This window comes from Dermacoccus sp. Ellin185 (assembly GCF_000152185.1).
GTDB lineage: Bacteria > Actinomycetota > Actinomycetes > Actinomycetales > Dermatophilaceae > Dermacoccus > Dermacoccus nishinomiyaensis.
Genome location: NZ_AEIQ01000035.1, coordinates 1 through 57,671 on the forward strand (window position 1 = coordinate 1; position 57,671 = coordinate 57,671).

Consider the following 57,671-nt stretch of genomic DNA (forward strand, 5'->3'; position numbering starts at 1 on the left):
GCGCGCGCGGGCGCGCCCCGAGACGCTGGCACTGGCGCGCTCGCTCGGCATGAGCGCCCGCGTCGTGCGCGAGGACGACGAGGACGCGGCGTGGGCGGTCGGCATGGCGCTGCTCGTCGTCCAGACGTCCCCGGCCGGGGGCGCGGACGCCCTCGCTGCGCGCGTCGTCGACGCCCCGTCGTTGCGCATCGGCGCGGCCGGCGGGCCGTTCGTCCTCGACGTCGTCTACGCCGACTGGCCGACGGCATTCGCCCGCACGATGAGCGCGCGCGGTGCGACCGTCGTCAGCGGCCTCGACATGCTCGTGCACCAGGCCGCGGCACAGTTCGAGCTGTTCACCGGCCACACTGCCCCCATCGCGGACATGATGGAGGCCGGGCGCGCCGCCGTGAAATGATCGGCCGCATGCTTCGTTGGTTGACCGCAGGTGAATCGCACGGCCCGGCCCTCATGGGCGTCATCGAGGGGCTGCCCGCCGGCGTCGAGGTGACGTCGCAGAACATCTCCGACGCCCTCGCGCGCCGTCGCCTCGGCTACGGGCGCGGCGCCCGCATGAAGTTCGAGCAGGACGTCGTGACGTTCGTCGGCGGCCTGCGTCACGGCGTGACGCTCGGTTCGCCGCTCGCGCTGCAGATCGGCAACAGCGAATGGCCGAAGTGGGAGACCGTCATGTCGCCCGATCCGGTCGAGGCATCCGCGTACGAGGCGTCGAACGACGTCAACGCCGAGAAGGAGATCGCGCGCAACAAGCCGTTGACGCGCCCGCGCCCCGGCCACGCCGACCTCGTCGGCATGCAGAAGTACGGCTTCGCCGACGCCCGCCCCGTCCTCGAACGCGCCTCCGCGCGCGAGACCGCGGCGCGCGTCGCCCTCGGTGAGGTCGCCGCGCGCTTCCTCGAGCAGGCCTACGGCATCCGGCTCGTCTCGCACACCGTCGCCGTCGGGACGGCCGCCGTCGCCGACGACTCACCGCTGCCGCACCCCGACGACGTCGCGGCCCTCGACGCCGACCCCGTGCGCACCCTCGACGCCGACGGCTCGGCGCGCATGGTCGCCGAGATCGACGCGGCGAAGAAGGCGGGCGACACGCTCGGCGGCGTCGTCGAGGTCTGCGCCTACGGTCTGCCCCCGGGCCTCGGCTCGCACGTACACTGGGACCGCCGCCTCGACGCGCGCCTCGCCGCCGCGATGATGGGCATCCAGGCGATCAAGGGTGTCGAGATCGGTGACGGGTTCACGACGGCCGCGCGCCGCGGTTCGGCCGCTCACGACGAGATGGTGCGCGGTGACGACGGCGTCATCCGTCGCCAGTCGAACCGTGCCGGTGGCACCGAGGGCGGCATGTCGACCGGTGACGTGCTGCGGGTGCGCGCCGCGATGAAGCCCATCTCGACGGTGCCGCGGGCGCTCGCGACCGTCGACGTCGCGACGGGTGAGGCCGCGACGGCGATCCACCAGCGTTCCGACGTCTGCGCCGTTCCGGCGGCTGGCGTCGTCGCGGAGGCGATGGTCGCGCTCGTACTCGCCGAGGCGTGCGTCGAGAAGTTCGGTGGAGACTCGGTCGCCGAGACGCGGCGCAACCTCGAGAGCTACCTCGCCAACATCCCCGATCTGCTCACGACGTGGGAGTGAGCGCGCCAGCGACGCCTGCGGCTGACGCCGAGCGCCACCACCCGCGTCCCCGCGCCGTGCTCGTCGGGCCGATGGCGTCCGGCAAGTCGTCCGTCGGGCGCTCCCTCGCGGCGCGCTGGGGCGTCGAACTGCGCGACAGCGACGCGCTCATCGTCGAACGCCTCGGCTGCTCGATCAGTGACTACTTCGCGACGCACGGCGAGGCCGCGTTCCGCGAGGTCGAGCGCGACGTCATCACCGAGCAGCTCGGCACATTCGACGGAGTCCTCGCGCTCGGTGGCGGGGCGGTGCTCGACGACTCGACGCGGGCGGCGCTGCGCGAGCACACCGTCGTCTACCTGACCGTCGACGAACGCAACGCCGGCTACCGCATCCGCGGCGACGTGACGCGCCCGATCCTCGCGAACGGTGGCATCGACACGTGGCGGCGCATCTTCGCCGAACGCCGACGGCTGTACGAGGAGGTCGCGACGGTCACCGTCGACACCTCGCGCGGGACGACGGGTGCGTCGGCCACGCGCATCATCGAGGCGCTCGTCGCGGCCGAGCGCGAGACACCCGTCTCGACCGGTGGAAAGCGCCCGTTGCCGTCTTCGGTGGCGGCGACGATCGCGCGACGACGCATCCTCGGGGCCACACGAGGCGGCCGGACGCGCCGCGACGAAGGAGAGACGCCATGAGCATCATCAGTGTGGGAACCGCGTATGCCGTGCACATCGGCGAGGGGGTGCTGCAAGACCTCGCGGGCACCGTCCCGGCCGGGGTGGCGCGGGCACTGATCGTCGAGCAGGCGGCGGTGACGGCGATTGCCGACCGCGTCGAAGAAGCGCTGCGTGGCCGCGGCATCGACGTCGTGCGCGAGGTCGTGCCCGACGGCGAGGCTGCCAAGACGATCGAGGTGAGCGCGCGCCTGTGGGGCGTCATGGCGCGAGCCGGCTTCACGCGCACCGACGTCGTCGTCGGCGTCGGCGGGGGAGCGGTGACCGACCTCGCCGGCTGGGTTGCCGCGTCGTGGCTGCGCGGCGTGGGCGTCATCCAGGTGCCGACGACGGTGCTCGCGATGGTCGACGCGGCGGTCGGCGGCAAGACCGGCATCAACATCGCCGAGGGCAAGAACCTCGTCGGCGCGTTCCACGAGCCGCTCGCCGTGTTCGCCGACCTCGCCACGGTGCGGACGCTACCCGAACGCGACGTCGCGGCCGGGCTCGCAGAGGTCGTCAAGTGCGGTTTCATCCGCGACGAACGGATCCTCGAACTCGTCGAGGCCGACCCGGCTGCGTGCCTCGACGTGACGAGCCCGCAGCTCGTGGAACTCGTCGAGCGGGCCATCAGCGTCAAGGCCTCGGTCGTGGCGGCCGACCTCAAGGAATCGAACCTGCGCGAGATCCTCAACTACGGCCACACATTCGCGCACGCCATCGAGCAGCTCGAGAACTACACCTGGCGACACGGTGACGCCGTCGCCGTCGGCTGCGTGTTCGCCGCCGAACTGGCCTGCGCGGCAGGCGTGCTCGGGCGCAACGATGTGGAGCGGCAGCGCGCCGTCATCACCTCGCTCGGGCTGCCGACGACGTACGCGGGCGGTGACTTCGACGAGATGCTCACCGTCATGGGGCGTGACAAGAAGACGCGCGGCACGACGCTGCGCTTCGTCGTCCTGCACGGCATCGGCGACGTCCACCGCCTCGAAGGCCCGACGCGCGAGCAGCTGCGCGCAGCCTTCGACGCGGTGACTGGCTGAGACGCACCGTTCAGCGCGTCGGCTGCTCCTTCTTCGCCGTCTCGCGGTCACCGGCGGCGGTGCCGGCGTTCTCGAAGTCGCCGGCGACCATGATGTCGGTGATCTCGCGCGCCAGTTCGTCGCCGAGGCGCCCCCAGTCGGGCTGGTAGCCGAAGACGTCGGCGAGGCCGGTGCCCTTGCGCATCCCGTCGAGCAGTTCGACGTCGTCGGGCGTCAGCAGACCGGGGTGCGCGACGCCGACGGCGTCACTGATCTTCAGCAGGTCCTTGCGCAGCGCGACGAGGTAGTTCGCGAGGCGAACCTTCTTGAGCTCGGGGTCAAGGCCGTGCGCGAGCCACGCGTTCTGCGTCGCGACGCCCGTCGGGCAGGTGTCCTCGTGGCACTTCTGCGTCTGCAGGCAGCCGATCGACAGCATCGCCTCGCGCGCGACGTTGATCATGTCGGCCCCCATCGCGAACGCCTGCGCCGCCGTGATCGGCAGGCCGAGCTTGCCGGAGGCGATGAACACGACGTCGTCGGTGAGGCCGGCCTCCGCGAACAGGGCGTAGACGCGCGAGAAGCCGACGGCCCAGGGGAGCGCGACCGAGTCGGAGAACACGACGGGCGCCGCACCCGTGCCACCCTCGCCGCCGTCGATCGTCACGAAGTCGACTCCGCGGCGCGGGCCGTCGACGCTCGACATCGCTGCCGTCAGCTGCTGCCAGAAACCCATCTCGCCGACGGCCGACTTGATGCCCACGGGCAGGCCGGTGCGCTCGGCGATCGTCTCGACGAGGTCGAGCATCGAGTCGATGTCGTGGAACGCGGTGTGCCGTGACGGCGAGACGACGGTCTCGCCCTGCGGGACGCCGCGGATGTCGGCGATCTCCTTCGTCACCTTCGCGCCGGGCAGGACGCCGCCGAGGCCCGGTTTGGCGCCTTGGGAGAGCTTGATCTCGATGGCCCTGACGGGCGCCGACTCGACGACGGTGACGAGCTTGTCGAGGTCGAAGTGGCCGTCTTCGTCGCGGCAGCCGAAGTAGCCGGTGCCGATCTGCAGGATGAGGTCGCCGCCGCTTCGGTGATAGGTGGACAACCCGCCCTCGCCGGTGTTGTGCATCGCCCCGGCGAGTGCGACGCCCTTGTTGAGCGCGGTGATCGCCGCGCCGGAGAGCGAGCCGAAGCTCATCGCGGAGACGTTGACGACCGAGCGCGGACGGAACGCCTTGGCGCGTCCGCGGGCGCCGCCGAGCACCTTCGCACAGGGGATGGCGTGGTCGTCGGTCTCCGCGGCATGCGACTGCGCGAACGTGCGGTGCTTGACGATCGGGTAGCCCTCGTTCCTCTCGAGGTCGTTGTCGGTGCCGAAGCCGACGTAGTTGTTGACGCCCTTGGCCGAGCGGTAGATCCAGGCGCGCTGGTCGCGGCTGAACGGGCGCTCCTCGTCGTTGCCGGCGACGATGTACTGCCGCATCTCGGGGCCGATCAGCTCGATCGCGTAGCGCGCGTGGCCGAGGACGGGGAAGTTGCGCAGCAGCGAGTGGTTCTTCTGCGTGAGGTCGTAGGCGGCGACACCGGCCGTGCCGAGTGCGGGCAGGGCGGCTACGAGGCGAGTCCACTTCATGCGCCCAGTATGGCGAGGCTCGACGTGAAATGCATCACGCGCAGGTGTGGAACGTCGATCGGGGGAGGTGCGCTCACACGATAGACTTGATGCTGATGCCCGTGCGCCTGCGCGGGCGATTGTTGACCGGCCGCGCGGATCACCGTCCGCAGCGGCATCACCCGGGTGGGCGTTCACGGGGCCGACGAGCCCTGGCGCTGCCCGATGAACGAAGGCGGATCTCCATGGCGAGCACGAACGACCTCAAGAACGGCATGGTTCTCAAGATCGACAACGGGCTGTGGTCCGTCGTCGAGTTCCAGCACGTCAAGCCCGGCAAGGGCCCGGCCTTCGTCCGCACGAAGCTCAAGAACGTCATGAGCGGCAAGATCGTCGACAAGACGTTCAACGCCGGCGTCAAGGTCGAGACGGCCAACGTCGACCGCTCCGACATGCAGTACCTCTACAAGGACGGCGACGACTACGTGTTCATGGACACGAAGACGTACGACCAGATCAACATCCCGGCCACCGCCGTCGGCGACGCCGCGAACTTCCTGCTCGAGAACCAAGAGGCGATCGTCGCGCAGAACGACGGCACCGTCCTCTACGTCGAGCTGCCTGCGTCCGTCGTCCTGGAGATCACGCACACCGAGCCGGGCCTGCAGGGCGACCGCTCCACCGGTGGCACGAAGCCCGCGACGCTCGAGACGGGCGCCGAGATCCAGGTGCCGCTGTTCCTCGAGCAGGGCACGAAGGTCAAGGTCGACACGCGCGACGGCTCCTACCTCGGCCGCGTCTCCTGATCGATGGGTGCTCGCACCAAGGCGCGCAAGCGCGCCCTCGACCTGTTGTTCGAAGCCGAGCAGCGTGAGATCAACGCGAAGGACCTGCTCGACGAGCGCGTCCTCGCGCCCGTGACGCCGGCTCCGTTGCCGGAGTACACCGCGGTGCTCGTGCGCGGCGTCGTCGACCACTGGCGCACGATCAACGAAGCGCTCGAGACGTACGCACGCGGTTGGACGCTCGATCGCATGCCCGCCGTCGATCGCGCGCTGCTGCGCGTCGCGGCCTACGAGGTGCTCTACGTCGACGACGTGCCCGACGGCGTCGCCGTCTCCGAGGCCAAGAACCTCGCGACCGAGCTGTCGACCGACAACTCGCCGCAGTTCATCGGTGGTCTGCTGACCAAGCTGTCCGAAGTGAAGTCGAGCATCGTCGACTGACGGCCCCGTCCACCACTCACATGACACGACCCACCCGTTCGCGCGGGTGGGTCGTGTCATGTCGCTCGCGTGGGCCTGAGTGCCCCGATATGCTCGGATCATGCCCGTCGCCTCCCTCTCCGATGTCGAACACGCGCAGCGAGTGCTGTTGTACGGCGTCACGGGATCGGGCAAGTCGACGGCCGCGGCGCGGCTCGGCGCTGCCCTGGGGCTGCCCGTCCACCTCGTCGACGACGAGGTCGGGTGGCTGCCCGGTTGGATCGAGCGTCCGCAGGATGAGCAGCGGGCTCTGGCGCACCAGATGGCGAGCGCACAGGGCTGGGTCGTCGATTCGGCGTACGGCGCCTGGAGGGACGTCATGCTCGAGCGGGCGCAGGTCGTCATCGCGCTCGACTACTCGCGTGCCCTCACCCTCTCCCGCCTCGTGCGCCGCTGCGTCCATCGCCTCACCACTCGCACGCCCGTGTGCAACGGGAACACGGAGAGCGTGCGACAGCTGTTCTCGCGCAACTCCATCGTGCGGTGGCACTTCTCATCGTTCGCGCGCAAACGCGAGCGCATGCGCCGTTGGGAGGCTGCGCCGGAGGGGGTGCCCGTGCTGCGGCTGACGCATCCGCGCGCGTTCGACCGGCTCGTCCAGTCGCTGGAGCTAGACAACATCGGGGCCGCGTCGCGAGAAGCAGCGCTGCGGCACGGCGGCATCGATGACCTGCCCGCCCCGGCCGGTGACGACGCGGCGCGCTTCGTCGAGTTCTGAACGTTCATTCACGGTGTCCGATCTCGGAGACTGCCAAGAGCAGGTCATTAGGCCGAGTGCCGGGGTCCCAACAGGACGACGCCGGTCAGGCGTGGCCAGCGAGGCGCGATAAGGTGGGCAGCGGAATCATCCTTTAACGATCCGTCCTGTGAGGCGGCGAAGGAGGCCTGCGCATGACGCGCGACGCTCTCGGCGTACCCGGTGACGGGGACGTCTCGACATCACGAACCACTCCCGACGACGGCCGCGTGGTCCTGTCGGCCCCCGAGATAGGTCGCGCTCTGCGCCGCATCTCTCACGAGATCCTCGAACGCAACAAGGGCGCGGACGATCTCGTCCTGCTTGGCATCCCGACGCGTGGCGCGCACCTCGCCCGCCGCCTGGCGGACGCGCTCAAGGACGTCGAGGGCATCGACATTCCCGTCGGCACGCTCGACGTCACGATGTACCGCGACGACCTGCGTGCCAACCCCGCCCGTGTGGCGCATCAGAGCGACATCCCCGCAGCCGGCATCGACGGGCGCACCGTCGTCCTCGTCGACGACGTTCTCTTCTCCGGACGCACCGTGCGCGCAGCCCTCGACGCGCTCGGCGACCTCGGGCGCCCCAAGGCCGTCCGCCTCGCCGTCCTCGTCGACCGCGGCCACCGCGAACTGCCGATCCGCGCTGATCACGTCGGCAAGAACCTGCCGACGGCGACGAGCGAGCACGTGCGCGTGCGCGTCGCCGAGACCGACGGCAGCGACGAGGTGCGCATCAGCGGCCCCGCCGCGCCGCAGCAGCGAAAGGACGCGTCGTGAAGCACCTGCTGTCGGCCGCCGACCTCACCCACGACGACGCCGAGATGATCCTCGAGACGGCCGCCGCCATGCACGACGTGCAGAACCGCGAGGTCAAGAAACTGCCCGCGCTGCGCGGACGCACCGTCGTCAACCTGTTCTTCGAGGACTCGACGCGCACCCGCAGCTCCTTCGAGATCGCCGGGAAATGGCTGTCTGCGGACGTCATCAACGTCAGTGCGAAGGGCTCGAGCGTCAGCAAGGGCGAGTCGCTACGCGACACCGTGATGACGGTCGCGGCCATGGGCGTCGACGGCCTCGTCATCCGCCACAACCGCAGCGGAGCGCCGCTGCAGGTGAGCCAGTGGGTCGACTGCATGGTGGTCAACGCCGGCGACGGCACCCACGAGCACCCGACGCAGGCGCTGCTCGACGCCTACACGATGCAGGCGCAGCTCGGCACGCTCGAGGGCAAGCACGTCGCGATCGTCGGTGACCTCACGCACAGTCGCGTCGTGCGCTCCAACCTCATCCTGCTCAAGACCCTCGGCGCGCACGTCACGCTCGTCGCGCCGCCGACGCTCATGCCGTCCGGCATCGCCGCCTGGGCTGCGCGCGACGGCTTCGACGTCAGCTACGACCTCGACGCCGTGCTGCCGCACGTCGACGCCGTCATGATGCTGCGCGTGCAGCGCGAACGCATGTCCGGCGGCTACTTCCCGACGCCGCGCGAGTACACCGTCGGGTATGGCCTGACGCGCGACCGCCTCGCGCTGCTGCCGCAGCATGCCGTCATCTGCCACCCGGGCCCGATGAACCGAGGCCTCGAGATCAGCCCCGACGCCGCCGACGAAGCACGCTCGAAGGTGCTCGACCAGGTGAGCGCCGGCGTCGCCGTGCGCATGAGCGTCCTGTACCACCTACTCGCCTCGAACTCGACGGAAGGAGCTCAGGCATGAGCGACCACGCAGGCCCCGTTCTCATCACCGGCGCCGACGTCGTCGGCACCGGCGCGGCCGACATCCTCGTGCGTGACGGCGCCATCGCCGAGATCGGTACGAACCTCGACGCCGCCGGCGCGACGCGCGTCGACGCCGACGGACTCGTCGCGCTGCCCGGCCTCGTCGACCTGCACACCCACCTGCGCGAACCGGGCCGAGAGGACGCCGAGACGATCGCGACGGGTTCGGCGGCCTGCCGCAGCCGGCGGCTTCACGTCCGTCTTCGCGATGGCCAACACGAACCCCGCGACGGACACCGCCGAGGCCGCGGAGCGCATCGCCGAGCTGGGGGAGCGCGTCGGGCTCGTCGACGTCCACCCCATCGGCGCCGTGACGAAGAACCTCGCCGGCGAGGAACTCGCCGAGCTCGGCCTCATGGCCCGCTCGCGCGCCGCCGTCCGGGTCTTCTCCGACGACGGCAAGTGCGTGCACGACAGCCGCCTCATGCGTCGCGCGCTCGAGTACGTCAAGGCGTTCGACGGCGTCGTCAGCCAGCATGCGCAGGACCCGAACCTCGCGGACGGCCAGGCCTGCTGCCACGAGGGTGAGATCTCCGGACGTCTCGGTCTGCCCGGTTGGCCCGGCGTCGCGGAGGAGGTCATCGTCGCGCGTGACGTCATGCTCGCGCGCCACACCGGCAGCCGCGTCCACGTCGCGCACGCGTCGACGGCGGGCACCGTCGAGGTGCTGCGCTGGGCGAAGTCGCTCGGCATCGCCGTGACCGCGGAGGCCACCCCACACCACCTCATGCTGCCGACGGACCTCGTCGAGAGCTACGACCCGGTCTACAAGGTCAACCCGCCGCTACGCCCGAGCGAGGACATCGAGGCCGTGCGCGAGGCGCTCGCCGACGGCACGATCGACATCGTCGCGACCGACCACGCGCCGCACGCGCGCCACGACAAGGAGCACGCGTTCGCGGACGCCGTGTTCGGCATGCTCGGCCTCGAGCAGGCGCTCGCCGTCGTCCACACGACGATGGTCGCCACGGGCTGCATGACGTGGCAACAGGTCGCCGATGCGATGTCGACGAAGCCCGCCGCGATCGCCCGGCTGGGCTCGCACGGCCAGGGCCTCGTCGCCGGCGCACCCGCCAACATCACGCTCTTCGACCCGTCCGTCACCGTCACGGTGAACAAGGACGACTCGAAGTCGCTTTCCCGCAACAACCCCTGGCACGGCCGCACGCTCGAGGGCGCTGTGGTCTCGACGTACCTGCGCGGACGTCGCACCTTCCACGACGGAGAGGTTCAGCAGTGAACGACACCACCCCCGCCACGACGAAGCGCGCCAGTGCGTTCGTCTCGCGCGAACCGGCCTGCCTCGTCCTCGAGGACGGACGCATCTTCCGCGGCCGCAGCTACGGCGCGATCGGCACGACGTTCGGTGAGGCCGTGTTCTCGACCGGCATGTCCGGCTACCAGGAGACGCTGACGGACCCGAGCTACCACAAGCAGGTCGTCGTCATGACGGCCCCGCACGTCGGCAACACGGGCATGAACGACGAGGACTACGAGTCGGGCAAGATCTGGGTGGCCGGCTACGTCGTGCGCGACCCCGCCATCCGCCCGTCGAGCTGGCGCTCGGTGCGCACCCTCGAGGACGACCTCGCCGAGCAGGGCATCGTCGGTATCTGCGACATCGACACACGCGCCCTGACGCGCCACCTGCGCGAGCGCGGCGCGATGCGCGTCGGTGTGTTCTCGGGTGCGGACGCCGCGAACAGCGACGCCGACCTGCTCGACGCGGTGAAGAACGCCCCGCAGATGGAGGGCTCCGAGCTCGCATCCGAGGTCGCGACGAAGGAGGCATACGTCGTCGAGGCGAAGGGTGAGAAGAAGTTCACCGTCGCGGCCGTCGACCTCGGTATCAAGTCGAACACGCCGCGGATGATGAGCGAGCGTGGCATCGAGGTGCACGTGCTGCCGGCGACGGTGGCGCTCGACGACATCACGGCGATCAACCCCGACGGCGTGTTCTTCTCGAACGGCCCCGGCGACCCGGCGACGGCGCCGCAGGTCGAGCTGCTGCGCGACGTGCTCGCGGCCGGCATCCCGTACTTCGGCATCTGCTTCGGCAACCAGCTGCTCGGGCGCGCGCTCGGGTTCGGCACGTACAAGCTGAAGTACGGCCACCGCGGCATCAACGTGCCGGTGCTCGACAAGGCGAGCGGCACCGTCGAGATCACCGCGCAGAACCACGGCTTCGCCGTCGACGCCCCGATCGAGGGATCGACGCAGGCGCCCAGCGACGCCGAACACGGCACGAGCTTCGGGCGCGTCGAGGTCTCGCACGTGTGCCTCAACGACGACGTCGTCGAAGGCCTGCGTTGCCTCGACATCCCGGCGTTCTCCGTCCAGTACCACCCCGAAGCCGCGGCCGGCCCGCACGACGCGGCGTACCTGTTCGACCGCTTCGTCGAGATGATGAGCGACAACCAGAAGGTGAACGCCTGATGCCCAAGAACACCGACATCAAGAGCGTCCTCGTCATCGGCTCCGGCCCGATCGTCATCGGTCAGGCCGCCGAGTTCGACTACTCGGGGACGCAGGCCTGCCGCGTCCTGCGCGAGGAGGGCCTGCGCGTCATCCTCGTCAACTCGAACCCGGCGACGATCATGACCGACCCGGAGACGGCCGACGTCACGTACGTCGAGCCGATCACGCCGGAGATCGTGGAATCGATCATCGCCAAGGAGCGCCCGGACGCGGTGCTCGCGACCCTCGGTGGTCAGACCGCGCTCAACACCGCGATCGCGCTGCACAAGAACGGCGTCCTCGAGAAGTACGGCTGCCCGCTCATCGGCGCCAACGTCGAGGCGATCGAGCTCGGCGAGGACCGTGAGAAGTTCAAGGGCGTCGTCGAGCGCTGTGGCGCCGAATCGGCCAAGAGCCACATCTGCCACACGATGGACGAGGTGCTCGCCGCCGCCGACGACCTCGGCTACCCCGTCGTCGTGCGCCCGTCGTTCACGATGGGCGGCCTCGGTTCCGGCTTCGCCTACGACGAGACCGATCTGCGCCGCATGGCCGGCGCGGGCCTGCAGGCGAGCCCCGTGACCGAGGTGCTGCTCGAGGAGTCGATCCTCGGGTGGAAGGAGTACGAGCTCGAGGTGATGAGGGACAACGTCGACAATGTCGTTGTTGTCTGCTCGATCGAGAACTTCGACCCGATGGGCGTGCACACCGGTGACTCGATCACCGTGGCTCCCGCTCTGACGCTCACCGACCGCGAGTACCAGCGCATGCGCGACGTCGGCATCGCCGTCATCCGCGAGGTCGGCGTCGACACCGGTGGCTGCAACATCCAGTTCGCCATCAACCCGGCCGACGGGCGCATGATCGTCATCGAGATGAACCCGCGCGTGTCGCGTTCCTCGGCGCTCGCGTCGAAGGCGACCGGCTTCCCGATCGCGAAGATCGCCGCGAAGATGGCCATCGGTTACTCGCTCGACGAGGTGCCGAACGACATCACCGCCGAGACCCCGGCGAGCTTCGAGCCGACGCTCGATTACATCGTCGTCAAGGTGCCGCGCTTCGCGTTCGAGAAGTTCCCCGCCGCCGACCGCACGCTGACGACGACGATGAAGTCCGTCGGCGAGGCGATGGCGCTGGGCCGCAACTTCACCGAGGCGCTGCAGAAGGCGCTGCGCTCGATCGAACGCAGCGACGGCCAGTTCCACTGGGATCCGGCGAGCGAGGTGACGAGCCGCGACGAGGCACTCGAGATCCTCGAGCGCTCCAAGCAGCCGACGGACGGACGCATCGTCCTCGTGCAGCAGGCGCTGCGCGCGGGCCTCAGCGTCGAGGAGGTGCACGAGGCGACGAAGATCGACCCGTGGTTCCTCGACCAGATGCAGCTCATCAACGACGTCGCGTCCGAGATCGCGGCGGCGCCCCAGCTGACGCCCGACCTGCTGCGCCTGGCGAAGAAGCACGGTTTCTCCGACGCCCAGATCGCGCAGCTGACGGGCATGAAGCAGGACGTCGTGCGCGGCGTGCGTCATGCCCTCGGCGTGCGCCCGGTCTACAAGACGGTCGACACGTGCGCCGCCGAGTTCGCCGCCCAGACGCCGTACTACTACTCCTCCTACGACGAGGAGAGCGAGGTGCTGTCGCGCGAGAAGCCGGCCGTCATCATCCTCGGATCGGGCCCGAACCGCATCGGTCAGGGCATCGAGTTCGACTACTCGTGCGTGCACGCCTCGTTCGCGCTGCGTGACGCCGGGTACGACACGATCATGGTCAACTGCAACCCCGAGACCGTCTCGACGGACTACGACACGAGCTCGCGCCTGTACTTCGAGCCGCTGACGCTCGAGGACGTGCTCGAGGTCGTCCACGCCGAGAGCGAGGCCGGCCCGATCGCGGGCGTCATCGTCCAGCTGGGCGGTCAGACGCCGCTCGGGCTCGCGAAGGCGCTCAAGGACGAGGGGGTGCCGATCGTCGGCACCTCGCCGGAGGCCATCGACCTGGCGGAGGACCGCGGCGCGTTCGGGCGCGTGCTCGCCGACGCGAAGCTGCCCGCGCCGCGTCACGGCATCGCCTTCTCGGCCGAGGAGGCCATCGAGGTCGCCCGCGAGATCGGCTACCCCGTGCTCGTGCGCCCGAGCTACGTGCTCGGCGGGCGCGGCATGGAGATCGTCTACGACGACGAGACGCTGCGCGGCTACGTCACGCGCGCGACGACGGCGTCGCCGGAGCACCCCGTGCTCGTGGACCGCTTCCTCGACGAGGCGATCGAGATCGACGTCGACGCGCTCTTCGACGGCGAGGACATGTACCTCGGCGGCATCATGGAGCACGTCGAGGAGGCCGGCATCCACTCCGGTGACTCCGCGTGCGTCCTGCCGCCCGCGACCCTCGGCACCGAAGAGCTCGAGCGCGTGCGCGCCTCGACGCTGGCGCTCGCGCAGGGCATCGGCGTGCGCGGCCTGATGAACGTGCAGTTCGCGCTCGCGCAAGACGTGCTCTACGTCCTCGAGGCCAACCCGCGTGCCTCGCGCACCGTCCCGTTCGTCGCGAAGGCGACGTCTGTGCCGCTCGCGAAGGCCGCGGCGCGCGTCATGCTCGGCGCCTCGATCGCCGACCTGCGCACCGAAGGGCTGCTACCGCCGAGCGGCGACGGCGCGAAGCTGCCGATGGACGCGCCCGTCGCGGTCAAGGAGGCCGTGCTGCCCTTCCAGCGCTTCCGCACCGCCGAGGGGCAGGTCGTCGACTCGCTGCTCGGGCCGGAGATGCGCTCCACGGGTGAGGTCATGGGCATCGACGCCGACTTCGCCACGTCGTTCGCCAAGGCGCAGCTCGGCGCAGGGCAGGGGCTGCCGACGTCAGGCACCGTGTTCGTCTCGTGCGCGAACCGCGACAAGCGCGCGATGCTGTTCCCGATCAAGCGTCTCGTCGACCTCGGCTTCGAGATCCTCGCGACGCCCGGGACGTCGGATGTGCTGCGCCGCAACGGAATCGCCTCGACCGTGGTGCGCAAGCACTCCGAAGGCCCCGGGCCGGACGGGGAGAAGACGATCGTGTCGCAGATCCTCGACGGCGAGGTCGCGATGATCGTCAACACGCCGTCCGGGTCGGATGCACGCGCTGACGGCTACGCGATCCGCGCGGCAGGGACGTCGATGAACGCGCCGATCCTCACGACGGTGCAGGAGCTCGCGGCCGCCGTGCAGGCCATCGAGGCCAGCATGCACGGCTCGTACGCGGTGAAGTCGCTGCAGGAGCACGCACGCGGCCTCGACATGTACGGCACGCGCTGAGGCAGGTCGACATCGCCGGATCGACGCCGGTGACGGCTGCGACGACCTCGGGTGACGAGGGTGCCGTGAGTGGCTCCCGAGAGCCCAAGGACGTCGTCGCCGTCACCGGTGAACTCATCTCGACGCGACGTGTCGGCGCGTTCGTCGCGCACACGTTCGTCGCGGCGGGCATCGCCGAACTCGCGCGACCGGGGCAGCTCGTCTCGCTCGCCGTCGGGGATGACGCCTCCGCCATCGTGACGCGCCGTGCCCTGCCGCTTCGCTCGGTGACGCCGAGCGGCACGTACGGCGGCACCGTCGAGGTCGTCGTCGACCCCGATGCGGACGCCGGTTCGGCGTGGCTGGCTGCGCGGCGCCTGCACGACGAGGTGAGCATCCTCGGCCCGCTCGGACGCGGTTTCCCGATTCCGACGAACCCGGTGCCCGTCGTCGTCGCAGCGGTCGGGGCGGGCGCGGCGTCGACGGGGTGGCTCGTCGAGACGCTGCGCCGCGCGGGCTGCCAGGTACCGCGGGTCGTCATCGGCGGTGAGGACGAGCGTCGGCTCCTCGGCGTCATCGAGGCGCGACGGCTCGTCGGCAGCGTCACGACGGTGGTGCCCGACGCGGGCGCGGGGGAGGACCTCGCGTACCGCATGCAGGTGGCGCTGGATGCGACGCTGCGTCAGCACGAGACGGCCCTCGTGTATGCGAGTGGCGACGTGACGTCCTTGGCCGCGATCACCGCTGCGGCGCAACGGCATTCGGTTCCCGTGCAGGCCGCGTTCGGCGTGCCGATGCCCTGTGGAACCGGGTTGTGCAGGGCGTGCGCGCTGCCCGTCGCGAACGCGGCCGGGGAGGTGACGCCCGTGCGTTGCTGCACCGAAGGGCCCGTCCTGCCCGCCGATCGGATGGCGTGGGCGCAGTTGCTCGAGGTCTCGGCATGAGCGGGGCACTCTCGACGACGCTGGGGTTGAACAAGCTCGACTCACCCTTCATCGCGGCTTCTGGGTGTGCGGGGTACGGGCACGAACTCGTGCGCTGGGGTGGGCTCGGCGCGTTCGGTGCGCTCGTCACGCCGTCGCTGACGGTGGAGGCGCAGGACGCGTCGCGCGAACGCGTCATCGTCGAATCGCCGTCAGGGATCGTGCACCCGCACGACACGCCCAACGTCGGCGCGAACTCGCTCAGCGCGACGCGTCTGCCGTGGGAGGTGACGGCGCCGACACCCGTCATCGTCTCCATCGCGGGTGCGACGAGCGGCGACTTCGCCGACGCGGCCGCGGCCGTACGGCGACGGACGGCGCTGCGTGGGGTGCTCGGCGTCGAGGTCAATCTCTCGGTCGCCAACGAGGCGAACAACGGGCGAGCGTTCGCCGGCGACGAGTACGCAGTGACGAAGGTGATCGCGCGCGTGCGGGAGCACCTGCCGCGCAACGTCATGCTCGCGGCGAAGCTGACGCTCGGTACCGACCTCGTCGAGTTGTCGCGCGCCTGCCTCAAGTCGGGTGCTGACGCACTCGTGCTCGGGCACGCTCCGGTCGCCTCCAGCATCGACGTGACGACGCTGCGCCCGCGCGCGGGCACCCGTGCTGCGATGGCCGGGCCGGCGTTGCTGCCGCTGACGGTCGGTGGCGTGTTCGAGGTGAAGGCCGCCATGGTGGCCGGTCGGTTGCCGACGGCACCCATCATCGCCGGGGGAGGTATCGCGAGCCTCGACGCCGTCGTGCAGGCGCTCGCCGCGGGAGCTTCGGCCGTCCAGGTGGGTTCGGCGCTCTTCCGCGATCCACGCGCCGGGGTGACGCTGCGGGACGGGCTTGCCGGTTTCCTCGCCGAGCGCGATCTCACCGTCGCCGGGCTCGTCGGGGCGGCGCATGCGTGACGTGACGCGCCGTGTGGTCGTGGACGAGGGCGACCGCCACCCCATGGAAGCGCGCGCATACCGCGTGTGCGATCGACGGCGGTTCGGCTCGTGCGTGACGCCGGCAACCATGTCATCCAGGCGCGCTGGGCCTCATCCTCGAACGGCCCACGGCGGCCGGGCTCGTGCGCGAGGCAGCCAGGGCCGAAGTCCTTTCCTGTTCATGTTTCATCTTCACGGAGGTTCCCATGACCACATCTGCTGAACCCGCTGCACTTGACGGTGCTGGTTTCGGCGCTCGGCTCGCGGCGACGCAGGCGCGCTTCGGGCCGGCGTGCGTCGGCATCGACCCGCACCGCTCGCTCGTCGAGTCGTGGGGGCTCGACTACTCCTACTCCGGTGTCGAGCGGTTCGCGCTGACGTGCGTCGAGGCGTTCGGTGGGCGGGTCGCATCGGTGAAACCGCAGTCCGCCTTCTTCGAGGTGTTCGGCGCGCGGGGGGTGGCGCTGCTGGAGCGTGTGACCGCTGAGCTGCGCGCGGCGGGAACGCTCGTCATCCTCGACGTGAAGCGCGGCGACATCGGCACGACGATGACGGCGTACGGCGAGGCGTTCCTCGGCAAGGATGCGCCGGAACCCGCGGATGCCATCACCGTGAGCCCGTACCTCGGATACGAGTCGCTGCGGCCGGCGCTCGATCTCGCGCGTGACACCGGGCGCGGCGTGTTCGTGCTCGCGCTGACGTCGAACCCGGAGGGTGCGGGCGTGCAGCACGCCGTCACGCCGGGCGGCACCGTGGCGGGCGACATCGTCGCCGCCGCGACGCGCGACAACGCCGACGCGGCAGCGCGAGGGGAGTGGGGCCACATCGGGTTCGTCATGGGCGCAACGATCGGTTCGGCCCTCGACGACCTCGGTCTGGGTGGCGCTCTCGCTGCCTCGAACGCGCCGATCCTCGCGCCCGGTTTCGGCGCACAGGGCGGCACCGTCGAGTCGATGCGATCGGTGTTCGGCGAGTCCATCTCACGCGTCATCCCGACGACGTCACGCGACGTCCTCAAGGCTGGCCCCTCCGTCGACGGGCTCGTCGCCGCCGTCGAGCGCACGCGTGAGTCGGTGGCCGGCCTCCGCTGAGCGGAGACAGGCATCGCGAGGCGCCCGGGCCGACTTGTGCCGGCGCTCCCCAGACGGTGCAGAACCGCACCGATCGGCAGATCGGCGGCGTCGGTGCGACCTGAGATGACGCTCGTGTGGTGCGCGCACCCATGTGAAAGGATGAGCGAACCGCTGATCGGGGCGGGCGTTGACGAAAGGGCATGGCGGTGAGTGCACGACTGGTCGTTCTGGCCGGGCCGACGGCTGTCGGCAAGGGGACGGTGGCCGCGTACATCCGCGAGCACTATCCCGAGGTGTGGCTGTCGGTGTCAGCGACGACGCGCCCGCCACGTCCGGGTGAGGTGGACGGTGTCCACTACTACTTCATGACGGACGACGAGTTCGCCGAGATGGCCGCGAACGGTGGTTTCCTCGAGCACGCCATCGTCCACGGTCGGGCGTCGTACGGCACGCCGAAGGCGCCCGTGGAGCAGGCCATCGCCGACGGCCGCCTCCCGCTGCTCGAGATCGACCTGCAGGGCGCGCGTCAGGTCAAGCAGAACGCCCCCGATGCGTTCTTCGTCTTCCTCGCGCCGCCGAGCTGGGACGAACTCGTTCGCCGACTCGTCGGCCGCGCCACCGAAACCCCCGAAGAGCGTGAGCGCCGCCTCGAGACCGCGAAGGTCGAACTCGCGGCGCAGAGCGAGTTCGACCACGTCATCGTCAACGACGATGTTCGGCGTGCCTCCGAAGAACTCGTATCATTGATGAGAACACCTGAACACTGAGGCACGTTCGCCTGCCCGCGCGCCGCGCATCACGCGCAGCGACGGCGGCCACGCGCCCCGAGGAGAAGAGGGACACATGTCCGGAACGAAGGCCGAGCCCATCGGCATCACCAACCCGCCCATCGACGACCTGCTCGAGATCGCGGACAGCAAGTACGCCCTCGTCACGTACGCGAGCAAGCGCGCCCGTCAGATCAACGGCTACTACAGCCAGCTCGCCGACGGCCTGCTCGACAACGTCGGCCCGCTCGTCGACGCCCAGCCGCAGGACAAGCCGCTCTCCATCGCGCTGCGCGAGATGAACGAGGGCCTGCTCTCCATCGAGAAGCTCGAAGCCTGAGTCGATCTCGCACATGCGCATCGTTCTCGGTGTGACAGGGGGCATCGCTGCCTACAAGGCGGCGTTGCTCCTTCGTCTTTTCACAGAAGCCGGCCACGACGTGACGGTCGTGCCCACCGCGTCAGCGCTCGAGTTCGTCGGCGCCCCGACGTGGGAGGCACTCTCCGGCAAGCCCGTGCAGACAGGCGTGTTCGAGAACGTCGCGCAGGTTCCGCACGTCCGGCTCGGGCAGAACGCCGACCTCGTCGTCGTCGCCCCCGCGACGGCCGACGTCCTCGCCAAGGCCGCGGCCGGCATGGCGAACGACCTGCTCACCAACACCCTGCTGACGGCGCGCTGCCCCGTCGTCATGGCGCCGGCGATGCACACCGAGATGTGGCTGCACCCCGCGACGCAGGCGAACGTCGCGACGCTGCGCTCGCGTGGCGCGACGATCGTCGAGCCCGCGTCCGGGCGGCTGACGGGCGCCGACACCGGCGCCGGGCGCCTGCCCGACCCCGACGTCATCCGTGACGCGGCCCTCGCGGCTGCGGCGAGCGGAGAGCGACGTGGCGGCGCCACCGCGGGTGGCTTGGCCGAGACCACCGGGCGCGAGGAGGACGCCGTCACCCCGTCAGGCGCTCTGGCCGGCCGGACCGTGCTCGTCACCGCCGGCGGCACGCGCGAGGCCATCGACCCGGTGCGTTACCTCGGCAACCGCAGCAGCGGCAAGATGGGTTTCGCCATTGCGGCGGCGGCCGCCGATCGCGGCGCCGACGTCACGTTCGTCACGACGATGCAGCCCCCGGCCGACCTCGCGCAGCGCGTCCGCGTCGTCAGCGTCGAGAGCGCCCTTCAGATGCGTGACGCGGTGCTCGCCGCGACGCCCGACGTCCTCGTCATGGCGGCCGCGGTCGCCGACTTCCGTCCCGACCACGTCGCGGACGCCAAGATCAAGAAGACCCACGGCGACGACTCGGCGCCCGTCATCACCCTCGTACGCAACCCGGACATCCTCGCCGAGGCGGTGCGTCAGCGTGATGCAGAGCTCCAGCCGACAGCCGCGTCGACGAACGTGTCGAGCCGTGTCATCGTCGGCTTCGCGGCCGAGACGGGTGACGCTGACGGCGATGTTCTCCACCACGCCCGCGCGAAACTGGCCCGCAAGGGCTGCGACGTCCTCGTCGCCAACGAGGTGGGCGACGGCGTGACGTTCGCTCAGGATTCGTCGACGGCTCACCTGCTGCGCCGCGGCAGTGATGACGTCGTCACGGTCGGCCCGGCGCCCAAGTCTCACATCGCGGCGGCGCTGCTCGATCTCGTCGCCGACCTCGTCCCCTCTCAGTAACATCAACGATGGGTGCGTCGCACCCAGCCAGCAGCCGCTGCCCTAAGGAGTCATTCCGTTGTCTCGTCTCTTCACGTCCGAATCCGTCACCGAGGGCCACCCCGACAAGATCTGCGACCAGATCAGTGACGCGATTCTCGACGACATGCTGCGTCAGGACCCGCAGGCCCGCGTGGCCGTCGAGACGATGGTGACGACGGGTCTCGTCCACGTCGCCGGCGAGGTGCGCACCGAGGGGTACACGGACGTCGCGAAGCTCGTGCGCAAGGTGATCACGAACGTCGGCTACGACTCGTCCGAAAAGGGTTTCGACGGCCACAGCTGCGGCATCTCCGTCTCGATCGGCGCTCAGTCCGAGGACATCGCGCAGGGCGTGGACAGCGCTCACGAGCACCGCGTCGGCGGCGGCGAGGACCCCCTCGACAGCCAGGGCGCGGGCGACCAGGGCCTCATGTTCGGCTACGCGTGCGACGACACGCCCGAGTTCATGCCGCTGCCGATCCACCTCGCGCACCGCCTCTCCGAGCGCCTGACGAGCGTCCGCAAGAACGGCGACCTCGACTACCTGCGCCCCGACGGCAAGACGCAGGTGACGATCTCCTACGACGGTGACAAGGCCGTCGCGCTCGACACGCTCGTGCTGTCGACGCAGCACGACGCCGGCATCGACCTGGACGGCCAGCTCACGCCCGACATCACGCGTCACGTCATCGAGCCCATCATCGCGGAGCTCGCGGCGAGCGGCGTCACACTCGACACGAACGAGATGCGTCAGCTCATCAACCCGACCGGCAAGTTCGTCATCGGTGGCCCGATGGGCGACGCGGGCCTCACCGGCCGCAAGATCATCGTCGACACCTACGGCGGCATGGCCCGCCATGGCGGCGGCGCCTTCTCCGGGAAGGACCCGTCGAAGGTCGACCGTTCGGCTGCGTACGCGATGCGCTGGGTGGCGAAGAACGTCGTCGCTGCGGGCCTCGCGAAGCGCTGCGAGGTGCAGGTCGCGTACGCCATCGGCAAGGCGCAGCCCGTCGGCCTCTACGTCGAGTGCTTCGGCACGGAGACGAAGCCGCTCGACGTCATCCAGAAGGCCATCGCGGACACGTTCGACCTGCGTCCGGCCGCTATCGTCGACGCGCTCGACCTGCTGCGCCCCATCTACCAGCCGACGGCCGCGTACGGCCACTTCGGTCGCACGAGCGCCGACGGCGTCGAGAACCCCTTCACGTGGGAGCAGACGAACCGCATCGAAGAGCTGCAGCGCGCGGCCGGCTGAGAGGCGTGATCCGTGCCGTGACCCGCTCGATCGGGCCGCGGCACGGTTGCTTTCAGGCCCCGAAACTCCCGGGATGCCGGGGTTGTCGGAGCACTCGTGTAGAGATGAGGTCATGACGAGCGACGACGTGCACGCCGCGAGCAGCGAACAACTCGCGCTGCTGCGCGACGCCGTGCGCGCCAAGGCACGCGGGGACGATGCGGGCAGCGCGAAGGCTGCTACGCGCGACGGTGGGAGCGAACGGGTCGCCGTCGTCTGGCCGATGCTCGAGGTGCCTCACCTCGACCGCGAGTTCGAGTACCGCATCCCCGCCGAACTGGCCGATGACGTGCGCTTCGGCGTCGCCGTCAAGGTGCGTTTCCACGGCAAGCGCATCACCGGGTACGTCGTCGGCGTGCGCGAGACCCCCGAGTTCACCGGCACGCTGAGCCCGCTGCTCGCCGTCGTGTCGCCCGAGGCCGTGCTCACCGAGCACATCTGGCAGGTGGCGCAAGCCGTCGCCGCTCGCATGGGCGGCACCGTCTCCGATGTCCTGCGCCTCGCGATCCCACCGCGGCACGCACGCGCCGAGAAGGCCCTCGACGAGCGGATGGCGAAGGCGTCGGCGGCGGATCGATCGATGCCCGAGGTGGCTGAGGCCGGGAACGCTGGTCCTGACGCCGCTTCGGCTGTGCCGGCTGAGCCTGACGACGAGGCTTCGGCTGTCACGGGCGGCGCTGCTGCCCATGATGGTGCGGCTGTCGCTGATAACGAGGCTGCTCCTGGCGAGGCGCTCGCGTCGTGCGGCGGGCATGCCTCGACGAGCGCGACGTCCAGCGGCGCGGTTGCGGCCGACGGGCCTACACCGGGCGATGATATGGCCTCGACGAGTCATGCGACGAGCGGCGCGGTGGCGGCCAGTGCGCCGGCGCCGCTCAGCGCGTGGCGTCACTACGCCGGGGGATTGAGCCTGCTCACGCATCTTGCCGCGGGGGAGAACCCGCGTGGTTCCTGGGATGTCGCGCCCGGGCTGTTCGGCCCGGATGCCTGGCCTGCCGCCGTCGCGGACGCCGCGGCAGCGGTGCGCGATTCTGGGCGTTGCACCGTCGTCGTCGTGCCCGACGGGCGGGATGTCGATCGCGTCGCCGCGGCGTGTTCGGCCCGGTTGAGCGACGATCAGGTCGTCACCCTCACGGCGGACATGGGTCCGCAGGCCCGCTACACCGCGTTTCTCAAGGCGCTGCGCGGCCTCGCCGATGTCGTCGTCGGAACGCGCGCGGCGATGTTCGCTCCGGTGCCCGACCTCGGCCTCGTCGTGTGGTGGGACGACGCCGACACCCTTCACGTCGACCCGCACGCGCCGTATCCGCACGTCGGAGCCGTGCTCGAGACTCGCGCCGACCTCGCCCCGGCCGCCCTGTTGAGCGCGGGCGCCGTGCCGTCGGTGCGGGTGCAGGCCCAGGTCGAGGCCGGCGTCAGTGTCCCCGTCGACCCGGTCGAACGCACGAGCGCGCGCGTCGTCGTCACGGGCGACGACCGCAGCGTCGAGCGTCACGGCGCCGCAGCCCGCGCGCGCATCCCCGCCGAGGCATGGCAGGGCGCGACCCGCGCGTTGCAGGACGGGCCGGTGCTCGTCCAGGTGCCGCGCCGCGGGTACATCCCGACGATCGCGTGCGCCCGGTGCCGCACGAAGTCGACCTGCGACGTGTGCCACGGGCCGCTCGGGCTCGACGGCGAGCACAGCGCCCCGACCTGCCGGTGGTGCGGCCACGTCGCGCACGTGCTGACCTGCCCCGAGTGCGGCAGCCACGAGATCCGGTCGCTGACGATCGGGGCCGGACGCACCGCCGAAGAACTGGGCCGTGCGTTTCCCGGGGTGCCGGTGCGGCGCTCCGGGGCGCCGGACGTGCTCGCGAGCGTGCCCGACGAGCCCGCGCTCGTCATCTGCACCCCCGGTGCTGAACCCGTCGCCGAGAACGGGTACAGCGCCGCGATCCTGCTCGACGCATGGGCCCTGCTCGACCGGGGCGGGCTCGACGCCGGTCAGCGTGCCCTCACGCACTGGTGCGCCGCGGCGGGCCTCGTGCGCCCGGCGTCGACGGGCGGCGTCGTCTACCTTGCGGGCGTGCCCCGGCACGTGCCGTTTCCCGCCGTCGAGGCGCTCGTGCGTTGGGCGCCGCGGTGGTTCGCGGCGCGTGAACTCGCCGAGCGCGCCGAGGTGATGCTGCCACCCGCCACGCGGATGGCAGCGCTCGAGGGCCCGCGACGCGCGGCCGCTCGGTACGCCGAAGCGCTCGAGAAGGCGGCGCGCGAGCACGACGTCAGCGTCGGCGTCCTCGGCCCGCTGCCGCTGCGGCGCCGGCACGTGTTCGACCGGGCGACGCCCCAGCGTCAGGCCACGTCGTCGGACGACGACGAGTCGCTCGTGCGCTTCCTCGCGCGGTGGAACGACCCGACCGATGCAGACGTCCCGGCGCTGCTGCGCGCCCTCACCGCGTCACGCTCAGCCGCGCGCGAACCCGTCGTCACGGTGCGCCTCGACCCACTCCTGGACGGCCTGGCATGACGAGCCCGAGCCGCTCCGCCCGCTACGGTGGCGCCATGATGTCTGGACCTAACCTCACGAGCGGCCTCACCTCGAGTGCCGGCCGCCGCGCCCGGGCGATCGACCTCGACGACCTCGACGGCCCCGACGCCGGCGACCTCGCGAGCCTCGCCGACCTGGGTGACGCGCCGCAGCCGAGCCCGGTCGACATGGTCGTGTTCGACATCGGCAACGTGCTCGTGCGCTGGCAGCCGCGCGCGGCACTGCTCGACGCCGTCGGCGAGGACGCGGCGACAGCGCTGCTCACCGACCCCGAACTCGACTTCTTCGCACACAACCTCGCCGCTGACGGCGGGCGCGCGTGGCGCGAGATCGTCGCCGAGATCGACGAGCGACACCCGCACCACACGGCCGCGGCGCAGGCCTACATCGACAACTTCCACCTCGCCATCGCCGAGCCGATCGCGGGCAGCGTCGCCATCGTGCGCGAACTCGCTGAGGCGGGTGTGCCACTGTTCGCGCTGACCAACTTCAGCGCCGAGCTGTTCGAGGTCGCCCGTTCGCTGCACGGCGACGTGCTCGACCTGTTCGAGGAGATCATCGTCTCCGGCGAGGAGGGCGTGACGAAGCCCGACCCGGAGATCTGGGAGATCCTCGAAGAGGTGACGCGCCACCGCGGCGGGTTGAGCGACGCCGTCTTCATCGACGACTCAGCCGCCAACGTCATGGGGGCCGAGCAAGCCGGCCTCGACGCGATCCTGTTCACCGACCCCGACACCCTGCGCGACGATCTGCGCCTGCGCGGGCTGCCGTTGGAGCCGTCAGCCGGCCCGCGCCAGACGAGTGCCGGCGTGTCCGAGACGCCCGACGGCACCGCCGGGGCCGGCGCGGCTCAGCACTAGACTGATTCCTCACGACTCACCCCCTGCGGAGCTGCGCGAGCCGCCCGCTCGAACCGACGAAGGGCCCACCAGCCGATGCGCGTAGTTTTCGCCGGAACCCCGGAGGCGGCTCTGCCGTCGTTGCGGGCCCTGCTCGATTCGGCCCACGAGGTCGTCGCCGTCGTGACGCGCCCCGAGGCGCGTCAGGGGCGCGGGCGCAAGACGTCGCCGTCGCCGGTGCACGAGCTCGCGCTCGAGGCAGGCCTCGAGGTGCTGACGCCGACGAAACCGTCCGACGACGACTTCGTCGCGCGGCTGCGCGAACTCGAGCCCGACGCCGCGCCGATCGTCGCGTACGGCGGGCTCATCCCGCCGTCGGTGCTCGCGATTCCGCGGCACGGCTGGATCAACCTGCACTTCTCGCTGCTGCCCGCCTGGCGTGGCGCCGCACCCGTGCAGCACGCCCTCATGGCCGGTGACGACGTGACGGGCGCCTCGACGTTCCTGCTCGAGGAGGGGCTTGACACCGGGCCCGTCTTCGGCACGATGACGGAGGCGATCGGCCCCACCGACACCTCCGGCGACCTGCTGACACGCCTCGCCGAAGGTGGTGCGTCCCTGCTCGTGTCGACGCTCGACGCCCTCGCGAACGGTGACGTGACGCCGATTCCGCAACCTCGCGACGGTGTCTCGCTCGCGCCCAAGATCCATGTCGACGACGTGCGTCTCGACTTCTCGGTGCCCGCGTTCGCCGTCGACCGCCGTATCCGCGGCGCGTCTCCGGCGCCCGGGGGGTGGGCGATGCTGCGTGGTGAGCGCGTCAAGCTGCTGCGCAGCCGCCTCGCCGACGCCGACGGGTGCCCGCCGCTGACACCCGGCGAGCTGCACGCCACGAAGAAGCAGGTGTTCGCCGGCGCACTCGGCGGCGTCGTCGAACTGCTCGAGGTGCAGCCGCACGGCAAGAAGGTCATGCGTGCCGCCGACTGGGCCCGCGGGCTGCGTTTGAACGAAGGGGAGAGCTTCGGTGAGTGACGAACGACGCGGCGGCAGCGGCTCCAGCCGCCAGAGTGGCGGACAGGGCGGCCGTGACGAACGACGTACGGGCGGCCCCGGGCGCGATGGCCGAGGCGCGCAGCGGAGCGCCGGTCATGGAGAACAACCTCCACGCGACGATCGCCGTGACGCGCGGGGCCGTCAGCGTTCGGATGCGCGCTTGCGCGGCGCGGGCCACCGCAGTGAGCAGGCGCCGTCAGCGCGCCGGCGCACGGGTGATCCCGCCCGCAGTGCGGCGCTCGCCGTCCTGCGCGCCGTCGACGACGGTGCCTACGCCAACCTCGAGATGCCGAAGGTCCTCACGCGCCATGATCTGAGTGGCCGCGACGCGGCGTTCGCCACGGAGCTGGCCCTCGGCACCATCCGTCGACAAGGGTTCTACGACCGCGTCATCGAGACGGGTTCGGGCCGCGCGCCGTCGCAGATCGACCCGGTCGTGCTCGCCGTGCTGCGCCTCGGCGTCCACCAGATCCTGTCGATGCGCGTGCCCGTCCATGCCGCCACGTCGGAGACCGTCGCCCTCGCCCGCGAGCACGCCGGCTCGGGTGCGGCGGGTTTCGTCAACGCCGTCCTGCGACGCGCGGGGGAGCGCGACCATGAGACGTGGATCGCCGACCTCACGCGCGGTGTCGATGACGCCGACGAGGTGCGCGCCGTCGCGACTTCCCACCCGCGCTGGGTCGTCTCGGCGCTGCGCCAGTCGCTGCGCGGCCACAGAGCCGCGGGCGGGGACGGTCAAGCGAGCCTCGACGACGCACTCGACGCGCTGCTCGAGGCCGACAACACGCCTCCGCGCGTCAGCCTCGTCGCCCGCCCGGGCCTTGCCACCGTCGACGAGCTCGTCGCATCCGGAGCCGAGGCGAGCGACCTGTCGCCGGTCGGCGCGGTGCTGCCGTTCGGCGATCCCGCGAACATTCCCGCGATCCGGCAGACGAGGGCTGCGGTGCAGGACGAAGGTTCGCAGCTGCTCGCCCTCGCACTCGCCGACGCTGACGTGCCGCCGCGCACGGCATCGGGCGGTGACGCACGCGAGGATTGGCTCGACCTGTGCGCCGGCCCCGGCGGCAAGGCCGCGCTGCTCGGCGCGGTCGCGCACCTGCGCGGCGACGTCCTCTACTGCAACGAGGCGAGCGAGCACCGCACGGACCTCGTGCGGCGCACCCTGCGCGCGCTGCTCGACGACGGCGCGGAGATCTACATCGGCACCGGCGACGGGCGCGACCTCGGTCGTGAGGAGCCCGGCACCTACGACCGCGTGCTGCTCGACGCGCCCTGCACCGGCCTCGGCGCGCTGCGCCGTCGCCCCGAGTCGCGCTGGCGCCGTCAACCATCGGACGTCGCGCAGCTTTCCGCTCTGCAGGTCGAACTGCTCGACTCCGCGATCGACGCGACGCGTGCGGGCGGCGTCATCGGATACGCGACGTGCTCGCCGCACCCCGCAGAGACCCTCGCCGTCGTCGCGGAGGTGCTCGGACGGCGCGACGACGTCGTCCAGGAGGACGCCTGGCCGCTGTTCCGCGACGCGTTCGACGAGCCCATCGAGCGCGTCGGCGACCTGCCGTCCGTCCAGTTGTGGCCGCATCTGCACGGTACCGACGCCATGTTCTTCGCCCTCCTGAGAAAGAAGTGACCCGCATGACCGACGCCCGTGACGTCCGCATCTCGCCGAGCATCCTCTCCGCCGATTTCGCCAACCTTGAACGCGAGCTCGACGCCATCAACAACGCCGACTGGGCGCACGTGGACGTCATGGACAACCACTTCGTGCCCAACCTGACGCTCGGGCTGCCGGTCGTCGAGTCGCTGCTGAAGGTGAGCCCGATCCCGCTCGATGCGCACCTCATGATCGACGACCCCGACCGCTGGGCGCCCGCCTACGCCGAGGCCGGGTGCAAGAGCGTGACGTTCCACGTCGAGGCCGCGGCCGACCCGAAAAAGCTCGCACGCGACATCCGCGCGGCCGGAGCGCGCGCGTCGATGGCGATCAAGCCGAACACGCCGTGGGAGCCGTACGCAGATCTGCTGCCCGAGCTCGACATGGTGCTCGTCATGACGGTCGAGCCCGGCTTCGGTGGTCAGTCGTTCATGGCGGAGCAGATGCCGAAGGTGCGGGCGGTGCGCGAGAGCATCCGCACGCACGGCGGTGACGTGTGGGTGCAGGTCGACGGCGGCGTCTCGGCCAAGACGATCGAGCAGTGCGCCGAAGCCGGTGCCGACACCTTCGTCGCGGGATCGGCCGTCTACGGTGCCGAGTCCGCTGCCGCCGCGATCGACGAGCTGCGTGCCCTGGCTGCGGGGCACGCGCACTGAACTGACGTGTGTCGCACCGAGCGGGGTGGGCGAGCTTGCGAGGGAAGACGCGCAGAAGAGTGCGAAGGAGTAACATGTTGGGCGTGTACCCGGGGTAGGTGAAATTCCTAGCCGGCGGTGAAAGTCCGCGACCCGGCCCGCTTCGACAGGGGTCGGTTGACTCGGTGAGATTCCGAGACCGACGGTTAAAGTCCGGATGGGAGGTTGCACGCGGTTGTTCGCGCTCTGCGCGGGCGGCCGACGAGCCGTTGCGGCGTGCCTGAGGGCATCGCGCGTGGCGTCTCGGCCGATGTCGTCGGCGCCTTCGTGGCGTGCGGCGGGCGTCAGCTTTCTCGTGCCCCGGTGATCGGTTGTTCGATCGGACCGGAAGGCATCTCGTGAGACTCGAGCGTCACAGCGCCATGGAGCGCGCCGCGCAGCTGGCTGCGCTGTCGCCGCGTGTCGACCCCAATCCTCGTGTCGGGTGCGTCGTCGTCGACGCTGACGGCGTCATCCTCGCAGAGGGCTACCACCGCGGCGCGGGCACGTGGCACGCCGAGGCCGCGGCCATCAACGAAGCGATCGCGACGGGCGTCGACCTGCGTGGCGCGACGGCGTACGTCACCCTCGAACCCTGCGCGCACACCGGGCGCACCCCGTCGTGTGCGCGCGCTCTGATCCGCGCCGGCGTCGCCCGTGTTGTCTTCGGCCAACCCGACCCGAACGGCGCGGCCGCCGGGGGAGCGCAGATCCTGCGCGAGGCAGGCGTCGCCGTCGAACAAGTTGACACCCTCGCGGCTGCGAGCCGAGACCTCAACGCCGACTGGACGTTCTCCGTCACCCACGCGCGCCCGTTCGTGCGCTGGAAGTACGCCTCGACCCTCGATGGATTCAGCGCGGCGTCGGATGGCACGTCGCAGTGGATCACCGGCCCGGCCGCGCGCGTCGACGTCCACGCGCAGCGTGCCGAGCACGGCGCGATCGTCGTCGGCACCGGCACCGTTCTCGCCGACGACCCGCAGCTCACAGTCCGCGACGCCCAGGGACGCGCGGGGGTGCAGCAACCGTTGCGCGTCGTCGTCGGCGACACCCCGATCCCCGACACTGCCCGCGTGCTCGACGACGCCGCTTCCACCCTCGTGCTGCCCCGGCAGAGCCCGACCGACGTCCTCGCCGCGCTGCACGCGCGCGGCATTCACGCCGTCTGGCTCGAAGGTGGACCGACGCTGGCCGCGGTGTTCCTGCGTGCCGGGCTCGTCGACGAGATCGTCGCCTATCTCGCCCCCGCCCTGCTCGGCGCGGGCCGCCCCGCGGCCGCCGACCTCGGCATTACGACGATCGCGGAGGCCCGCCGCTTCGACCTCGTCGACGCCACGACGCTGCCCTCGAACGAACCGTCCGCCACCGACCTGCGCCTGCGCCTGCGTCCCACGAAGGAGATCTGATGTTCACCGGAATCATCGAAGCGACCGGCACGCTCGAGCGCATCGAGCACACCGCCGACGCGGCGATCCTCACGATCGCGGGCGCCGCAGTCCTCGACGACGCCCACCACGGCGACAGCATCGCCGTCAACGGCGTGTGCCTGACGGTGACCACGTTCGACGAGCAGCGTTTCAGCGTCGACGTCATGAAGGAGACGCTCGATCGCACGAGCCTGGGCGCGCTCGTGCCGGGCAGCCGGGTCAACCTCGAACGCGCCATGAGCGCGCAGGCACGGTTCGGCGGTCACGTCGTGCAGGGCCACGTGGATGCGACCGTCCGCATCACCGCCATCGAACCGGGGGAGCGCTGGAGCGTCGTGCGTTTCGACCTGCCCGTCGACCTGGCGCCCTACGTCGTGGAGAAGGGTTCGGTGACGCTCGACGGCGTGTCGCTCACGGTCGCCTCGCGCCAGGAGGCGTCGTTCAGCGTCAGCCTCATCCCGACGACGCTCGAGCTGACGACGTTCGGCGCCGCCCGCGTCGGCGGTCTCGTCAACGTGGAGGTCGACGTGCTCGCCAAGTACGTCGAGCAGATGCTCGCGCCGCGCCTCGCTGCGCTCGACATCCGTCTCGTGGAACTTGACGCCCGCCTGGCGGCCTCCGAGGGGCGCGCATGAGCATCTGGGAACAGGCCTACTCGGCGCACCTGATGATCGGCGGTGCGCAGATCACGTGGCGCGAGATCATCGGCAACGCGTTCGGGATGGCGTCCGCGATCGGTGGCATGCGCCGCAAGGTGTGGGCGTGGCCGGTCGGCATCATCGGCAACATGCTGCTGTTCACCGTGTTCGCCGGGCTCGTGTTCGGCATGGACGATCGCGCGCCGATGCTCGGTCAGGCCGGGCGGCAGATCTTCTTCATCATCACGAGCCTGTACGGCTGGTGGGTGTGGCGCGCGAGCCGCCGCGACGGCACGAGCGGTGAGGCCGTCACGCCGCACTGGGCGAGCGCGAGCCAGCGCATCGGCTACCTGATCGCCTGGGGCGCGGGCGTCGTCGTCGTGCACTGGGTCTTCACGCTGATCGGCGCGGGTTGGCCGGCGCCGTGGTGGTACTTCTGGTGCGACGCCTGGATCTTCGTCGGCTCCCTGCTCGCGACGTTCGCGATGGCGCGCGGCTGGAACGACTTCTGGCTCATGTGGATCGCAGTCGACGCCGTCGGCGTGCCCGAGCTCATCTATTCCAAGTACTACCCGAGCGCCGTGCTGTACGCGCTCTACGCAGCCCTCGTCGTCGTCGGATTCGTGCAGTGGGTGCGCATCTCACGCCCCCACAGCGTCGCCGAACGCGAGAGGGAAGCGGCCTGAGCGATGCACAGCCCGTCGAAGCAGACCGAGACGATGAAAACCGAGACGAGAGGGAGCCTGATGAGCGCCGCACCCAGCGCCGCAACGCCCGAGGAGACGCCGCTGGCGCTGTCGAGCATCGAGGACGCGCTCGAGCAACTGCGGCTCGGACGGCCGGTGCTCGTCGCCGACGACGAGAACCGCGAGAACGAGGCCGACATCGTCATGTCCGGCGCGACGATGACGCGCGAGTGGATGGCGTGGGCGATCCGGCACAGCTCCGGGGTCATCTGCGCGCCGATGCCGGACGCGATCGCCGACCGCCTCCTGCTGCCCCCAATGGTGTCGCGCAACGAGGATCCGAAGGGCACCGCCTACACGATCTCCGTCGACGCGAAGGACGGCGTGCACACCGGCATCTCCGCAGCCGACCGCGCGCTGACGCTGCGGTTGCTCGCCGACCCGAGCACCGAGCCGAGCGCGCTGACGCGCCCCGGGCACGTCTTCCCGCTGCGCGCCAAGCCGGGCGGCGTCCTCGAGCGCGACGGGCACACCGAGGCCTCCGTCGACCTGTGCCGCCTCGCCGGGCTCGAACCGGTCGCGATGATCGTCGAACTCGTCCACGACGACGGCGCGATGATGCGGCTGCCCGGCGCGATCGAGCTGGCGCAGCGCGAGGGCCTCGCCGTCATCACGATCGAGCAGCTCATCGCGTGGCGGCGCCGCCACGACCGCGTCGAACGCGTCGCGAGCGCCGACCTGCCGACGCAGGTCGGAACGTTCCGCGTGGAGGCCTACGCCGATCGGGAGAACGGCGCCGAGCACCTCGCGCTCGTCGCGCCGACCGACGGTGATGACGTGCCGCTCGTGCGCGTCCACTCCGAATGCCTGACGGGCGACGCGCTCGGCTCGCTGCGCTGCGACTGCGGGCCGCAGCTCGCCGAGGCGCAGCGGCTCGTCGCGCGTGAGGGCGGGGTCGTCGTCTACCTGCGCGGGCAGGAGGGCCGCGGCGTCGGCCTGCTCAACAAGATCCGCGCGTACGCCCAGCAGGACGCCGGCGCCGACACCGTCGACGCGCAGACGAACCTGGGGTTGCCGATCGAGGCGCGCGAATACGGCGCCGCCGCAGCGATTCTGCGCGACCTTGGCATCGAACGGGTGAGGCTGCTGACGAACAACCCGGCCAAGGTACGCGAGCTCATCGAGCACGGGATCGATGTCGTCGAGACGGTGCCGCTCATCGCGGGGCGCACCGTCCAGAACGCCTCCTACCTGCGCACCAAGCGCGAGCGCATGGGGCACACGTTCGACGCGTGAACCGCGCGTCGCATCGGAACCACCAGCCCGGCACACCACCCGCACGCACGAACCACCACTGCAGATCGATCGAAGGAGAACATCATGAGCGGCCACGGAGCCCCCACCCTCAGCACTGACGCGGCGGGCCTGCGCGTCGCCGTCGTCGCGGCGAGCTGGCACGAGAAGGTCATGAACGGCCTCATCGACGGCGCCCGTCGCGGCCTCGCCGACGCCGGCGTCCGTGACGACGACGTGACACTCGTGCGCGTGCCCGGCACGTTCGAGCTGACGGCGGCCTGCGCGCGCCTCGCGCCGCACTTCGACGTCCTCGTCGCGCTCGGCGTCGTCATTCGCGGTGGCACTCCGCACTTCGACTACGTCTGCAGCGCCGCGACGGACGGGCTGACGCAGATCGGCGTCACGACCGGCAAGGCGATCGGTTTCGGCGTCCTCACGTGCGACACCGACGCCCAGGCGCTCGATCGTGCGGGCCTCGAGGGTTCGAGCGAGGACAAGGGTCACGAGGCGGCGACGGCGGCCGTCGTCACGGAGATGACGTTGCGCTCGTTGCAGCTTCCGGCCGCGACGCTGTGAGCGGCGCGACGCCGGGCGCGGTCGGCCCGGCGCGAACGCAGCCGGTAGCCTTGGGCACCGTGAAGAGCTTTGAGCAACTGTGGGAAGAACTGAGCGAGAAGGCGGCCACGCGCCCCGAAGGGTCGGGCACCGTCGCCGAGCTCGACGCGGGCGTCCACTTCATCGGCAAGAAGATCGTCGAGGAGGCCGCCGAGGTGTGGATGGCCGCCGAACACGAGGGCAACGCCGCCGCCGCCGAGGAGATCAGCCAGTTGCTGTACCACCTGCAGGTGCTCATGCTCGAGCGCGGCATCACGCTCGACGACGTCTACTCCCACCTGTGATCGAAGGGTCCTCCATGCTGCGCGTTGCCGTGCCCAACAAGGGCGCCCTGTCCGAATCCGCCGCGTCGATGCTCAAGGAAGCGGGCTACCGCGGGCGTCGCGAGTCGAAGGAACTCGTCGTCGTCGACCGCGACAACGACGTCGAGTTCTTCTTCCTGCGCCCCAAGGACATCGCCGTCTACGTCGGTTCGGGCACCCTCGACCTCGGCATCACCGGGCGTGACCTGCTGCTCGATTCCGGCTCGAGCGCCGTCGAACACCTGCAGCTCGGCTTCGGCGGTTCGACGTTCCGCTACGCCGGCCGCCCGGGTGTCGCGACGTCCGTCAGCGAGCTGGTGGGGCGCCGCATCGCGACGTCGTTCGCCGGCCTCGTGCGGGCCGATCTCGCCAAGAACGGCGTCGAGGCCGAGGTCGTACGTCTCGACGGCGCCGTCGAGACGGCCGTGACGCTCGGCGTCGCCGACGTCATCGCCGACGTCGTCGAGACCGGCACGACGCTGCGCAACGCGGGCCTCGAGGTCTTCGGCGAGCCGATCCTCACGAGTGAGGCCGTCCTCATCCGCCCGGACGCGCGTGAAGTCGGTGACGCCGCACTGACGCTCGTGCGTCGCCTCGAAGGTGTCCTCACGGCCCGCAACTTCGTCATGATGGACTATGACATCGAAGCTTCCCTCGTCGAACGCGCCGCGGCGCTGACGCCGGGGCTCGAGTCGCCGACCGTCTCGCCGCTGCACGACCCGAACAAGGTCGCGGTGCGCGCGATGGTCAACCGCAAGGTCATCAACCACGTGATGGACGAGCTGTACGCGCTCGGCGCGCGTGCCATCCTCGTCACCGACATCGCAGCCTGCCGCCTGTAGTCGAGCCCGCGAGGAGCAATCATGAGTGACGTCGACGCCTACCGTCCCTTCGTCCCGCGACGCGGGCGGGCGATGGCGTTCACCGCGGCGGCGCTGTCCGTCGTCGTGTTCGGCATCGTCGCGTTCGTCCTCGTGCCCGGTGGCGGTGCGACGGGGTGGACGACGATGGACAAGTGGTCGTTGTTCTTCCTCGGGTGTGCGATCGGCTGGATGCTGTCGCGCTGGGGGCTGGTCAAGGCCGTGCCGAACGAGCGCGGTCTCAAGGTGCGCAACCTCATCCTCACGCGTGAGATCGAGTGGGCCGAGATCCTCGGCGTCCAGTTCGGCGGCGGGCGGGCCTGGGCGACGCTCGACCTCGCCGACACCGAGCAGCTCGCCGTCATGGCCATCCAGCGCGCTGACGGCCCGTCGGCCGAGGCGGAGGCCTCGCGCCTCGCGGCCCTCGTCGAGGTCGCTCGTCAGCGTGCCGCAGCCGCGGCGGGCGCGCACGACTGACGCTCGTTCAGCCCCGAATGGGGTCGTCCGGCACGCGAACGAGCGCGTCGGGGCGCGGTGGGTGCGCCGCGAACCAGGCGTCCTCCTGCAACTCCCACGCGAGCCAGTAGGGCACGAACGTCTCGCCGTCGCGCTCCAGCGCGCGCCGCTTGCGTGTCTCGCGCTCGGCCTCCAGCCACAGGGCGGCGTGGGCGAGCGACCGTCCGACCCAGGTCGCGCCGACGCCTTCGACGATGAGCGGACGATCGGGTGTGATTGTGACGCGTCCTCGCGCCGCCGTGCCCGGCCAGTGGGTCGGCAGGTAGGTGCTCGCGTTGTGGCGTGACCACTGCTCGGCGATGTGACGGGCCCGCACGAGCCCCGCCGACAGCCCGTCCCAGTCGCGGTACAGATCGTCGAGGTGGACGATCTGGGCGTCCACGTGACGATCGTGCAGAGCGCCGGCGAGCTGCGTCTTGCCCGAGCCGGAGCGGCCGTCGATCGTGACGAGCCAGCGCGGGCGCGTCATCCGCGCCTCGACGTGCGCGAGGGCGTCGTCGTGTTCGACGTGCGGCACGCACGCGAGGGCGGCGGCCTCGGGACGCACGGGGGCCGAGAGCGAGCCGGCGCGTGCGTCATCCACGGATCAAACCTATCGGCGCTGCGTCGCCGTGGCCTCTAATCTGGTGCCATGACTGTTGCCGTGCGTGTCATCCCGTGCCTCGACGTCGACGCCGGCCGCGTCGTCAAGGGCGTCAACTTCGAGAACCTGCGCGACGCGGGCGACCCCGTCGAGCTCGCCGCGAAGTACGGCGCCCAGGGCGCCGACGAGTTGACGTTCCTCGACGTGACGGCGAGCTCCTCGGATCGTTCGACGACGTACGACGTCGTCTCGCGCACCGCGGAGCAGGTCTTCATCCCGCTGACGGTCGGGGGAGGCGTGCGCACGGTCGACGACGTCGACCGGTTGCTGCGCGCCGGCGCCGACAAGGTCGGCATCAACACGGGCGCCATCGCCCGCCCCGCGGTCATCGGGGAGATCGCCGACCGGTTCGGCGCGCAGGTGCTCGTCCTGTCGGCCGACGTGCGCCGCGTCGATGGCCACTACGTCGTGACGACGCACGGTGGGCGTCGCGCGAGCGACCTCGACGCCGTCGAATGGTGTGCTCGCGCGGAGGCGCTGGGCGCCGGGGAGATTCTGCTCAACTCGATGGACGCCGACGGCACGAAGGCCGGCTTCGACCTCGACCTCGTCGACGCCGTGCGCCGCGAGGTCAGCGTCCCGCTCATCGCGAGCGGCGGCGCGGGCGCCGTCGAGCACTTCGAGCCGGCCGTCGCGCACGGCGCTGACGCGGTGCTCGCCGCGTCGGTGTTCCACTACGGCGAGCTGACGATCGGTGACGTCAAGGGTGCCCTTGCGGCGGCGGGGCACCCGGTGCGCTGACGCTCCGTCGTGCGCTGACGCTCAGATGCCGCGCGGTTCGGCGACGAACCGGTTGATGTCGTCGGGCTCGCCCTCGAACTCGACGAAGCTCATCCGCCCGGCCAGGTGCAGCAGCACCTCGCTCGGCTGGCCGGCGACGATGAACTCGCCGATCGGCTCCGACGGCGAGTTGAGCGCCAGCGGCGCGTGCCCCGGGCACAGCGCCGCGACGCGCATCGCCGAGCGGCGCAGCGTCATCCGTGCGGCCGTGGGCAATGCGTCGTAGAGCGCGTTCTGCAGGTCGGCGCCCAGCACGCGGACGCCGTCCTGGTCGGCGGCCGGCAGCTGAGCGCGCAGGATGTCCTCGTGGTGGATGAAGTACTCCTGCAGGTTCGCGTGCGCATCGACGGCGGGGATGCGGAACGGCGAGAACTCGTGCGGACCCTTGCGCACCATGTCGACGAGATCCTCGAACGGGCGCAACGCGTAGCGCTCCCGGGTGCGTTCGGACGCGTCGCGCACCTGGGGCACGAGGATACCGAGGGCCTCCGGGCGGCGCTCACGCATCGCGAGGTGTGCCATGAGATCCCTGACATTCCAGCCGACGCACAGCGTCGGCGCGTCCGGGCCGAGGCGCAGGGCGGTGTCGCACAGGGCATGACGTTCGGCTTGGGCATACTTGCGCATGCCGCAATGTTGTCACCTGCGCGAATGCGCGAGCAAAGGAACCCCACGTGACCTCAGCCGACCTGGCCCCTGACGCCTCACCTGTGCGCGTGGCCGCCGCCGGCGCCCGCGAGCAGTGGCGAGCGTTCGCGCCCGCCGTCATCGGCGCGACGGCATACGGCATCCTCACCGTCCTCACCGCCCGCGTCATCGGCCACCTCGTCGCGGACGTCGTCACGCCGGCGGTGCGCGATCGTCACCTGGACGGTGCGATGGTCTGGCAGATCGTGTGGCAGCTCGGCGGCGTCGTCGCGCTCAACGCGGCCGCCGTCATCCTGCGCCGCATCGCGGCGGGCGTGGCGTACAACAACCTCATCGCCTCGACGCGGCGGCAGGTGACGCGCGCCTACCAGCTGCTGCCCATGCGCTGGCACCTCGCGCACCCGTCGGGTCAGCTGCTGTCGCACGCGAACTCGGACATCGAGGCGATCTGGAACATCTTCCAGCCGCTGCCGATGGCGCTCGGCGTCGCCGTCATGCTGGCGTTCGGGTTCGTCTCGATCTTCCTCGTCGACGTGTGGCTCGGCGTCGTCGCGCTCGTCGTGTTCCCGCTGCTCATCGTCATCAACTACTGGTTCCAGGTCGTCATGCGCGCCCGCGTGGAAGCGTCTCAGGCCGCGCGAGCGCGCGTCAGCGCCGTCGCGGACGAGAGCTTCGACGGCGCACTCGTCGTCAAGGCGCTCGGGCGAGCGGACGCGGAGGTGTCCCGGTTCGGTGACGCCGCGGGCGAGCTGCGCGACGCCAACGTCAGGCTCGGACGCACCGAGGGCATCTTCGACCCGATGACGAACGCGCTGCCGACGATCGGTTCGCTGCTCGTGGTCCTCGTCGGCGCCGAGCGGGTCGCGTCAGGCGCGATCACGGCGGCCGACGTCGTCGAGGTGGCGTACCTGTTCAACCTGCTCGCATGGCCGGTGCGTGCGTTCGGCTGGATCCTGTTCAGCCTGCCGCAGGTCGCGATCGGGTGGAAGCGCGTCAAGCCAATCCTCGACGAGGCGGGCTCGACCGTGGTGCCCGCGCGCACGCTGGAGCTACCCGGTGGGCCGATCGGCGTCGAGGTCGAGCACGTGACGTTCCGTCACGACGCGCGGCCGGCGGTGGGGGCTGATGCTGGGAGCGAGTCGGAGGACGGTTCCGACGTGGCCGAGGGCCTTCAGGAGCGGCGCGCAGCGTTGACCGACGTGACGCTGCGCGTGCCCGCGGGCGGATCCCTTGCCGTCGTCGGGGCGACGGGTGCCGGCAAGACGACGCTCGCGCAGGTCATCGCGGGGCTGACGACGCCCGATTCGGGCAGCGTGCTCTATGACGGCGTGCCCGCCGCGCATGCCGTGGCACGCGAGGAGCGGGTGGCCCTCGCGACGCAGGAGGCGTTCGTGTTCAACGAGTCGACGCGTGAGAACGTCGCGCTGGGGCGCGCCGGTGTGGATGCGGGGGCTATTGATGCGGCGCTCGGTGTCGCGCACGCCAAGGGGTTCGTTGCGGCGCTGCCGGAGGGGGAGGACACTTCGCTCGGCGAGCGCGGATCGCGGCTCTCTGGCGGTCAGCGTCAGCGCGTGGCGCTCGCGCGCGTGCTCGCGGGACGCCCCGGGCTCGTCGTGCTCGACGATGCGACGAGTGCCATCGACCCCGCGGTCGAAGGGCAGATCCTCACGTCCCTCGAGGAGGCGACGGACGGCTGCACAAGCGTCATCATCGCGCACCGCCGCTCGAGCATCCTGCTCGCCGACGAGGTCGCGTTCCTCGACGCCGGGCGCGTCGTCGCTCAAGGCACGCACGAAGAACTCATGGCGACGCAGCCGGCTTATGCGCTGTTGCTCACGGCGTACGAGACGCAGGACTCTTCAGCGTCCGGGGACGAGTCTGAGGGCGAGGGCCAAGGCGACTCAGACCGCAGCGCATCGGACGGGGCGACATCGGCTCCGCCTCATGCGGGGTCGGACGAGGCGCCCGCGGGGCAGGGGATCGCAGGGCAGACGGGGGTGTTCCACGAATCGGGTGAAGCGGGCGAACGCGGCGCGTTGGGAGCCATGACCGCGGCACCCGAAGCGTCGGTCGTCGATGCCGTCCGCGAGGAAGGCGAGGCGCGATGAAGCGGCGCTCGACAACCGCCACGGAGACAGCCGCCACGGCACAGGCGGCCGGCGCGACTCCCGTCGTCAGTGATCGCGGCACCCTGCGGCGCGGCCTGCAGCTCGCACCCGAGATGACGCGTGGGCTCGGGTGGACGCTGCTGCTCGCTCTCGTCGCGACGACGAGCAACGTCATCGTCCCCATGACGATCCAGCGCGCGATCGATGACGGCATCCTCGCGCCGGGCGGCATCGACCTCGGTGTCGTGCGCTGGACGTGTGCGCTCGCGGTGGTCGGCGTCGTCGTCGCCGGGCTGTGCTCGTACGTGATGAACGTGCGGCTGTTCAAGGCGTCGGAGGCGGGTCTCGCGACGTTGCGCGTCAAGGCGTTCGCGCACGTGCACGCGCTGTCGACGTTGACGCTCAACGCGTCGCGGCGCGGTTCGATGGTCTCGCGCGTGACGAGTGACGTCGACCAGATCTCGATGTTCGTGCAGCGCGGCGGCATGATGCTCATCGTCTCGATCGGGCAGTTGCTCGTCGCGACGGCCCTGATGCTGTGGTACTCGCCGCTGCTGACGGCCGTCGTGTGGGCGACGTTCGTGCCGCTCGTGTTCCTGCTGCGGCACTTCCAGCGCGTCGTCGGGCGCGCGTACGGCGTCGTGCGTGAGCGCGTCGCGGACATGCTCAGTGCGATCTCGGAGTCGGTCGCGGGTGCCGCGACGGTGCGGTTGTTCGGGGTGCAGGAGCGCACGCAGGCGCGCATGGACGAGACGATCGAACGTCAGCGTCGGGCGGCCATCAGCGCGCAGATCCGCGCGGTCGGTGCGTTCGTGTCGGGGCAGGGCATCTCGGGGCTCGCGCTCGTCCTCGTGCTCGCCGTCGGCGCGTGGCAGGGGGCGCACGGGCGGATGAGCGTCGGTGAGATCACGGCGTTCGTGTTCCTGACGAACCTGTTCACGCAGCCGGTGCAGACGGCGACGGAGGTGCTCAACGACCTGCAGAACGCGCTTGCCGGGTGGCGTCGCATCATCGAGGTGCTCGACACGCCACTCGAGGTCGAGCCGCCCACCGAGCCGGTGACGTTGCCGCGAGGGCCCGTCGGGGTCGAGTTCGATGACGTGACGTTCGCGTATCGCGCGGGCGACAAGCCCGCGATCGTCGGGCTGACGGCGTCGGTGGCCGCAGGTCGTCGTGTCGCCGTCGTCGGTGAGACCGGTTCGGGCAAGAGCACGCTCGCGAAGTTGCTGACACGACTCGTCGATCCGTCCGACGGTGTCGTGCGTCTCGGAGGCGTCGATCTGCGCGACCTCGACGACGCGTCGCTACGCGCGTCCGTCGCGTACCTGCCGCAGGAAGGGTTCTTGTTCGACGGCACGATCGCCGACAACGTGCGCTTCGCGCGCCCCGACCTGTCGAATGACGACGTCGCCGCCGCGTTCGACGCCATCGGCTGCGGCGCGTGGTTGGCGGGGCAGCCCGCCGGAGTGCTGACGCAGGTCGGCGCTCGCGGCGGGCGGTTGAGTGCGGGGGAGCGGCAGCTCGTGGCGCTCGCGCGCACGTACGTCGCGGGCCCCGACGTGCTCGTGCTCGACGAGGCGACCTCCAGCGTCGATCCCACGACGGACGTCGCCGTGGGTCGAGCGCTCGATCAGTTGATGACCGGCCGCACGAGCGTCGTCATCGCGCACCGCCTCGCGAGCGCCGAGAGTGCCGACGAGGTGTGGGTCATGGACGCAGGGCGCCTCGTGCAGCGAGGCGCGCACACGGCGCTTGTCGCCGCCGACGGGCCCTATGCGCGCCTGCACGCCGGCTGGGTGGCGTCGCACGCGCATTGACGTCTGGGCCATGGCGATCTGTGCCGAGTGGCCCGAGCGCCGGGCGCCCGATGGCGGGTAACTCACACGGAGGCAGGTTGCTACTCGCCATCGCGTGAGTTACCCGCCATCCTGCTCGGCGCTCGCTGATTCGTCATCGCCTCGGCTCGTCGCCGAGTTGCCTCCCGGAAGATGGTTGGCCGGCAGGGGGCCTCGGTCGAAGTCCGATGTGAGCCACCTCTCGAGTGATTCGTCGGGGAAGGTTGGCGGTGACCGGCCGGTGACGGCGGGGTCTGCCGCGGCGGAGGTGATCCGGTCGAGGCGGAAAACGCGCCAGTCGCGACGGTGCAGGTCATGGCGGAGGAGGTACCAGCGGCCCTCGCGGATGAAGCAGATGAGCGGATGCACCTGTCGATCGCAGACACGGCCGTCGCCGTCGGAATGGCGAAGTGCACGATGCCACGTTGGGCGGCTGTGTCAACGAGCAGACCGTGCAGGCGCGCGTCGACAGGCTCGAGCCCACTCGTCAGCACGTTGGTCGCCGTCGCGGTCGCGACGGCTCGTCGACGCAGCGACCCCGGCAGCAGGCGTTCGAGCTTGGCGCGCACGACTGTGGCGTCCGTCGCCCCGGCGGTGTCTCCTTCGAGACCTGCCCCCTCGAGCACGAGCAGGGCCGTGACGAGGGTGGACACCTCGTCGGCGTCGAGTACGAGGGGCGGGATCGTGACGCCCGAGTCCAGGCGGTAGCCGCCGCCGGGACCGGGCGTGACCGCACGCTGTAACCGAGGCTGCGCAAGCTAGCGACACCGCGTCGGACGGATCGCGGCCCCGTGTCAAGACGCATGGCGAGATCAGCCACGGAGCACCATCGGCCCGTCTGGAGCAGACCCAACGATTCGAGGGTACGCGACGAAGGACTCGTGACGGGCTTGTGGGACATGCGTTCATTGTCGTGCGAGATGAGGACCGGAACCGTCTGCATCTGGTCCTAGCGTCATTCCACGAGGGCGCGGGCACACCGCCGCTCAGGAAAGGGTGATCGATGCGCATCGCCATCACGACACCCAATGGAAACGTGGGTCGCCACCTGATTCGTATGCTCGTCCGAGTCGGGGTACGGCCCGTGCTCTTGGCACGGCATCCCGCGCAGATCGCGCGGGAACTGCGCCCCCTCGTCGACATCGTCGAGGCGGATTCGCTGGACCGCGACGAGGTCGTCGCCGCGACTCGCGGGATTGATGCCGTGTACTGGGTGAATCCGAGCCCGATGACCGCTGATCCGCTCGCTGAGCATGCTCGGGCGAGCGAGGCAATCGTGGGTGCCGTCCGCGCGAACGGCATCAGGCGCGTCGTGTTCCACAGCAGCGTGGGGGCAGAGAAGCGCCACTGTGTGGGAGGGATCGACGGCCTTGCCGCGACGGAGTTGTCGCTCGACGCGCTCGACGTCGACGTCACGCACCTGCGGTGCGGTTATTTCTTCTCCAACCTCACCCGGCACCTGGCGGCGATCCGCCAGGGCGAAATCGACACGGTGCTCCGGGTTGATCACGCATTCAGCTGGGTGGCGCCGCGTGACGTCGCCGAGATGGCGGCACTCTGCCTCCTTGACGAGGGGTGGCAGGCGCGTCATGTCCGAGCGGTTCACGGGTCGCGGGATCTCTCGTGGCGCGACGTCACGCGCATTCTCTTCGACCACGTGGGAAATGCGGTGGCGGCGCGCCAGATCAGCGATGCGGCGTGATGTCCCGCTACCTGGGGCCGGGCTCGCCCGTGGTCTCGCGCAGGCGTTACTGGGGATGAGCACCGGAATCCGCGATGATTTCCGTCCCGAGCAGGGGCGGACCCCCGCCACCACGACGCCGACGCAGCTCGCGGGCTGGGTGTACGACGAGCTGCTGCCGATCATGGGTGCGTGACGATCGGGTTGGGCAGTCGCGTTTGAGGATCAGCGTTGGAAGCGCCGCCGGCGCCCGCGCGGGCGTGGTCAGTGAGAGCCGGCTCAATGGATCTTTCATGTGACGGAGCCTACCCCTATTCGAACATGTGTGCGATAATTGGGTCATGGAAACGCTAGAGATGACGGACGCGGCGAACATCGTCGCGCGTCTCTCTGAGCTGCCCGGTGAGGCTGTCCTGGCCGTTTGGGGCGAGCTGACGACGCGGGTCGCAGAGGAGGTTCTCACCGATCCGGCATCGCTCGTTCCGCTCACCGATGGAGGCGCGAGCCTGGACGGTCGGTTGGACGCCCTGATGAGTCACCGTCGCCACCTTGAACGCGCTGCGGCGCTCACACAACGTGTTGCACGCAGCGCCGAAGCGGTCACGCACATGCTGGCCTCCGAACACCATGACAGTGTGCGTCGCCACGACGTCCTCAGCGGCGAGGCGATGGGTGAGGGCGCGTCCGACGATTCTCGGGCCTACGACGTCGAGGCCGGCGAGTTCGCGGCCTCAGCGCTCGGCGGCGCACTCGGGCTGACGGCGCCCGCCGCCCGGGCGATGGCGGCGGGGGCTTCGACGCTGCGTGCGCGCCATCCCGGCCTGCTGGCGGCCTCGGCACGCGGAGACGGCTCCGTGCGGGTGGCGGCGATGCTGGCGGGGGAGCTCGCGCACCTCGAGGCGGACGCTGCGCGCTCCGTGGCACAGATGCTCATCGACAGCGGAGATCATCGACGCGCTCACCAGGCGGCGCGGCAGGCGTGCCGCAAGACCCTGCGTCGGCTCGGTCTCACTCGCCCTGCCGACGAGGTCGAGGTGGAGTCGACGCGCGGGGTGTGGTTCGAGCCGCACCTCGAGTTCGAGTCGCTGTGCACGATGACAGCCGTTCTCGACACCTACGACGCCACGGCCATCCAGGCCGTGATGGAGGAACGTGCGCGGCGCCTGCAGGAGAACTCTGCCCCCGGCGCTCGGCTTTTCGTCGGCGCAGCGCGGGCTGACGCGCTCACCGACCTCATCCTCGAGAACTGCACCGTGACGGCCACGCTGAACCTGCAGGTGCCGATCATCGCGCGACCTCCCGACCCGTCGAGATCCGCCGTCGCGGGGCTCCTCGACCCGCCGAGATCCACGGGCGTCCCGGACGCGGAGGACGTGTCCGACCTGCTTGACGCGAGGGTCCCTCGGCCCGCCATTGGAGTGCCGCCGGGTCATTCCCCGGCGTCGCCCGCAACGTCGTCGATGGTCCTGGGTGCCTGTGGCGTGCGCGGCGTCGGTGTTCTTTCTGCTGGCGTCGTCGCCCGCCTCGCCGCTACGGCTGGTGTGGGATTCACGGCGACGCTCGCGTCGCACCACGGGTGTGGTCGCATCACGACGCTGGCCACCACGACGGCTGCTCACCGCCCAAGTGTCGGCATCGCCAAGCTCGTGCGGGAGCGCGACGGCGTGTGCCGCTTCCCGTTCTGCGAAACGGCCGCCTCGCGGTGCGACCTCGACCACGTCATGCCGTTCGACCAGGGCGGGCCGACGAGCGCGACCAACCTGCAGGCGCTGTGTCGTCACCATCACCGCGCCAAGACCCACGGGGGCTTCCGCGTGAGGATGACGCCCGACGGCGTCTGCACGTGGCTGTCGCCCTCCGGTGCCCGCTGGGTCACCGAACCCGGCGGCATCACACACGCCGACGCCGTTCGCGCCGCCTGACGGCCCTCGCGGCCCTGCGGCCCCGGCTGCCTGCCGAACCCTGATCTCACGTGCTCCGCGCTCTCGGTGCGCCGCCGCTCAATCCTGGTCTGGCGAGGTCTGTGCCCGCTACCTACTGCTCGAACCTGGTCTGACGGCGCAGTCATTCCCCGGCCACAACCCGCGGCCCATTTCATGTCCCGGGCGCGTTCACTTTCCCGGGCGCAGCATCATCGACACGGCGGCACCACGCACGCCGGCGCCACACCTGTTCGCGCGGCCTGACGACTCGGTGACGCCCGCCTCCACCTCGCCAGTCGTGTCGGCGACACCGCGTCCGAACCCTCGCTCGGATGCCTGGGTGAGATCACGCTGAGGGAGAACTCCACCCGTTCATGCGACGTCAGCGTGGGATAAGGCCGCGCTGGATCCCCGCCGTCATCCGCCGTGCGCGGGTGCGGGGTCAGGCGCAGCTGCGTCCCCGTCGCGATCCGCGATGCGCGGGAGCGTGAGGTCAGGCGGCGTTGGGGCCCGCAGTGATCCGCGAGGTGCCAGCGCGAGACACCGCGACGGGTTGTCAGGGCCACTTGGCACAATGGCCCCCATGTCTTCGCCCGAGCCTTCATCGCCGCTCAGCCCTGACGTCGCGCAGCGCCTCAAGCGCGACGACGCGGGTCTCGTCGCCGCGATCATCCAGGACGACACGAACGGTGACGTGCTCATGCTCGGCTGGATGGACGACGAGGCGCTGCGCCGCACGCTGAGCGAGGGGCGCGTGACGTTCTGGTCGCGCAGCCGCGGCGAGTACTGGCGCAAGGGCGACACGTCGGGTCACGCGCAGTACGTGCGCAGCGTCGCTCTCGACTGCGACGGCGACGCGTTGCTCGTCCGCGTCGACCAGGTCGGCGCCGCATGCCACACCGGCGAACGCAGCTGCTTCTTCACCGACCTCGACGCCGCCGTCTGCAGTGATGGCGCGATCGCGTCCACCGGAACCGACGCTGACGCAGCTACCACGGCGCCCACCGGAACCGACGCTGCGGACGCAGCCACGACAACGTCAACCCCAACCGTCGCCGCAGACGTACCCGCCACCATGCCCACCCCCAGGAGCAACGCATGACTGCCGCAGCCGAGCCGGAGACGAGCCTCGCCGCCGACCTCACCTGGGGCGCGACGTGGCCGAGCGTCGAGTTGTTCGAGCACCTCGCGGGTGGGCGTCGCGTCATCCCCGTCGTGCGCAAGCTGCTCGCCGACGCGGAGACACCCATCGGCATCTACCGCAAGCTGGCGCGCGACGAGCCGGGCACGTTCCTGCTGGAATCGGCGGAGCACGGCGGCGTGTGGTCGCGCTACTCGTTCATCGGCGCCGCGAGCCGCGCGACGCTCACCGAGCGTGACGGCGACGTCGTCTGGCTCGGCGACGTGCCGACGGGGCTGCCGACGACAGGCCTGGCGGTCGATGCCCTACGCGCGTCCCTGCAGGCACTTCACACCGAACGCATCGCCGGCCTGCCGCCGCTGACGAGCGGTTTCGTCGGCGCGATCGGCTACGACGCGGTGCGTCGCTGGGAGAAGATCGGCAACCACGCCGACGACGTCCTCGCGATCCCCGAAGTCACGATGTTGCTCGCCACGGATCTCGCCGTCATGGACCATCAGGACGGCTCGCTCCTGCTCGTCGCCAATGCCGTCAACTTCGACGGCCTCGAATCCGGCGCGCGCGCCGCGTACGACGACGCCGTCGCCCGCCTCGACGCGATGCAGACCCGCCTCGCCGAACCGGCAGCTTCGACGGTGGCGATCCCGCACGAGGGCGCCCAGGACGTGCGCAGCAGCCACACGCGCGAGCAGTTCCACGACATGGTGGAGGCGTGCAAGGAGGACATCCGCGCGGGCGAGGCGTTCCAGATCGTCGTCAGCCAGCGATTCAGCGTCGACACGCACGCCGACGCGCTCGATGTCTACCGCGCCCTGCGCGCGAGCAACCCCAGCCCCTACATGTATCTGCTCCGCCTGCCGCACCCTGACGGCGGCGCGTACGACGTCGTCGGCAGCTCGCCGGAGGCGCTCGTCAAGGTGACAGGCGAACGCGTCATCACGCACCCGATCGCGGGTTCGCGCCCGCGCGGCAAGACCCCGGAACACGATCAGGAGCTCGCCGACGACCTGCTGGCCGACCCCAAGGAACGCAGCGAGCACCTCATGCTCGTCGACCTGTCGCGCAACGACCTGCAGCGCGTCTGTCGCGCGGGCACCGTCGAGACGGTCGAGTTCATGAACATCCGCAACTACAGCCACGTCATCCACCTCGAGTCGACCGTCATCGGCGCACGCCGTGACGACGTCACCGCCTACGACGTGCTCGAGGCGACGTTCCCCGCGGGCACCCTCTCGGGCGCGCCGAAACCACGCGCGATGCAGATCATCGAATCGCGCGAGGGCACCCGTCGGGGCATCTACGGCGGCGTCATCGGCTACTTCGACCTCGCGGGCGACGCCGACGCCGCCATCGCCATCCGCACCGCCGTGCTCAAGGACGGTGTCGCGCACGTCCAGGCGGGCGCCGGCGTCGTCGCCGACTCGGTGCCGGAGAGCGAATACCAGGAGACGATCAACAAGGCCGCCGCGGCGTTGCGCGCCGTCGCGACCGCCGACGGCATGACGGGAATCGCATGAGCACCTTCACGACGAAACGCAGCGTCATCCTGCTCAGCCTCATCGCGGCCGTCCTCGCCGCGATCGTCTCGGGGCGCACGTGGATCAACGGCTCCCTCAACGATGGCGTCATCGCGAGCAGCAAGGTCGACGTCACGGGCAACCAGGCGGTGCCCGGCTACTTCGGCATCGCCCTCGTCGCCGTGGCCGGCGTCCTTGCCGCCGCGACGGCCGGCCGCATCGCGCGTTGGCCCGCCGCGCTCGTCTCGCTCATCGCCTCGGTCGCGCTGCTCGTCGTTACGCTGCTGACGCTGGGCGACCCGGCCTCGGCGGTCAAGACTCGGATGACGTCCGTCACCGGCCACAACGGTGAGGCCGTCGCGCGCGGCACGTTCACGCCATGGTTCTGGGCCGCGGTGTTCGCCGGCCTGCTCAGCGTCGCCGCGTCCCTGCTGGCGCTGCTCGGCGTGCGCCGCTGGGCGGGGCTGTCGAGCCGCTACGACGCGCCGACGGAGACCAAGGCGCCGACCACGCACGAGAGCGACTGGGATCTCATGAACCGCGGCATCGACCCGACGGACACCGAGACCGCCCCCGGCTCGCACGAGCCGGACGGGCCTGACACAATGATCCAGAACAGTTCATCAACGCGCGTGACGGAGACGTCGGCTGCGCAGCACGGCTCCAAGGAGAAATGACGATGTCCGGAGAAAGCCCGTACCTCGACCACGGCCACAGCCCCGCCGCCTGGACGGGCGTCGGCATCTGCATGGTCGGTTCGCTCCTCATCGCGTTCGGCGTGTACTTCGGCAACGCACTGCTCGACATCATCGGCGCGGTCCTCGTCGTCGTCGGCGGCGTCGTCGGGTGGCTCATGGGCAAGGCGAACCGCCGCAGCGCTGCCGCGCACGGCTCGATGGACTCCGAGCGCAAGCCCGCCTGATCCGCGCCGCGGCCTGACGGGCCCGGCGCGCGCCGTGACCACACGCTGGAACCGGCGGCGCCGTGCCCTGTCACGCTGATTGGATTCGACCGTGACCACTGTTCTCGACTCGATCATCGCCGGGGTGCGAGACGACCTCGCCGAGCGCGTGCGCGCTCGCAGCCTCGCCGACGTCACGCGTGACGCCGACGCCGCACCGCCCGCACGCGACGCGCTCGCCGCGTTCCACGCCGCCCGCGAGGCGCGGCGCATCGCCGTCATCTCCGAGGTGAAGCGATCCAGCCCGAGCAAGGGCGCGCTCGCGCAGATCCCCGATCCGGCCGCGCTCGCCGCGCAGTACGCCGACGGGGGAGCGACCGCGATCTCGGTGCTCACCGAGCAGCGCCGGTTCGGCGGGTCGCTCTCCGATCTCGACGCCGTGCGCGCCGCCGTCGACATCCCGGTGCTGCGCAAGGACTTCATGGTCGAGCCGTACCAGTTCTTCGAGGCCCGCGCCCATGGCGCCGACCTCGTCCTCCTCATCGTCGCCGCCCTCGACGACGCACAGCTGCGCGACTTCGCGGCTCTCACGCGCGAACTCGGGATGACGGCGCTCGTCGAGGTCCACGACACCGCCGAAGCGGAACGGGCACTTGCCGTCGACGCGCAGCTGCTCGGCGTCAACGCCCGTAACCTCAAGACGCTCGACGTCCACCCCGAGGTGTTCGGCCCGATCGCCGCGACGCTGTCGGCGCACGTCGTCAAGGTCGCCGAGTCGGGCATCTCCGGGCCCGCCGATGCCGCCCGCTACGCCCGCGAGGGCGCACAGGCGCTGCTCATCGGCGAGGCACTCGTCAAGAACGGCGACCCCCGGCAGGGGCTTGCCGACATCATCACCGCGTGCGCGGACGCCACGAACGCGTCAGCCGTCGAAGGGACGCCCGCATGACCGACCCCACCCCGCTCGGCGAACCGCGCCACGACGGTCTCGCGCCGCACGGCCTCGGGCGCTTCGGCGACTACGGCGGACGCTACGTCCCCGAGGCCCTCGTCGCCGCGCTCGAAGAGCTCGACGAGCAACGCCAGAAGGCGATGGTGGACGATGAGTTTCGCGACGAACTCGCCGAACTGCACCGTACATACACGGGCCGTCCGAGCCCGATCACCGAGGTCAAGCGCTTCGCCGAGCACTGCGGCGGCGCGCGCGTCTTCCTCAAGCGCGAGGATCTCAACCACACCGGCTCGCACAAGATCAACAACGTCCTCGGCCAGGCGCTGCTGGCCAAGCGCATGGGCAAGACGCGCGTCATCGCGGAGACGGGTGCCGGCCAGCACGGCGTTGCCACCGCGACGGCCGCGGCGCTCATGGGCCTCGAGTGCGTCGTCTACATGGGCAAGGTCGACACCGAGCGTCAGGCCCTCAACGTCGCACGCATGCAGCTGCTCGGCGCAAGCGTCGTGCCCGTCGAGCACGGCAGCCAGACGCTCAAGGACGCCGTCAACGAGGCGTTCCGCGACTGGGTCGCCAACGTCGACACGACGCACTACGTGCTCGGCACGGTGACGGGCCCCTACCCGTTCCCCGAGATGGTGCGCGACTTCCACAAGCTCATCGGTGAGGAGGCCCGCGAGCAGATCCTCGCCGAGGCCGGGCGCCTGCCCGACGCAGTCTGCGCCTGCGTCGGCGGCGGCTCGAACGCGATGGGTATCTTTCACCGCTTCATCGGTGACGACGGCGTTCGCCTCGTCGGCCTCGAGGGCGGCGGCGAGGGCATCGCGAGCGGCAAGCATGCGTCGCGCTTCAGCGGCCAGGGCACGCCGGGCGTCCTGCACGGTGCGTACACCTACGTCATCCAGGACGAGGAGGGCCAGACGATCGAGACGCACTCGGTGTCCGCGGGCCTCGACTACCCGAGCGTCGGTCCGGAGCACAGCTACCTCAAGGACATCGGTCGCGCCGAGTACCACCCGATCACCGACGTCGAGGCGATGGAGGCGTTCCGGCTGCTGTCACAGACCGAGGGCATCCTGCCGGCCATCGAGTCGGCGCACGCCCTCGCGGGCGCGATGAAGGTCGGCGCCGAGCTGGGCGAGGACGGGCTGATCCTCGTCAGCCTCTCCGGGCGCGGCGACAAGGACGTGCACACCGCCGCCCGCTGGTTCGGGCTCATCGATGAAGACGAGACCGTCGTCCGCGGCGAGGACGAGGAGACGAAGCTGTGAGCACCCCCATCCCGCTGGACGCCGTCTTCGCCGCCACCCGTGACGAAGGACGCGCCGCCCTCGTCGGCTACCTTCCCGCAGGCTTCCCGAGCGTCGCGGATTCGATCCGCGCCGCGCAGGTCATGGTCGAGAACGGTTGCGACATCGTCGAGGTCGGCCTGCCGTACACCGATCCGCTCATGGACGGCCCCGTCATCCAGAGCGCCGCGACGCAGGCTCTCGCGGGCGGTGTGCACACCGCGGACGTCTTCCGCGTCGTGCGGGCCGTCACCGACGCCGGTGGCGCGGCCGTCGTCATGACGTACTGGAACCCGGTGCTGCGCTACGGCATCCGCCGTTTCGCGGAGGAGTTGAAGGCCGCCGGGGGAGCCGGCCTCATCACCCCCGACCTCGTGCCCGACGAGGCCGACGAGTGGATCGCCGTCGCCGACGAGCTCGGCCTCGCGAAGATCTTCCTCGTCGCGCCCAGTTCGACGCCCGCCCGCGTCGCGGCGACGACGGCGAACTGCTCGGGCTTCGTCTACGCGGCGTCCGTCATGGGCGTCACGGGTGCGCGCACGAGCGTCGGCGACGCCGCGAAGGGTCTCGTCGAGCGGACGAAGGCCGCCACCGACCTGCCCGTCTGCGTCGGCCTCGGCGTCTCGACGGCGGAACAGGCGCGCGAGATCGGCCGATACGCCGACGGTGTCATCGTCGGTTCCGCGCTCGTCAAGACGCTGCTCGACACCGACCCCGAACGCGGCCTGGCGGCCCTCGCCGAGGCCACGAAGGAACTGAGCGACGGAGTACGACGTTGAGCACCAGCATGGACACGAGCACGACCAAGCCCACCGCCGAGCGCTCGAACCGCTGGCCGTGGATCGCCCTCGTGCTGCGCCTCGTGCTCGCCGGCGTCTTCCTCTATGCAGGCCTGCCGAAGCTCACGCACCTCGACGCCTCGCGCCGCTCGGTGCGCGCATACGACCTGTTCTCCTACGACGTCGCGAACGTCATCGGCACGATCCTGCCGCTGGCGGAGGTGGCGCTCGGCGTCATCCTGCTCGTCGGCCTGTTCACCCGCTTCGCGGCGATCATCTCCGCGCTGCTGCTCGTCATCTTCATCGCGGGCATCGCCTCGGCGTGGGCGCGCGGCATCTCGATCGACTGTGGGTGCTTCTCCGAGGGCGGGGCGGTTGCCGCGAGCCAGACGAAGTATCCGCAGGAGATCGGCCGCGACATCGTCTTTCTCATCCTCGCCGGGCTGCTCGCCTGGCGCCCGCGCAGCCGCTTCAGCGCCGACGGGGCGCTGTGGGGCTGAACGATCTTCGTGACTCAACGCCCCCGCCATCTGTGAAAGGCTTCACCCATGCGACCTGATGCTTCCACCAAGCTGCAATCCGTGGCGCCCAAGCAGGGCCCCAGCAAGGGCTTGATCGCCGCGATCGTCGGCCTCGTGGCCGTCCTCGCGATCGCGGCCGTCGCCTTCCTCTCGCTCAACAAGAGCGATGACACCGACACCCCTGTCGCTGCCGGTGACACCCCGACGGGTGCACTCGCCAACGGCCAGGGCATGCCGGTGTTCGCCGACAAGGCCAAGGCCGACGCGAAGAAGGTCGACGTCTACTTCGACTACCAGTGCCCGTACTGCAAGCAGTTCGAGCAGGCCCAGGGAGCCAAGCTCCTGGACATGGCGAAGGCCGGTGACGTCAAGCTGACGTACCACGTCAAGACCTTCCTCGATGAGAACCTGCCCGGCGACAGCTCTGCCCGAGCCGCGAACGCCGCGTTCTGCACCGCCACCGCCGGAAAGTTCTCCGACTTCACGACGAAGGTGTTCGAGAACCAGCCCAAGGAGGGCGTCGGCTACACGAACGAGACGCTCATCAAGCTCGCGAAGGAGGTGGGCGTCAAGGGCTCGTCCTATGAGAAGTGCGTCAACGACAACCGGTACTCGGCGTACGTCAAGAAGACCGAGTCCGAGACCAACAAGGCCGGGGTCAACTCCACGCCGGTCGTCAAGATCAACGGCAAGGACGTCGACAACGCCGACATGGCCGGCATGATGAACATCGAGAACTCGACGCCCACCACGATCGACAAGGTGCTGGCCAAGTTCTGATGCTGACGGAGATTCCTTCACCGACCGAAGGGGTGCTGTGGCTGGGCCCGGTGCCCCTTCGGGCGTATGCGATCTGCATCCTGGCGGGCGTCGTCATCGCGACGATGATCACCGGGCGGCGCCTCGAAGGGCGCGGCTACTCGCGTGACGCGGCCGTCGACGTCGCCCTGTGGATCGTGCCGTTCGGCATCGTCGGGGGGCGGCTGTACCACGTCATCACGACGCCGCAACCGTACTTCGGCGAGGGCGGGCACCCGCTCGACGCGTTCAAGGTGTGGGAGGGCGGCCTCGGCATCTGGGGCGCCGTCGTCCTGGGCGCCGTCGGCGCCTGGTTGGGCGCGCGCAAGGCGGGCGTCCCGTTCCCGGTGCTCGCCGACTGCGTCGCCCCCGCGCTGCCGCTCGCGCAGGCGATCGGCCGGTTCGGCAACTATTTCAACAACGAGTTGTACGGTCGCGCGACGAACGTGCCGTGGGCCCTCGAGATCCACCAGTGGGACATGAACAAGGGGCGTTCGGTCGTCGACTCGACCGGTGCCCCCGTCGTCCTCGGCACGTTCCACCCGACGTTCCTCTACGAGGCGATCTGGTGCATGCTCATCGCCCTCGTCATCTGGCGCCTGTCGGATTCGGGGCGGCTGCGCCAGGGGCAGGCGTTCGCGCTGTACGTCATGCTGTACCCGCTAGGCCGCATCGTCGTCGAGTTGATGCGCAGCGACTTCGCGAACCGCATCCTCGGTGTGCGCGTCAACGTGTGGGTGTGCGGCATCGTCTTCCTGCTCGGCCTCGCGATCTTCATCGCGCGCCGGCGTGCGTCCGCCGACCCACGGGCGGCGCACCAGCTCGAGCCGGATGCCCACGGTGCACACGATGCGGACACCACGGCCGACGAGGCCTCCTGAGCTGTATCGTCAGCTGAGACGCGCTCGTCCACGTGGTGAGCGCGCATGAACATTCGATAGAATGCATAAAACCCGCAGGCCAATGCCGTCCCGCGGTGGTTTCGACCCGACCCGATGCCTCGTGCGCCCTGCGCTCGGGCGTCCCGACGACGAACAGGACGGTGAGTCATGTCTGCTCATGCTTTCTCCGCCCAGCCCGCTGCCCAGGGGTTGTACGACCCCACGTTCGAGCATGACGCCTGTGGTGTCGCGCTCGTCGCGACGATGCGGGGCCACGCCGGCCACGACATCGTCGACGCGGCGCTGCTGGCCCTGACCAACCTCGACCACCGCGGTGCCACGGGCGCCGACCCGCTCGTCGGCGACGGCGCCGGCATCCTCACGCAGATCCCCGACGCGTTCCTGCGCGAGGTCGTCGACTTCGAGCTGCCCGCGAAGGGCTCCTACGCCGTCGGCATCGCGTTCCTGCCGCAGGACGCCGACGGCCAGTGGCACGTCGGCGAGGGCTTCGACCGCATCGCCGACGAGGAAGGCCTCGTCGTCCTCGGCTGGCGTGACGTCCCCGTCAACCCCGACGTCGTCGGTGAGTCGGCGCGCGGCACGATGCCGGTCTTCCGCGAGGTGTTCGTCGCGGCGAAGGACGGCGACGCCTCGGGCCTCGAACTCGACCGTCTCGCGTTCTGTGCGCGCAAGCGCGCCGAGAACGAGCTCGACGTCTACTTCGCGTCGCTGTCGGCGCGCACCATGGTCCACAAGGGCATGCTGACGACGGCGCAGCTCGAGCAGTTCTACCCCGACCTGTCGGACGAGCGGTTCGAGACGGCGCTGGCCCTCGTGCACAGCCGGTTCTCGACGAACACGTTCCCGAGCTGGCCGCTCGCGCACCCGTTCCGCTTCATCGCGCACAACGGTGAGATCAACACGGTGCGCGGCAACCGCAACTGGATGAGCGCACGCGAGTCGCAGTTGCGCAGCGACATCATCCCCGGCGACCTGTCTCGCCTGCTGCCGATCTGCACCCCGAACGCGTCCGACTCGGCGACGTTCGACGAGGCCCTCGAACTGCTGCACCTGTCGGGTCGCAGCCTGCCGCACTCGGTGCTCATGATGATCCCCGAGGCGTGGGAGAACCACGCGACGATGGACCCGGCGCGTCGCGCGTTCTACGAGTACCACGCCGCGTTCATGGAGCCGTGGGACGGCCCCGCGTGCGTGACGTTCACCGACGGTTCGCTCATCGGCGCCGTCCTCGACCGCAACGGCCTGCGTCCCGGGCGTTACTCGGTGACGAAGGACGGCCTCGTCGTCCTCGCCTCCGAGGCGGGTGTGCTCGGCCTCGCGCCGGAGGACGTCGTCGAGCGTGGGCGCCTGCAGCCGGGCAAGATGTTCCTCATCGACACCGAGGCCGGGCGCATCATCCCGGACGAGGAGATCAAGGGCGAACTCGCCACGGCGAAGCCGTATCAGGAGTGGCTCGACTCGGGCATCGTCAAGGTCGGCGACCTGCCGGATCGTGAGCACATCACCCATTCGTTCAGCTCGGTCACGCGCCGTCAGCAGACGTTCGGCTACACGAACGAGGAGCTGAAGATCCTGCTGACGCCGATGGCGTCGACGGGCGCCGAGGCGCTCGGTTCGATGGGCACCGACACGCCCGTCGCCGTCCTCAGCTCGCGCCCACGCCTGCTGTTCGACTACTTCACGCAGCTGTTCGCGCAGGTGACGAACCCGCCGCTCGACGCGATCCGCGAGGAGCTCGTCACGAGCCTCGGCACGACGATGGGTCCGGAGGGCAACCTGCTCACCGACGGCCCCGAGCACGTCAAGCAGGTCGAGTTCGGCTTCCCCGTCATCGACAACGACGAGCTCGCGAAGATCGTCCACATCAACGCCGACGGCGACCGCGCCGGCTTCGCGGCGTACGTCATCCGCGGCACGTACCGCGTCGACGGTGGTGCGAGCGCGCTCAAGGCGCGCCTGCAGGGCATCTTCGCCGAGGTCGACCAGGCGATCGCCGACGGTCACCGCTTCGTCGTCCTGTCCGATCGTGACTCGAACGCCGAGTTCGCGCCGATCCCGTCGCTGCTGCTGACGGCGGCGGTGCACCACCACCTCATCCGTCAGAAGACGCGTCTGCAGGTCGGGCTCGTCGTCGAGGCCGGCGATGTGCGCGAGGTCCACCACGTCGCGCTGCTCGTCGGCTACGGCGCGGCGCTCGTCAACCCGTACCTCGCGATGGAGTCCGTCGAGCAGCTCGCCCATGAGGGTGCGCTCGGTGACACGACGCCCGAGCAGGCCGTCAAGAACCTCATCAAGGCGCTCGGCAAGGGCCTGCTCAAGGTCATGTCGAAGATGGGCATCTCGACCGTCGCCTCCTACCGCGGCGCGCAGGTGTTCGAGGCGCTCGGCCTCAGCCAGGAGGTCGTCGACGAGTACTTCACCGCGACGACGTCGCGTCTCGGCGGCATCGGTCTCGACGTCATCGCGGCCGAGGTCGCGGCGCGTCACGCGAAGGCCTACCCGAGCGACGGCCAGGGCCCCGCGCATCGCGAGCTCGAGGTCGGTGGCGAGTACAAGTGGCGCCGCGAGGGTGCACCGCACCTGTTCAACCCGACGACGGTGTTCCGCCTCCAGCACTCGACGCGCGCGCGTCGTTACGACATCTTCAAGCAGTACACGCAGGCCGTCGACGACCAGTCGGCAGAGCTCATGACGCTGCGCGGGCTCTTCAAGTTCGCCTCCGACCGTCCGTCGATCTCGATCGACGAGGTGGAGCCGGCGAGCGCCATCGTCAAGCGCTTCTCGACGGGCGCGATGTCGTACGGCTCGATCTCGAAGGAGGCACACGAGACGCTCGCGATCGCGATGAACCGCCTGGGCGCGAAGTCGAACACCGGAGAGGGCGGCGAGGACGTCGATCGCCTGCTCGACCCGAAGCGTCGTTCGGCGATCAAGCAGGTCGCCTCGGGTCGCTTCGGCGTGACGTCGCTGTACCTGACGGAGGCCGACGACATCCAGATCAAGATGGCGCAGGGCGCGAAGCCCGGCGAGGGCGGTCAGCTGCCCGGGCCGAAGGTGTACCCGTGGGTGGCGCGCACGCGTCACGCGACGCCCGGCGTGGGTCTCATCTCGCCGCCGCCGCACCACGACATCTACTCGATCGAGGATCTCGCGCAGCTCATCCACGACCTGAAGAACGCGAACCCGAGCGCGCGCATCCACGTCAAGCTCGTCTCCGAGGTCGGCGTCGGCACCGTCGCCGCGGGTGTCTCGAAGGCCCACGCGGACGTCGTGCTCATCTCCGGCCACGACGGCGGCACGGGAGCCTCACCGCTGACCTCGCTCAAGCACGCCGGTGGGCCGTGGGAGCTCGGCCTCGCCGAAGCGCAGCAGACGCTGTTGCTCAACGGCCTGCGCGACCGCATCGTCGTGCAGACCGACGGCCAGCTCAAGACGGGCCGTGACGTCGTCATCGCCGCGCTGCTCGGCGCGGAGGAGTTCGGTTTCGCAACCGCGCCCCTCGTCGTCAGCGGCTGCATCATGATGCGCGTGTGTCACCTCGACACCTGCCCGGTCGGCATCGCGACGCAGAACCCGGAGCTGCGCGAGCGTTTCAGCGGCAAGCCGGAGTTCGTCGAGACGTTCTTCGAGTACATCGCCGAGGAGGTGCGCGAGATCCTCGCCGAGCTCGGTTTCCGTTCGATCGAGGAGGCCGTCGGGCACGTCGAGGCGCTCGACACAGACGAGGCCGTCGAGCACTGGAAGGCCAGTGGTCTCGACCTCGCGCCGATCTTCGCGAAAGCGGAGATGCCGTTCGGCGGTGAGCTGTTCAACACGCAGGGTCAGGATCACCACCTCGACGCTGCGCTCGACAACGAACTCATCGCGAAGGCGAAGGACGCCATCGAGCACAAGACGCCGGTCGCGTTCGAGACGAAGGTGTCGAACGTCAACCGCACCGTCGGCACGATGCTCGGCCACGAGTTGACCAAGCGCTACCTCGATGAATTGCTCCACGACGACTTCGTCGACATCACGCTGCGCGGTGCGGGCGGGCAGAGCTTCGGCGCCTTCATCCCGAAGGGCCTGACGCTGCGGCTCGTCGGCGAGGGCAACGACTACGTCGGCAAGGGCCTGTCGGGTGGGCGCATCATCATCCGTCCCGACACCGAGACGGCCCTCGTCGCCGAGGAGAACGCCATCGCGGGCAACGTCATCGGTTATGGCGCGACCAGCGGTGAGATCTTCCTGCGCGGCAAGGTCGGCGAACGCTTCTGCGTCCGCAACTCGGGAGCGACGGCCGTCGTCGAGGGCGTGGGCGATCACGGCTGCGAGTACATGACCGGTGGTCGCGTGCTCATCCTCGGCGCGACCGGACGCAACTTCGCGGCCGGCATGTCGGGCGGTGAGGCGTACGTCCTCGATCTCGACGCCGACCTTGTCAACCGCGAGCTCGTCGAGGTCACCGGTCTGCGCGCCGAGGACGAGGACGTCGTCAAGGAGCTGCTGACGAAGCACGCCGCCGAGACGGGTTCATCCGTCGCCGAGTCGTTGCTGAACGACTGGCCTTCGAGCCTCGTCCGTTTCTCGCTCGTCACGCCGCGTGAGTACCAGCGCGTGCTGAGCATCCGCAAGGACGCCGAAGGCATGGGCGTCGACCCCGACAGCGCCCAGGTGTGGGACAAGATCATGGAGGTGAGTTGACGTGGCTGACCCCCGCGGATTCCTCAAGACCCGGGAGCGCGAGCTGCCCGAACGTCGCCCCGTTCCCGTTCGCATCCGCGACTGGAAGGAGGTGTACGAGGAGCAGCAGCTCGGCACCGTGCAGCGTCAGGCCGGCCGATGCATGGACTGCGGCATCCCGTTCTGTCACTCGGGCTGCCCCCTCGGCAACCTCATCCCCGAGTGGAACGACCTGTCGTGGAAGGGTGAGTGGGAGGAGGCCATCGAGCGCCTCCACGCCACGAACAACTTCCCCGAGTTCACCGGACGCCTGTGCCCCGCG

51 protein-coding genes, 3 pseudogenes and 1 riboswitch (1 of these 55 running past the window's edge) are annotated in these 57,671 nt (G+C 70.3%); of the genes and pseudogenes, 50 read left to right on the forward strand and 4 right to left on the reverse strand.

Annotated features, from left to right (window positions below; translation table 11 throughout):
- From HMPREF0321_RS16310 to aroB, 4 genes and pseudogenes are all read left to right on the forward strand, one after another.
- Positions 1-397, forward strand: a pseudogene (locus HMPREF0321_RS16310) (shikimate dehydrogenase); the annotation flags it as partial.
- A gap of 8 nt (positions 398-405) precedes the next feature.
- Complete coding sequence (gene aroC, locus HMPREF0321_RS01815; RefSeq protein ID WP_006943800.1) at positions 406-1,632, forward strand: chorismate synthase; 1,227 nt, start codon at positions 406-408, stop codon at positions 1,630-1,632.
- Complete coding sequence (locus HMPREF0321_RS01820; protein WP_006943742.1) at positions 1,629-2,312, forward strand: shikimate kinase; 684 nt, start codon at positions 1,629-1,631, stop codon at positions 2,310-2,312. Before aroC ends, HMPREF0321_RS01820 begins: the two co-directional genes overlap by 4 nt.
- Positions 2,309-3,373 carry a 3-dehydroquinate synthase gene (aroB, locus tag HMPREF0321_RS01825; RefSeq protein WP_006943801.1) on the forward strand — a complete coding sequence of 355 codons (1,065 nt, stop codon included), beginning with the start codon at positions 2,309-2,311 and terminating at the stop codon, positions 3,371-3,373. The genes HMPREF0321_RS01820 and aroB overlap by 4 nt, the downstream gene beginning before the upstream one ends.
- A gap of 10 nt (positions 3,374-3,383) precedes the next feature.
- On the opposite strand, the gene HMPREF0321_RS01830 is transcribed toward aroB, so the two are convergent.
- On the reverse strand, positions 3,384-4,976 hold the full coding sequence (locus HMPREF0321_RS01830; RefSeq protein ID WP_006943752.1) for an FMN-binding glutamate synthase family protein: 1,593 nt from the start codon (positions 4,974-4,976) through the stop codon (positions 3,384-3,386).
- A 224-nt stretch (positions 4,977-5,200) separates the two neighbouring features.
- Here HMPREF0321_RS01830 and efp point away from each other — a divergent pair, with 224 nt between their 5' ends.
- The 29 genes and pseudogenes from efp (at position 5,201) to HMPREF0321_RS01970 (ending at position 34,231) form a co-directional block, all read left to right on the forward strand.
- Positions 5,201-5,761, forward strand: a complete 561-nt coding sequence (gene efp, locus HMPREF0321_RS01835) for an elongation factor P (protein ID WP_006943829.1) — start codon at positions 5,201-5,203, stop codon at positions 5,759-5,761.
- 3 nt (positions 5,762-5,764) lie between these two features.
- Positions 5,765-6,181, forward strand: coding sequence for a transcription antitermination factor NusB (nusB, locus tag HMPREF0321_RS01840; protein WP_006943739.1), 417 nt, complete (start codon positions 5,765-5,767; stop codon positions 6,179-6,181).
- Between the two features lie 100 nt (positions 6,182-6,281).
- Positions 6,282-6,938, forward strand: coding sequence for a hypothetical protein (locus tag HMPREF0321_RS16315; protein ID WP_006943811.1), 657 nt, complete (start codon positions 6,282-6,284; stop codon positions 6,936-6,938).
- 173 nt (positions 6,939-7,111) lie between these two features.
- Positions 7,112-7,738: a bifunctional pyr operon transcriptional regulator/uracil phosphoribosyltransferase PyrR gene (gene pyrR, locus HMPREF0321_RS01850; RefSeq protein WP_006943833.1), complete on the forward strand. Its 627-nt coding sequence runs from the start codon at positions 7,112-7,114 to the stop codon at positions 7,736-7,738.
- Positions 7,735-8,676 (forward strand): aspartate carbamoyltransferase catalytic subunit, encoded by a 942-nt coding sequence (locus tag HMPREF0321_RS01855; RefSeq protein ID WP_006943772.1) that lies wholly within the window; start codon positions 7,735-7,737, stop codon positions 8,674-8,676. The genes pyrR and HMPREF0321_RS01855 overlap by 4 nt, the downstream gene beginning before the upstream one ends.
- Positions 8,673-9,978, forward strand: a pseudogene (locus tag HMPREF0321_RS01860) (dihydroorotase). The gene HMPREF0321_RS01855 and the pseudogene HMPREF0321_RS01860 overlap by 4 nt, the downstream one beginning before the upstream one ends.
- On the forward strand, positions 9,975-11,174 hold the full coding sequence (carA, locus tag HMPREF0321_RS01865) for a glutamine-hydrolyzing carbamoyl-phosphate synthase small subunit (protein WP_006943815.1): 1,200 nt from the start codon (positions 9,975-9,977) through the stop codon (positions 11,172-11,174). The pseudogene HMPREF0321_RS01860 and the gene carA overlap by 4 nt, the downstream one beginning before the upstream one ends.
- On the forward strand, positions 11,174-14,482 hold the full coding sequence (carB, locus tag HMPREF0321_RS01870; RefSeq protein WP_006943748.1) for a carbamoyl-phosphate synthase large subunit: 3,309 nt from the start codon (positions 11,174-11,176) through the stop codon (positions 14,480-14,482). The genes carA and carB overlap by 1 nt, the downstream gene beginning before the upstream one ends.
- A 65-nt stretch (positions 14,483-14,547) precedes the next feature.
- Positions 14,548-15,405, forward strand: coding sequence for a hypothetical protein (locus HMPREF0321_RS01875; protein WP_131941119.1), 858 nt, complete (start codon positions 14,548-14,550; stop codon positions 15,403-15,405).
- On the forward strand, positions 15,402-16,340 hold the full coding sequence (locus HMPREF0321_RS01880; RefSeq protein WP_006943806.1) for a dihydroorotate dehydrogenase: 939 nt from the start codon (positions 15,402-15,404) through the stop codon (positions 16,338-16,340). Before HMPREF0321_RS01875 ends, HMPREF0321_RS01880 begins: the two co-directional genes overlap by 4 nt.
- 227 nt (positions 16,341-16,567) lie before the next feature.
- Positions 16,568-17,452, forward strand: a complete 885-nt coding sequence (gene pyrF / locus HMPREF0321_RS01885) for an orotidine-5'-phosphate decarboxylase (RefSeq protein WP_006943788.1) — start codon at positions 16,568-16,570, stop codon at positions 17,450-17,452.
- 182 nt (positions 17,453-17,634) lie between these two features.
- Positions 17,635-18,201 (forward strand): guanylate kinase, encoded by a 567-nt coding sequence (gmk, locus tag HMPREF0321_RS01890; RefSeq protein WP_006943738.1) that lies wholly within the window; start codon positions 17,635-17,637, stop codon positions 18,199-18,201.
- Between the two features lie 76 nt (positions 18,202-18,277).
- Positions 18,278-18,541, forward strand: a complete 264-nt coding sequence (rpoZ, locus tag HMPREF0321_RS01895; RefSeq protein WP_006943764.1) for a DNA-directed RNA polymerase subunit omega — start codon at positions 18,278-18,280, stop codon at positions 18,539-18,541.
- A gap of 13 nt (positions 18,542-18,554) precedes the next feature.
- On the forward strand, positions 18,555-19,868 hold the full coding sequence (locus HMPREF0321_RS01900) for a phosphopantothenate--cysteine ligase family flavoprotein (RefSeq protein WP_006943768.1): 1,314 nt from the start codon (positions 18,555-18,557) through the stop codon (positions 19,866-19,868).
- Between the two features lie 58 nt (positions 19,869-19,926).
- Complete coding sequence (gene metK / locus HMPREF0321_RS01905; protein ID WP_006943816.1) at positions 19,927-21,144, forward strand: methionine adenosyltransferase; 1,218 nt, start codon at positions 19,927-19,929, stop codon at positions 21,142-21,144.
- A 112-nt stretch (positions 21,145-21,256) separates the two neighbouring features.
- Entirely contained in the window at positions 21,257-23,689 is a 2,433-nt protein-coding gene (locus tag HMPREF0321_RS01910; RefSeq protein WP_040014292.1) for a hypothetical protein, read from the forward strand.
- 35 nt (positions 23,690-23,724) lie between these two features.
- A complete protein-coding gene (locus HMPREF0321_RS01915; RefSeq protein ID WP_254653960.1) occupies positions 23,725-24,570 on the forward strand; it encodes an HAD family phosphatase in 846 nt (281 codons plus the stop codon).
- Between the two features lie 75 nt (positions 24,571-24,645).
- Positions 24,646-25,581 (forward strand): methionyl-tRNA formyltransferase, encoded by a 936-nt coding sequence (gene fmt, locus HMPREF0321_RS01920; protein WP_006943736.1) that lies wholly within the window; start codon positions 24,646-24,648, stop codon positions 25,579-25,581.
- 181 nt (positions 25,582-25,762) lie between these two features.
- Positions 25,763-27,232, forward strand: a complete 1,470-nt coding sequence (locus tag HMPREF0321_RS01925) for an RsmB/NOP family class I SAM-dependent RNA methyltransferase (protein WP_006943819.1) — start codon at positions 25,763-25,765, stop codon at positions 27,230-27,232.
- Positions 27,233-27,237: 5 nt separating this feature from the next.
- Positions 27,238-27,912, forward strand: coding sequence for a ribulose-phosphate 3-epimerase (gene rpe, locus HMPREF0321_RS01930; RefSeq protein ID WP_038570995.1), 675 nt, complete (start codon positions 27,238-27,240; stop codon positions 27,910-27,912).
- An 81-nt stretch (positions 27,913-27,993) separates the two neighbouring features.
- A riboswitch (FMN riboswitch) is annotated at positions 27,994-28,124 on the forward strand.
- 43 nt (positions 28,125-28,167) lie between these two features.
- Positions 28,168-28,293, forward strand: coding sequence for a hypothetical protein (locus HMPREF0321_RS17230; RefSeq protein WP_006943734.1), 126 nt, complete (start codon positions 28,168-28,170; stop codon positions 28,291-28,293).
- A gap of 20 nt (positions 28,294-28,313) precedes the next feature.
- On the forward strand, positions 28,314-29,336 hold the full coding sequence (gene ribD, locus HMPREF0321_RS01935) for a bifunctional diaminohydroxyphosphoribosylaminopyrimidine deaminase/5-amino-6-(5-phosphoribosylamino)uracil reductase RibD (RefSeq protein ID WP_006943835.1): 1,023 nt from the start codon (positions 28,314-28,316) through the stop codon (positions 29,334-29,336).
- The gene (locus tag HMPREF0321_RS01940) at positions 29,336-29,992 is read left to right on the forward strand and encodes a riboflavin synthase (RefSeq protein ID WP_006943813.1); all 657 of its coding nucleotides are present in this window, start codon (positions 29,336-29,338) and stop codon (positions 29,990-29,992) included. The genes ribD and HMPREF0321_RS01940 overlap by 1 nt, the downstream gene beginning before the upstream one ends.
- Positions 29,989-30,681, forward strand: coding sequence for a nicotinamide mononucleotide transporter family protein (locus tag HMPREF0321_RS01945; RefSeq protein WP_006943821.1), 693 nt, complete (start codon positions 29,989-29,991; stop codon positions 30,679-30,681). The genes HMPREF0321_RS01940 and HMPREF0321_RS01945 overlap by 4 nt, the downstream gene beginning before the upstream one ends.
- Before the next feature lie 60 nt (positions 30,682-30,741).
- On the forward strand, positions 30,742-31,977 hold the full coding sequence (locus HMPREF0321_RS01950; protein WP_006943741.1) for a bifunctional 3,4-dihydroxy-2-butanone-4-phosphate synthase/GTP cyclohydrolase II: 1,236 nt from the start codon (positions 30,742-30,744) through the stop codon (positions 31,975-31,977).
- 84 nt (positions 31,978-32,061) lie between these two features.
- Positions 32,062-32,553, forward strand: coding sequence for a 6,7-dimethyl-8-ribityllumazine synthase (gene ribH, locus HMPREF0321_RS01955; RefSeq protein WP_006943795.1), 492 nt, complete (start codon positions 32,062-32,064; stop codon positions 32,551-32,553).
- A gap of 59 nt (positions 32,554-32,612) precedes the next feature.
- Positions 32,613-32,876 carry a phosphoribosyl-ATP diphosphatase gene (locus tag HMPREF0321_RS01960; RefSeq protein ID WP_006943831.1) on the forward strand — a complete coding sequence of 88 codons (264 nt, stop codon included), beginning with the start codon at positions 32,613-32,615 and terminating at the stop codon, positions 32,874-32,876.
- Positions 32,877-32,890: 14 nt separating this feature from the next.
- On the forward strand, positions 32,891-33,736 hold the full coding sequence (hisG, locus tag HMPREF0321_RS01965; protein ID WP_006943808.1) for an ATP phosphoribosyltransferase: 846 nt from the start codon (positions 32,891-32,893) through the stop codon (positions 33,734-33,736).
- Between the two features lie 21 nt (positions 33,737-33,757).
- Positions 33,758-34,231 carry a PH domain-containing protein gene (locus HMPREF0321_RS01970; protein WP_006943810.1) on the forward strand — a complete coding sequence of 158 codons (474 nt, stop codon included), beginning with the start codon at positions 33,758-33,760 and terminating at the stop codon, positions 34,229-34,231.
- 7 nt (positions 34,232-34,238) lie between these two features.
- Here the strand turns inward: HMPREF0321_RS01970 and HMPREF0321_RS01975 are convergent, their stop codons facing one another.
- Positions 34,239-34,853 (reverse strand): AAA family ATPase, encoded by a 615-nt coding sequence (locus HMPREF0321_RS01975; protein WP_006943823.1) that lies wholly within the window; start codon positions 34,851-34,853, stop codon positions 34,239-34,241.
- A 48-nt stretch (positions 34,854-34,901) separates the two neighbouring features.
- Between HMPREF0321_RS01975 and hisF the strand changes: the two genes are divergently transcribed.
- Positions 34,902-35,654 (forward strand): imidazole glycerol phosphate synthase subunit HisF, encoded by a 753-nt coding sequence (gene hisF, locus HMPREF0321_RS01980; protein WP_006943747.1) that lies wholly within the window; start codon positions 34,902-34,904, stop codon positions 35,652-35,654.
- Between the two features lie 21 nt (positions 35,655-35,675).
- Here hisF and HMPREF0321_RS01985 read toward each other — a convergent pair whose 3' ends face one another.
- Positions 35,676-36,320 carry a TIGR03085 family metal-binding protein gene (locus HMPREF0321_RS01985; protein WP_006943812.1) on the reverse strand — a complete coding sequence of 215 codons (645 nt, stop codon included), beginning with the start codon at positions 36,318-36,320 and terminating at the stop codon, positions 35,676-35,678.
- A gap of 47 nt (positions 36,321-36,367) precedes the next feature.
- Here HMPREF0321_RS01985 and HMPREF0321_RS01990 point away from each other — a divergent pair, with 47 nt between their 5' ends.
- A complete protein-coding gene (locus HMPREF0321_RS01990) occupies positions 36,368-38,449 on the forward strand; it encodes an ABC transporter ATP-binding protein (RefSeq protein WP_006943803.1) in 2,082 nt (693 codons plus the stop codon).
- The gene (locus HMPREF0321_RS01995) at positions 38,446-40,266 is read left to right on the forward strand and encodes an ABC transporter ATP-binding protein (protein ID WP_006943792.1); all 1,821 of its coding nucleotides are present in this window, start codon (positions 38,446-38,448) and stop codon (positions 40,264-40,266) included. Before HMPREF0321_RS01990 ends, HMPREF0321_RS01995 begins: the two co-directional genes overlap by 4 nt.
- Positions 40,267-40,365: 99 nt before the next feature.
- Here the strand turns inward: HMPREF0321_RS01995 and HMPREF0321_RS16920 are convergent, their stop codons facing one another.
- Complete coding sequence (locus HMPREF0321_RS16920; protein ID WP_050786432.1) at positions 40,366-40,653, reverse strand: WYL domain-containing protein; 288 nt, start codon at positions 40,651-40,653, stop codon at positions 40,366-40,368.
- Between the two features lie 634 nt (positions 40,654-41,287).
- On the opposite strand from HMPREF0321_RS16920, the gene HMPREF0321_RS02005 reads away from it, so the two are divergent.
- From HMPREF0321_RS02005 to HMPREF0321_RS02070, 14 genes and pseudogenes are all read left to right on the forward strand, one after another.
- Entirely contained in the window at positions 41,288-41,986 is a 699-nt protein-coding gene (locus HMPREF0321_RS02005; RefSeq protein ID WP_006943784.1) for an SDR family oxidoreductase, read from the forward strand.
- 320 nt (positions 41,987-42,306) lie between these two features.
- Positions 42,307-43,887, forward strand: a complete 1,581-nt coding sequence (locus tag HMPREF0321_RS14585; protein ID WP_082740820.1) for an HNH endonuclease signature motif containing protein — start codon at positions 42,307-42,309, stop codon at positions 43,885-43,887.
- A gap of 574 nt (positions 43,888-44,461) precedes the next feature.
- Positions 44,462-44,824: pseudogene (gene hisI / locus HMPREF0321_RS02015) on the forward strand (phosphoribosyl-AMP cyclohydrolase); the annotation flags it as partial.
- A gap of 161 nt (positions 44,825-44,985) precedes the next feature.
- On the forward strand, positions 44,986-46,545 hold the full coding sequence (locus tag HMPREF0321_RS02020; protein ID WP_006943732.1) for an anthranilate synthase component I: 1,560 nt from the start codon (positions 44,986-44,988) through the stop codon (positions 46,543-46,545).
- Positions 46,542-47,222, forward strand: a complete 681-nt coding sequence (locus tag HMPREF0321_RS02025; protein WP_006943802.1) for a Trp biosynthesis-associated membrane protein — start codon at positions 46,542-46,544, stop codon at positions 47,220-47,222. Before HMPREF0321_RS02020 ends, HMPREF0321_RS02025 begins: the two co-directional genes overlap by 4 nt.
- 2 nt (positions 47,223-47,224) lie before the next feature.
- Entirely contained in the window at positions 47,225-47,467 is a 243-nt protein-coding gene (locus HMPREF0321_RS02030; RefSeq protein WP_006943818.1) for an HGxxPAAW family protein, read from the forward strand.
- 91 nt (positions 47,468-47,558) lie between these two features.
- The gene (trpC, locus tag HMPREF0321_RS02035; protein ID WP_006943820.1) at positions 47,559-48,395 is read left to right on the forward strand and encodes an indole-3-glycerol phosphate synthase TrpC; all 837 of its coding nucleotides are present in this window, start codon (positions 47,559-47,561) and stop codon (positions 48,393-48,395) included.
- The gene (gene trpB, locus HMPREF0321_RS02040) at positions 48,392-49,669 is read left to right on the forward strand and encodes a tryptophan synthase subunit beta (RefSeq protein ID WP_006943822.1); all 1,278 of its coding nucleotides are present in this window, start codon (positions 48,392-48,394) and stop codon (positions 49,667-49,669) included. Before trpC ends, trpB begins: the two co-directional genes overlap by 4 nt.
- Positions 49,666-50,466 (forward strand): tryptophan synthase subunit alpha, encoded by an 801-nt coding sequence (gene trpA, locus HMPREF0321_RS02045; RefSeq protein ID WP_006943817.1) that lies wholly within the window; start codon positions 49,666-49,668, stop codon positions 50,464-50,466. Before trpB ends, trpA begins: the two co-directional genes overlap by 4 nt.
- On the forward strand, positions 50,463-50,966 hold the full coding sequence (locus tag HMPREF0321_RS02050) for a MauE/DoxX family redox-associated membrane protein (protein ID WP_231729550.1): 504 nt from the start codon (positions 50,463-50,465) through the stop codon (positions 50,964-50,966). Before trpA ends, HMPREF0321_RS02050 begins: the two co-directional genes overlap by 4 nt.
- A gap of 48 nt (positions 50,967-51,014) precedes the next feature.
- On the forward strand, positions 51,015-51,767 hold the full coding sequence (locus HMPREF0321_RS14590; protein ID WP_006943804.1) for a thioredoxin domain-containing protein: 753 nt from the start codon (positions 51,015-51,017) through the stop codon (positions 51,765-51,767).
- Complete coding sequence (gene lgt / locus HMPREF0321_RS02060) at positions 51,767-52,666, forward strand: prolipoprotein diacylglyceryl transferase (RefSeq protein WP_006943814.1); 900 nt, start codon at positions 51,767-51,769, stop codon at positions 52,664-52,666. The genes HMPREF0321_RS14590 and lgt overlap by 1 nt, the downstream gene beginning before the upstream one ends.
- A gap of 168 nt (positions 52,667-52,834) precedes the next feature.
- On the forward strand, positions 52,835-57,370 hold the full coding sequence (gene gltB / locus HMPREF0321_RS02065; protein WP_006943749.1) for a glutamate synthase large subunit: 4,536 nt from the start codon (positions 52,835-52,837) through the stop codon (positions 57,368-57,370).
- Between the two features lies 1 nt (position 57,371).
- On the forward strand, positions 57,372-57,671 hold the beginning of the coding sequence (locus HMPREF0321_RS02070; RefSeq protein ID WP_006943774.1) for a glutamate synthase subunit beta. The gene runs 1,158 nt beyond the window's last position; only the first 300 of its 1,458 coding nucleotides appear in the window; the start codon lies at positions 57,372-57,374; its stop codon lies off the right edge, out of view.

Coding starts and splice junctions, on each gene's coding strand:
- aroC (WP_006943800.1), top strand. CDS start 406: ATGCTTCGTTGGTTGACCGCAGGTGAATCGCACGGCCCGGCCCTCATG.
- aroB (WP_006943801.1), top strand. CDS start 2,309: ATGAGCATCATCAGTGTGGGAACCGCGTATGCCGTGCACATCGGCGAG.
- HMPREF0321_RS01830 (WP_006943752.1), bottom strand. CDS start 4,976: ATGAAGTGGACTCGCCTCGTAGCCGCCCTGCCCGCACTCGGCACGGCC.
- efp (WP_006943829.1), top strand. CDS start 5,201: ATGGCGAGCACGAACGACCTCAAGAACGGCATGGTTCTCAAGATCGAC.
- nusB (WP_006943739.1), top strand. CDS start 5,765: ATGGGTGCTCGCACCAAGGCGCGCAAGCGCGCCCTCGACCTGTTGTTC.
- HMPREF0321_RS16315 (WP_006943811.1), top strand. CDS start 6,282: ATGCCCGTCGCCTCCCTCTCCGATGTCGAACACGCGCAGCGAGTGCTG.
- pyrR (WP_006943833.1), top strand. CDS start 7,112: ATGACGCGCGACGCTCTCGGCGTACCCGGTGACGGGGACGTCTCGACA.
- carB (WP_006943748.1), top strand. CDS start 11,174: ATGCCCAAGAACACCGACATCAAGAGCGTCCTCGTCATCGGCTCCGGC.
- HMPREF0321_RS01880 (WP_006943806.1), top strand. CDS start 15,402: ATGAGCGGGGCACTCTCGACGACGCTGGGGTTGAACAAGCTCGACTCA.
- pyrF (WP_006943788.1), top strand. CDS start 16,568: ATGACCACATCTGCTGAACCCGCTGCACTTGACGGTGCTGGTTTCGGC.
- gmk (WP_006943738.1), top strand. CDS start 17,635: ATGGCGGTGAGTGCACGACTGGTCGTTCTGGCCGGGCCGACGGCTGTC.
- rpoZ (WP_006943764.1), top strand. CDS start 18,278: ATGTCCGGAACGAAGGCCGAGCCCATCGGCATCACCAACCCGCCCATC.
- HMPREF0321_RS01900 (WP_006943768.1), top strand. CDS start 18,555: ATGCGCATCGTTCTCGGTGTGACAGGGGGCATCGCTGCCTACAAGGCG.
- HMPREF0321_RS01910 (WP_040014292.1), top strand. CDS start 21,257: ATGACGAGCGACGACGTGCACGCCGCGAGCAGCGAACAACTCGCGCTG.
- HMPREF0321_RS01915 (WP_254653960.1), top strand. CDS start 23,725: ATGATGTCTGGACCTAACCTCACGAGCGGCCTCACCTCGAGTGCCGGC.
- fmt (WP_006943736.1), top strand. CDS start 24,646: ATGCGCGTAGTTTTCGCCGGAACCCCGGAGGCGGCTCTGCCGTCGTTG.
- rpe (WP_038570995.1), top strand. CDS start 27,238: ATGACCGACGCCCGTGACGTCCGCATCTCGCCGAGCATCCTCTCCGCC.
- ribD (WP_006943835.1), top strand. CDS start 28,314: ATGGAGCGCGCCGCGCAGCTGGCTGCGCTGTCGCCGCGTGTCGACCCC.
- HMPREF0321_RS01940 (WP_006943813.1), top strand. CDS start 29,336: ATGTTCACCGGAATCATCGAAGCGACCGGCACGCTCGAGCGCATCGAG.
- HMPREF0321_RS01945 (WP_006943821.1), top strand. CDS start 29,989: ATGAGCATCTGGGAACAGGCCTACTCGGCGCACCTGATGATCGGCGGT.
- HMPREF0321_RS01950 (WP_006943741.1), top strand. CDS start 30,742: ATGAGCGCCGCACCCAGCGCCGCAACGCCCGAGGAGACGCCGCTGGCG.
- ribH (WP_006943795.1), top strand. CDS start 32,062: ATGAGCGGCCACGGAGCCCCCACCCTCAGCACTGACGCGGCGGGCCTG.
- hisG (WP_006943808.1), top strand. CDS start 32,891: ATGCTGCGCGTTGCCGTGCCCAACAAGGGCGCCCTGTCCGAATCCGCC.
- HMPREF0321_RS01970 (WP_006943810.1), top strand. CDS start 33,758: ATGAGTGACGTCGACGCCTACCGTCCCTTCGTCCCGCGACGCGGGCGG.
- hisF (WP_006943747.1), top strand. CDS start 34,902: ATGACTGTTGCCGTGCGTGTCATCCCGTGCCTCGACGTCGACGCCGGC.
- HMPREF0321_RS01985 (WP_006943812.1), bottom strand. CDS start 36,320: ATGCGCAAGTATGCCCAAGCCGAACGTCATGCCCTGTGCGACACCGCC.
- HMPREF0321_RS01995 (WP_006943792.1), top strand. CDS start 38,446: ATGAAGCGGCGCTCGACAACCGCCACGGAGACAGCCGCCACGGCACAG.
- HMPREF0321_RS02005 (WP_006943784.1), top strand. CDS start 41,288: ATGCGCATCGCCATCACGACACCCAATGGAAACGTGGGTCGCCACCTG.
- HMPREF0321_RS14585 (WP_082740820.1), top strand. CDS start 42,307: ATGGAAACGCTAGAGATGACGGACGCGGCGAACATCGTCGCGCGTCTC.
- HMPREF0321_RS02020 (WP_006943732.1), top strand. CDS start 44,986: ATGACTGCCGCAGCCGAGCCGGAGACGAGCCTCGCCGCCGACCTCACC.
- HMPREF0321_RS02025 (WP_006943802.1), top strand. CDS start 46,542: ATGAGCACCTTCACGACGAAACGCAGCGTCATCCTGCTCAGCCTCATC.
- HMPREF0321_RS02030 (WP_006943818.1), top strand. CDS start 47,225: ATGTCCGGAGAAAGCCCGTACCTCGACCACGGCCACAGCCCCGCCGCC.
- trpB (WP_006943822.1), top strand. CDS start 48,392: ATGACCGACCCCACCCCGCTCGGCGAACCGCGCCACGACGGTCTCGCG.
- HMPREF0321_RS14590 (WP_006943804.1), top strand. CDS start 51,015: ATGCGACCTGATGCTTCCACCAAGCTGCAATCCGTGGCGCCCAAGCAG.
- lgt (WP_006943814.1), top strand. CDS start 51,767: ATGCTGACGGAGATTCCTTCACCGACCGAAGGGGTGCTGTGGCTGGGC.
- gltB (WP_006943749.1), top strand. CDS start 52,835: ATGTCTGCTCATGCTTTCTCCGCCCAGCCCGCTGCCCAGGGGTTGTAC.